The organism is Arthrobacter sp. UCD-GKA, from assembly GCF_001863355.1.
Classification (GTDB): Bacteria; Actinomycetota; Actinomycetes; order Actinomycetales; family Micrococcaceae; genus Paeniglutamicibacter.
The window spans coordinates 1-57,671 of sequence record NZ_MOLR01000015.1 but is presented as its reverse complement, the minus strand read 5'-3'; the positions used below and the strand labels follow the sequence as shown (position 1 = coordinate 57,671).

At 61.2% G+C, this 57,671-nt stretch carries 48 protein-coding genes and 1 pseudogene (1 of these 49 running past the window's edge); 30 read left to right on the top strand and 19 right to left on the bottom strand.

Annotated elements, in window-relative coordinates; genetic code table 11:
• From BLJ79_RS20040 to BLJ79_RS20025, 4 genes are all read right to left on the bottom strand, one after another.
• Window positions 1-501 carry the beginning of a bifunctional PIG-L family deacetylase/class I SAM-dependent methyltransferase gene (locus tag BLJ79_RS20040; protein ID WP_071216555.1) on the bottom strand. 873 nt of this gene lie to the left of the window's left edge, so only the first 501 of its 1,374 coding nucleotides appear in the window; its start codon is at window positions 499-501; its stop codon lies beyond the left edge, outside the window.
• On the bottom strand, window positions 495-1,562 hold the full coding sequence (locus BLJ79_RS20035) for an acyl-CoA dehydrogenase family protein (protein ID WP_071216554.1): 1,068 nt from the start codon (window positions 1,560-1,562) through the stop codon (window positions 495-497). The genes BLJ79_RS20040 and BLJ79_RS20035 overlap by 7 nt, the downstream gene beginning before the upstream one ends.
• Before the next feature lie 6 nt (window positions 1,563-1,568).
• Window positions 1,569-2,246: a DUF6766 family protein gene (locus BLJ79_RS20030; RefSeq protein WP_071216553.1), complete on the bottom strand. Its 678-nt coding sequence runs from the start codon at window positions 2,244-2,246 to the stop codon at window positions 1,569-1,571.
• 315 nt (window positions 2,247-2,561) lie between these two features.
• Window positions 2,562-2,822 carry a GlsB/YeaQ/YmgE family stress response membrane protein gene (locus tag BLJ79_RS20025; RefSeq protein ID WP_071216551.1) on the bottom strand — a complete coding sequence of 87 codons (261 nt, stop codon included), beginning with the start codon at window positions 2,820-2,822 and terminating at the stop codon, window positions 2,562-2,564.
• 457 nt (window positions 2,823-3,279) lie between these two features.
• On the opposite strand from BLJ79_RS20025, the gene BLJ79_RS20020 reads away from it, so the two are divergent.
• The 4 genes from BLJ79_RS20020 (at window position 3,280) to BLJ79_RS20005 (ending at window position 4,913) form a co-directional block, all read left to right on the top strand.
• A complete protein-coding gene (locus BLJ79_RS20020) occupies window positions 3,280-3,918 on the top strand; it encodes a cysteine hydrolase family protein (RefSeq protein ID WP_071216549.1) in 639 nt (212 codons plus the stop codon).
• A gap of 17 nt (window positions 3,919-3,935) precedes the next feature.
• On the top strand, window positions 3,936-4,199 hold the full coding sequence (locus BLJ79_RS20015) for a hypothetical protein (protein WP_071216548.1): 264 nt from the start codon (window positions 3,936-3,938) through the stop codon (window positions 4,197-4,199).
• A 69-nt stretch (window positions 4,200-4,268) separates the two neighbouring features.
• Entirely contained in the window at window positions 4,269-4,631 is a 363-nt protein-coding gene (locus BLJ79_RS20010; RefSeq protein ID WP_139194989.1) for a hypothetical protein, read from the top strand.
• 63 nt (window positions 4,632-4,694) lie between these two features.
• Window positions 4,695-4,913: a hypervirulence associated TUDOR domain-containing protein gene (locus BLJ79_RS20005; protein WP_071216546.1), complete on the top strand. Its 219-nt coding sequence runs from the start codon at window positions 4,695-4,697 to the stop codon at window positions 4,911-4,913.
• A gap of 328 nt (window positions 4,914-5,241) precedes the next feature.
• On the opposite strand, the gene BLJ79_RS20000 is transcribed toward BLJ79_RS20005, so the two are convergent.
• The 4 genes from BLJ79_RS20000 to BLJ79_RS19985 form a co-directional block, all read right to left on the bottom strand.
• On the bottom strand, window positions 5,242-5,514 hold the full coding sequence (locus BLJ79_RS20000) for a hypothetical protein (RefSeq protein WP_071216545.1): 273 nt from the start codon (window positions 5,512-5,514) through the stop codon (window positions 5,242-5,244).
• Window positions 5,515-5,617: 103 nt separating this feature from the next.
• On the bottom strand, window positions 5,618-6,043 hold the full coding sequence (locus tag BLJ79_RS19995) for a hypothetical protein (protein WP_071216544.1): 426 nt from the start codon (window positions 6,041-6,043) through the stop codon (window positions 5,618-5,620).
• A gap of 62 nt (window positions 6,044-6,105) precedes the next feature.
• Window positions 6,106-6,444, bottom strand: a complete 339-nt coding sequence (locus tag BLJ79_RS19990) for a LapA family protein (RefSeq protein ID WP_083411502.1) — start codon at window positions 6,442-6,444, stop codon at window positions 6,106-6,108.
• A gap of 350 nt (window positions 6,445-6,794) precedes the next feature.
• Window positions 6,795-7,259: a hypothetical protein gene (locus BLJ79_RS19985; RefSeq protein ID WP_071216543.1), complete on the bottom strand. Its 465-nt coding sequence runs from the start codon at window positions 7,257-7,259 to the stop codon at window positions 6,795-6,797.
• 118 nt (window positions 7,260-7,377) lie between these two features.
• Between BLJ79_RS19985 and ilvD the strand changes: the two genes are divergently transcribed.
• The 7 genes and pseudogenes from ilvD to BLJ79_RS19950 form a co-directional block, all read left to right on the top strand.
• Window positions 7,378-9,081 (top strand): dihydroxy-acid dehydratase, encoded by a 1,704-nt coding sequence (gene ilvD / locus BLJ79_RS19980; protein ID WP_071216542.1) that lies wholly within the window; start codon window positions 7,378-7,380, stop codon window positions 9,079-9,081.
• A 282-nt stretch (window positions 9,082-9,363) separates the two neighbouring features.
• Entirely contained in the window at window positions 9,364-11,241 is a 1,878-nt protein-coding gene (locus BLJ79_RS19975; RefSeq protein ID WP_071216541.1) for an acetolactate synthase large subunit, read from the top strand.
• A gap of 7 nt (window positions 11,242-11,248) precedes the next feature.
• Window positions 11,249-11,767, top strand: coding sequence for an acetolactate synthase small subunit (gene ilvN, locus BLJ79_RS19970; protein ID WP_071216540.1), 519 nt, complete (start codon window positions 11,249-11,251; stop codon window positions 11,765-11,767).
• A gap of 41 nt (window positions 11,768-11,808) precedes the next feature.
• A complete protein-coding gene (gene ilvC / locus BLJ79_RS19965; RefSeq protein ID WP_175475551.1) occupies window positions 11,809-12,831 on the top strand; it encodes a ketol-acid reductoisomerase in 1,023 nt (340 codons plus the stop codon).
• A gap of 285 nt (window positions 12,832-13,116) precedes the next feature.
• On the top strand, window positions 13,117-13,419 hold the full coding sequence (locus BLJ79_RS19960; RefSeq protein WP_071216538.1) for a helix-turn-helix domain-containing protein: 303 nt from the start codon (window positions 13,117-13,119) through the stop codon (window positions 13,417-13,419).
• A gap of 45 nt (window positions 13,420-13,464) precedes the next feature.
• Window positions 13,465-14,646, top strand: a complete 1,182-nt coding sequence (locus BLJ79_RS19955) for a type II toxin-antitoxin system HipA family toxin (protein WP_083411501.1) — start codon at window positions 13,465-13,467, stop codon at window positions 14,644-14,646.
• A 25-nt stretch (window positions 14,647-14,671) separates the two neighbouring features.
• A pseudogene (locus BLJ79_RS19950) lies at window positions 14,672-14,869 on the top strand (hypothetical protein); the annotation flags it as partial.
• A gap of 998 nt (window positions 14,870-15,867) precedes the next feature.
• Here the strand turns inward: BLJ79_RS19950 and BLJ79_RS19945 are convergent.
• Window positions 15,868-16,179 carry a hypothetical protein gene (locus BLJ79_RS19945; protein WP_071216535.1) on the bottom strand — a complete coding sequence of 104 codons (312 nt, stop codon included), beginning with the start codon at window positions 16,177-16,179 and terminating at the stop codon, window positions 15,868-15,870.
• Between the two features lie 479 nt (window positions 16,180-16,658).
• On the opposite strand from BLJ79_RS19945, the gene BLJ79_RS19940 reads away from it, so the two are divergent.
• Window positions 16,659-17,375 (top strand): GAF and ANTAR domain-containing protein, encoded by a 717-nt coding sequence (locus tag BLJ79_RS19940; RefSeq protein ID WP_071216534.1) that lies wholly within the window; start codon window positions 16,659-16,661, stop codon window positions 17,373-17,375.
• Here the strand turns inward: BLJ79_RS19940 and BLJ79_RS19935 are convergent.
• The 3 genes from BLJ79_RS19935 to BLJ79_RS19925 all read right to left on the bottom strand — a co-directional run bounded on the left by BLJ79_RS19935 (window position 17,372) and on the right by BLJ79_RS19925 (window position 19,974).
• Complete coding sequence (locus tag BLJ79_RS19935) at window positions 17,372-17,626, bottom strand: hypothetical protein (RefSeq protein ID WP_071216533.1); 255 nt, start codon at window positions 17,624-17,626, stop codon at window positions 17,372-17,374. The genes BLJ79_RS19940 and BLJ79_RS19935 overlap by 4 nt on opposite strands.
• Window positions 17,627-17,971: 345 nt before the next feature.
• Window positions 17,972-19,444 (bottom strand): phytoene desaturase family protein, encoded by a 1,473-nt coding sequence (locus tag BLJ79_RS19930; RefSeq protein ID WP_071216532.1) that lies wholly within the window; start codon window positions 19,442-19,444, stop codon window positions 17,972-17,974.
• Window positions 19,445-19,470: 26 nt separating this feature from the next.
• Window positions 19,471-19,974: a hypothetical protein gene (locus BLJ79_RS19925; RefSeq protein ID WP_071216531.1), complete on the bottom strand. Its 504-nt coding sequence runs from the start codon at window positions 19,972-19,974 to the stop codon at window positions 19,471-19,473.
• A 352-nt stretch (window positions 19,975-20,326) separates the two neighbouring features.
• On the opposite strand from BLJ79_RS19925, the gene BLJ79_RS19920 reads away from it, so the two are divergent.
• The 6 genes from BLJ79_RS19920 to BLJ79_RS19895 all read left to right on the top strand — a co-directional run bounded on the left by BLJ79_RS19920 (window position 20,327) and on the right by BLJ79_RS19895 (window position 28,962).
• Window positions 20,327-22,483 carry an amylo-alpha-1,6-glucosidase gene (locus BLJ79_RS19920; protein ID WP_071216530.1) on the top strand — a complete coding sequence of 719 codons (2,157 nt, stop codon included), beginning with the start codon at window positions 20,327-20,329 and terminating at the stop codon, window positions 22,481-22,483.
• 24 nt (window positions 22,484-22,507) lie between these two features.
• Window positions 22,508-23,551: a glycosyltransferase family 4 protein gene (locus BLJ79_RS19915; RefSeq protein ID WP_071216529.1), complete on the top strand. Its 1,044-nt coding sequence runs from the start codon at window positions 22,508-22,510 to the stop codon at window positions 23,549-23,551.
• Between the two features lie 92 nt (window positions 23,552-23,643).
• Entirely contained in the window at window positions 23,644-24,483 is an 840-nt protein-coding gene (locus BLJ79_RS19910) for an HAD-IIB family hydrolase (RefSeq protein WP_071216668.1), read from the top strand.
• 196 nt (window positions 24,484-24,679) lie between these two features.
• On the top strand, window positions 24,680-26,572 hold the full coding sequence (locus BLJ79_RS19905) for a beta-glucoside-specific PTS transporter subunit IIABC (RefSeq protein WP_071216528.1): 1,893 nt from the start codon (window positions 24,680-24,682) through the stop codon (window positions 26,570-26,572).
• Between the two features lie 26 nt (window positions 26,573-26,598).
• Window positions 26,599-28,029, top strand: coding sequence for a glycoside hydrolase family 1 protein (locus tag BLJ79_RS19900; RefSeq protein ID WP_071216527.1), 1,431 nt, complete (start codon window positions 26,599-26,601; stop codon window positions 28,027-28,029).
• 84 nt (window positions 28,030-28,113) lie between these two features.
• Window positions 28,114-28,962, top strand: a complete 849-nt coding sequence (locus tag BLJ79_RS19895; protein ID WP_071216526.1) for a PRD domain-containing protein — start codon at window positions 28,114-28,116, stop codon at window positions 28,960-28,962.
• 132 nt (window positions 28,963-29,094) lie between these two features.
• On the opposite strand, the gene BLJ79_RS19890 is transcribed toward BLJ79_RS19895, so the two are convergent.
• Window positions 29,095-31,305, bottom strand: coding sequence for a purple acid phosphatase family protein (locus tag BLJ79_RS19890; protein ID WP_071216525.1), 2,211 nt, complete (start codon window positions 31,303-31,305; stop codon window positions 29,095-29,097).
• Window positions 31,306-31,618: 313 nt separating this feature from the next.
• Between BLJ79_RS19890 and BLJ79_RS19885 the strand changes: the two genes are divergently transcribed.
• The 4 genes from BLJ79_RS19885 (at window position 31,619) to BLJ79_RS19870 (ending at window position 36,505) form a co-directional block, all read left to right on the top strand.
• Window positions 31,619-32,116: a universal stress protein gene (locus BLJ79_RS19885; protein ID WP_175475550.1), complete on the top strand. Its 498-nt coding sequence runs from the start codon at window positions 31,619-31,621 to the stop codon at window positions 32,114-32,116.
• A gap of 127 nt (window positions 32,117-32,243) precedes the next feature.
• A complete protein-coding gene (locus BLJ79_RS19880) occupies window positions 32,244-33,335 on the top strand; it encodes a GTP-binding protein (RefSeq protein ID WP_139194988.1) in 1,092 nt (363 codons plus the stop codon).
• A 56-nt stretch (window positions 33,336-33,391) separates the two neighbouring features.
• Complete coding sequence (gene ykgO / locus BLJ79_RS19875; protein WP_071216524.1) at window positions 33,392-33,514, top strand: type B 50S ribosomal protein L36; 123 nt, start codon at window positions 33,392-33,394, stop codon at window positions 33,512-33,514.
• Between the two features lie 348 nt (window positions 33,515-33,862).
• Window positions 33,863-36,505: an SH3 domain-containing protein gene (locus BLJ79_RS19870; protein ID WP_071216523.1), complete on the top strand. Its 2,643-nt coding sequence runs from the start codon at window positions 33,863-33,865 to the stop codon at window positions 36,503-36,505.
• 57 nt (window positions 36,506-36,562) lie between these two features.
• On the opposite strand, the gene BLJ79_RS19865 is transcribed toward BLJ79_RS19870, so the two are convergent.
• Window positions 36,563-36,799 (bottom strand): hypothetical protein, encoded by a 237-nt coding sequence (locus BLJ79_RS19865; RefSeq protein WP_071216522.1) that lies wholly within the window; start codon window positions 36,797-36,799, stop codon window positions 36,563-36,565.
• Window positions 36,800-37,015: 216 nt separating this feature from the next.
• Between BLJ79_RS19865 and BLJ79_RS19860 the strand changes: the two genes are divergently transcribed.
• The 6 genes from BLJ79_RS19860 (at window position 37,016) to BLJ79_RS22650 (ending at window position 48,132) form a co-directional block, all read left to right on the top strand.
• Window positions 37,016-38,608 (top strand): ABC-F family ATP-binding cassette domain-containing protein, encoded by a 1,593-nt coding sequence (locus BLJ79_RS19860; protein ID WP_071216521.1) that lies wholly within the window; start codon window positions 37,016-37,018, stop codon window positions 38,606-38,608.
• 396 nt (window positions 38,609-39,004) lie between these two features.
• Window positions 39,005-40,600: a phosphoglycerate dehydrogenase gene (gene serA, locus BLJ79_RS19855; RefSeq protein ID WP_071216520.1), complete on the top strand. Its 1,596-nt coding sequence runs from the start codon at window positions 39,005-39,007 to the stop codon at window positions 40,598-40,600.
• 314 nt (window positions 40,601-40,914) lie between these two features.
• Window positions 40,915-41,973 carry an NYN domain-containing protein gene (locus BLJ79_RS19850; protein WP_071216519.1) on the top strand — a complete coding sequence of 353 codons (1,059 nt, stop codon included), beginning with the start codon at window positions 40,915-40,917 and terminating at the stop codon, window positions 41,971-41,973.
• Between the two features lie 47 nt (window positions 41,974-42,020).
• The gene (metG, locus tag BLJ79_RS19845; protein ID WP_071216518.1) at window positions 42,021-43,565 is read left to right on the top strand and encodes a methionine--tRNA ligase; all 1,545 of its coding nucleotides are present in this window, start codon (window positions 42,021-42,023) and stop codon (window positions 43,563-43,565) included.
• 8 nt (window positions 43,566-43,573) lie between these two features.
• Window positions 43,574-46,354, top strand: coding sequence for a ricin-type beta-trefoil lectin domain protein (locus BLJ79_RS23115; protein WP_139194987.1), 2,781 nt, complete (start codon window positions 43,574-43,576; stop codon window positions 46,352-46,354).
• Between the two features lie 47 nt (window positions 46,355-46,401).
• Window positions 46,402-48,132: a heparinase II/III family protein gene (locus BLJ79_RS22650; protein WP_175475549.1), complete on the top strand. Its 1,731-nt coding sequence runs from the start codon at window positions 46,402-46,404 to the stop codon at window positions 48,130-48,132.
• 596 nt (window positions 48,133-48,728) lie between these two features.
• Here the strand turns inward: BLJ79_RS22650 and BLJ79_RS24110 are convergent.
• The 4 genes from BLJ79_RS24110 to BLJ79_RS19830 form a co-directional block, all read right to left on the bottom strand.
• Entirely contained in the window at window positions 48,729-49,064 is a 336-nt protein-coding gene (locus BLJ79_RS24110; RefSeq protein WP_071216517.1) for a hypothetical protein, read from the bottom strand.
• Window positions 49,065-49,457: 393 nt separating this feature from the next.
• Window positions 49,458-50,906 carry an integrase core domain-containing protein gene (locus BLJ79_RS19835; protein ID WP_071216516.1) on the bottom strand — a complete coding sequence of 483 codons (1,449 nt, stop codon included), beginning with the start codon at window positions 50,904-50,906 and terminating at the stop codon, window positions 49,458-49,460.
• Window positions 50,907-51,051: 145 nt separating this feature from the next.
• Window positions 51,052-51,183, bottom strand: a complete 132-nt coding sequence (locus tag BLJ79_RS23860) for a hypothetical protein (protein ID WP_286135683.1) — start codon at window positions 51,181-51,183, stop codon at window positions 51,052-51,054.
• 424 nt (window positions 51,184-51,607) lie between these two features.
• Window positions 51,608-53,671, bottom strand: a complete 2,064-nt coding sequence (locus BLJ79_RS19830) for a PQQ-binding-like beta-propeller repeat protein (RefSeq protein WP_139194986.1) — start codon at window positions 53,669-53,671, stop codon at window positions 51,608-51,610.
• 925 nt (window positions 53,672-54,596) lie between these two features.
• Here BLJ79_RS19830 and BLJ79_RS23470 point away from each other — a divergent pair.
• Together BLJ79_RS23470 and BLJ79_RS19825 are read left to right on the top strand one after the other, a co-directional pair.
• The gene (locus BLJ79_RS23470) at window positions 54,597-54,761 is read left to right on the top strand and encodes a hypothetical protein (RefSeq protein ID WP_175475548.1); all 165 of its coding nucleotides are present in this window, start codon (window positions 54,597-54,599) and stop codon (window positions 54,759-54,761) included.
• 31 nt (window positions 54,762-54,792) lie between these two features.
• Window positions 54,793-55,107: a hypothetical protein gene (locus BLJ79_RS19825; protein ID WP_071216514.1), complete on the top strand. Its 315-nt coding sequence runs from the start codon at window positions 54,793-54,795 to the stop codon at window positions 55,105-55,107.
• 703 nt (window positions 55,108-55,810) lie between these two features.
• Here the strand turns inward: BLJ79_RS19825 and BLJ79_RS23105 are convergent.
• The gene (locus BLJ79_RS23105) at window positions 55,811-57,262 is read right to left on the bottom strand and encodes a hypothetical protein (RefSeq protein ID WP_139194985.1); all 1,452 of its coding nucleotides are present in this window, start codon (window positions 57,260-57,262) and stop codon (window positions 55,811-55,813) included.
• Window positions 57,263-57,671 lie beyond the last annotated feature (409 nt).

Sequence of the window (57,671 nt, the reverse complement as noted above, 5' to 3'; positions counted from 1 at the left end):
CAGGGACCCGAGTGCATCGTGGTCCCCGTGGCCGTCGTGGCGGTAGGGCGCCACCAGGATCGCGCCCGGCCCCGGGCCGGCGGCCCGCACTGCTGCCTCCACCGCCGGGATGTCCTTGGCCAGCGCGCCGTCCGGCAGCCCGAGCAACTCGAAGGTGGCGGCCGCGCCCGCGTCGCCGGCCGGGCCCAGCGACGCGAGTGCCTCTTCGAGTTCGGCGGCCCGGATGCGGGCCAGCCGCTCCGGGGGATGGCCCGGGGATCCCGGATGCGAGGCCTCGCCTGCGGTCGCCACGATGACGTGCACCCGGGCACCGGCGGCCAGTGCCAGGCGGATCAGGCCCCCCGCTCCCAGCGTTTCGTCGTCGGGGTGCGCCGAGAGGATGAGCACCATGGGTGCGCGTCCAGGCTCGGCCTCCGCCGGAAGGGGCGGCAGTTCGCCCACGCCTGCTTCGACCCACATTGCCTCCGGGGTGCCCGGATCGGTGTGGCTGAAGTTCACCATCGGCCAGTGCCTCCGTTCGCGTCTTCGAGCAGCAGTCCGCCCAACGCCGCATCGTCGCGGGAAGAGTGGTGTTGCCTGATGTAGATGCCAAGGTCCGCGACCCTGCGCGCATGGTCCCGGTCGAAGCCGAGCGGGGCCGGGCCCAGGGCTCGGCCGGCCAGCACCAGCAGGCGTTCGCAGGTTTCGGCGATGTGGCCCCGGACGCGTTGGGCGGTTTCCCACGTCAGGGTGCCGTCATCGGCATCCCGCGCGGCTTCGCGCAGCAGGGCCGCGCCGGCGGCCAGGAGCCGGTCCGCCTCGCCCAGCCATGCACGGGCCAGCTGGTCCGGTTCACGCCCCTGCGCGGAGCGAAAGAGGGTGCGGTAGATGCCCACGGCGCCGCCGAACCAGCAGGCGGCTACGCCCGCGCCGCCGACCGCGAATCCGGGCCGGTCGAGGTACCAGTTGGTGGCGCCCACCGGGTGGGCCCGGGCACCCGAGAAATCCACCGGCTCGCTGGGAATCCTGCCCAGCCCGTGGCTCTCCCAGGAACCCGCATGCGCGGTGACCCCCGCTTGGCGCAGGTCCACGGCGAAGGCCCGTCGTCCGCCGTCGACGTGGGCCGTCACCACCGCGTGGTCGAGGGTTCCGGCCAGGGAACACCAGGGCTTGCGGCCATCGAGTGTCCACGCGGCCCCGGGTGCTTTTTGCCGTGCGGTGGCGGGTTTGTTCGGGCCGCCCTCGGCGGCAAACACACCCCAGGTGGTTCCCGGTTGCCAGCCGATGCCGGCCTGCGACAGGATGGCGGCGGCATCCAGGTGCGGTTCCACGGTCCTGGCTGCGGCAAGGTCCGCGCCGGCGAGCGTGGCGAGGAATTCCCACAGGGCGGTGGTCCGGCCCGATCCCGGGGTCGGCGGTGCCTGCCGGGAGTCGGCCAGGGCCGCAAGGATCGGTGCAGGATCCCCTTGGCAACGGCGCGAGGCCATGAGCAATTGCGTTTCCACGTCCCAACCCAGGTGGGATGAAGACCCGACCGTGGGTTTCGCTGCGGGGGAGAAGTTCACGTGCCGCACATCGGCCATTGCTTCCTATTCCCCTTCCGTGGAGGTCTCGGCGTGCGGGGTTCCGACGGGCTTGGATTCCGCGGAGCCGCGTTGCCGCAGGTAGATGGACAGGGCGACCATGCTGCCGACCGCCAGGAACTCGGACTGCCAGTTCTGGAGCGTGCGGTCCCAGAAGTCCGCGCTGAAAACGTACTGGATCCACTCGACGGGCGGCTGTCCGTGGTCGAGCTGGTCCGCGTTGTAGACCACGGTGCCGGCAACCGACTGCAGCCACCAGGACGCAAGGAACACCGTGCCCATGACCAGCAACAAGGAATTGGAATACAGCTTGAGCCGCCATCCGCCGACCTTGGCCCATTTCGGCGAGTTCGGTTTGGCGAATCGACCGACCAGTTGGCTTTCGTCGGTGCCCACGCCCTCGTCGCCGGGCATTTTGGACTCCGGGGACCCGCGCTGGATCAGCCAAATGGTGGCGAGGATGAACAGGAAGAACTGCAGGTACTCGGACTGCCAGTTTTCGGCGACGTCGACGACGAAGTTGCTCGAGGTCACGAATTCCCAGTATCCCGCCGGGGAAGACCCGTGGGCGATCTGGTTCTCGTTGTACACCCCAAGTCCCGCGAAGGACTGTCCCACCAGGGCACCGAGGAAAAGGATCGCGAAAGTGATACTGAGCATTTGGGATCGTAGTGCTTTGCGCATTGCCGTTCACCTCCCGGAGAAGCCGATGATGACCATGAATAACAATCCGACGCCTATCATTCCAAGCCACAAGCTAAATTGAGTTCTCATGAGGCGAGCGTATGACCTGTGGCGGCCCGCGTAAAGGAAAATGCGCAGGGGACGGGCGGCAGGGGAACTTTGGCCGGCTCTGCCCCGGCGCCAGCCAAGGGACGGCGGGGTGCCGAGAAAGCGCATGGAGGCGGTCTCCCGCCCGGCAACGAACCCCCGTGTAGGCAGGGGAGACGGAAAAGGGGTGCCCCGGCCGAAGCCGGGGCACCCCCATTTGTGCAGCGATCAGGCCCGCTTGCGCGTCAAAAGCCCCCAAATAACGAGAACGATCAACGCTCCGCCGATGGCCAGCAACCATGTTGACAGGTCCCAGAACTCATTGATTCCGACACCAAAGATTGCCGATCCGATCCATCCGCCGAGAACGGCGCCGACGATTCCGAGCAACAGGGTGGCAATCCAGCCGCCACCCTGTTCGCCTGGTTTGATGGCCTTTGCAATAGCGCCGGCAATCAGTCCAAGAACTATCCAACCAATGAAACCCATAACTATTCTCCGTTCGGATGAAGGTTCAGTTTCAGCATCATTTGTGGCGATGCACGTTTCGACCCTACATTGAAAAAAGTACTGATGGGTAGCCTCTTTGCAATGTTGGTATTTGGCATTCCACAATGCCAAGCCCATTCATCACCGCTCGACCCGCGGTGGAACACCACCCGAAGGCCCGCGCTGGGGCGCCCTTCGGGGACCAGCCGCCGCGCGTGCCTCGAAGGTGCCAAGAGCCGGAGGACGCTGACAAGGCCCATGGAAATGCCCCCGTTGCAAGCGGCCGCGGAGGAAGGTTTCCGCCGCCACGCGGAGTCGGCGGACCARGGGAGGGCTGCACTGTCGGCCGGGGGCCGGCGGCGTGCTGTCGAATCGTTGCGCCCTCGCGGTGGCCCGCCTAGGGTGGAGAAAGACCCGCATGGTCCGGGTCCCGCGCCAGCAAGGATCGGAGGAGTCAATGCCGGATGTCCCACAGCTTTCCGAGCATGTGGCCCTCTTGGTCGTGGACATGCAGAACGCCTTCTTCGAGGACCCTGCACTCGCCGTGCACCGCGGGCCCCTGTTGCGCCATTGCAACGTCCTGACGGCACTTGCCCGTTCCAGGGGCATGCCGATCCTGAACATCCGGACCGAGCACAGGAGGGACAAGTCCACGTGGACGTTGAACATGCTCGATGACGACCAAGGTTTCCTGTTTGAGGGCAGCGAGCAGGCCCGGAACCTGGCCGAGCTGGACGTTTCCGGAGCGGTGGAGATCATCAAGCGGCGCGACAGCGCCTTTTGGGACACCGGCCTCGTCGGGCTGCTGGCGGACCTGGGAGTCGAAGAGGTGGTCATTGCCGGTGTCGCCACCCACACCTGCATTGCCTCGACCGCCGCAGATGCCTACGCCGCGGACCTGCGCGCATGGCTGGTTTCCGATGCAATAGCCTCGGCGGACCCGGACTTCGCCAGCGCAACGCTGGGGCTGCTGCAGTCCGAATACCGGCAGAAAGTTGTCACAACCCGCGCCCTCGCGTCCGGGGGCCCGGCACAGCCCCCGGCGGAAGAAGCTGCGCCCTCCGGCGGTGGCAAGGCCGGGGAACACATCCACTGAATAGATCGGAGCAAGTGATGGAGAATGAATCCGCAAACACGGGCACCAGGCCATTCTTCAGGCGCCGCGGCGCGGTGCTGATGGTCACCGGCCTCATTCTAATGATTGTCTTCGGACTGTTCATCTGGATTGGCCGCGATCCGGGCGAGGGCTACGCCACGCCCATGTGGGTCGGCGTGTTCATCGGGCTGGGCATGGCCGGCTACGGGCTGTACCGGGCCCTGAAGGGGCCGGGCATGCTGGACTTTCCGCGCGGCGGGACCAATAGCGGGTCTGGCTGATAGCCGGATCCCTCCCGCAGCGGCGAAGCCCGCTCCGCACACCCATCGCACCCACGGAAGGAAAACGCCATGTCAATGAACACACCCGAACACGAACCACGCACCGATCCCGATTCCGAAGGAAACCCGTTGGACGGCAGGGACGGGCAGCCGGTGGAGGAGGGCTCCTCCGACGATCCGCGGACCCTTCGGAGCATGGATCCGCTGCACAACGAACAGCGCGAAGTCGACGAGCCCGCGGGACATGAAGCCCGGGCCGTAGAAGAATTGCCGGTGAGCGAGGAGGACCGTTCCACGGCGCAGGCGGACCTGGAAAGCGCAGCCGGCGCCCGTGTGGACGAACCCACGGACGTGGCCGGCCAGGAAGCCGGGGGCCTTGATGCCCTGGGGCGCCCATTGCCGGAGGATTACCCGGAGGACGAGGGGACCTAACCGCGTGAACGGCCTGGGCACAGCCTTGCGTCCGGCCTCGCAGCAACCCGAAGGAGAGAACGCATGGGCGCGAAATTCCGCGTGGGCGACCACGTGAGCTGGAATTCCGAGGCCGGGCGCGTCCGGGGGACGATCAGAAAGATCCACACCCAGGACGTCGAATACAAGGGACATTGGCATCGGTGCAGCGAGGCGGATCCCCAATACGAGATTCAATCCGACAAGACCGACCACGTGGCGATGCACAAGGGGCAGGCCCTGCGGAAGATCGCTTCGGATTGATGCCCCGGTGAAGCGCACCCGGCCAAGGGAAGCAGCTCCGGCCGAGGAGCCCCGTTTTCGGGGAGGACACGTGCTGCCGGCCCGTGGCAGGGCACTGGCGGGGCCGGTGGCGCGGTATTCGTCCACATCCACCAGCTCCCTGCGGGCCTCGGCGTCATCCCACGCGCAGACAGGCTTCCCGGCGTTCGAGAACTCATCATCCCGATCCGGCACGGCCCGCAGCCCGGCTTCCAACTCCTTGTCGGCGACACACAACAGGCCCCGGATCCCCGAGCGCAGCAGCGTCACGGTGTCTATCGTGGCAACCACGTTATGCAAGGGCGTCGAATCACAGGACGCGTTTGCGGCCCGCCGGCCCGGCGGACTTCGCCGCCTCCAGGGTGACCTCGAAGATCCGGTCCGGGAACTGGGACGCAGCCAGCCGGGACCGCATGTCCACCAGCACCGTATGCACGAATCCCGGGTAGTCGAAGGACAGGCCACCGGCGGCGTACATCCAGCGGGTGTCAAAGGTGACGCGGTCCTTCGCGACGCGTTCCTCGCAGAACGAGGCCGTGGTGCGCAGCAAGTCGCCCTGCCCCTGCGTCAGGCCCAACGCCATCGCTCACTCCTGGGCCAGGGGAATCTTCCGACGCCAAATTTCCCAAATCAGGCACGCCGGCCCGGACACGGCCACGCCATCAGACGAAAAACACCAACCTCCTCTAAATATTGAAGTCGGGATCGGCCGTGGCTTCCTCGGACGGTGTCGGCCGCGGTCCCCGGTAAGCCACCGGCTCGCTTCCGTGCGATGCCCGTCGTACCGCCACCGCAACAAGGATGCCGATGGCGGCGAGGATGCCCAGGCATGCCAAGGCCTTGACCTTCGCCCGATGCCGGGTTCCGGCCTTGCGCTTGGCATTGACCAGCGACCTCTCGATCACCTTGCGGGCGCGGCGGGCCGTCTTTCGGTTGCCTGTCACTGTGGCAATCACCTCCTCCGAGGCGTGGGCGAGCGCGGCGGGATCCAGCCGGTCCACGGCGCTGCGCACCGAATGCTCCAGCTGTTCCGGGTAGTCCTTCTTCGCCTTTTGCGCCCAGAGCGCCAAGTGGTTCTGGATGGATTTCATTTGCTTTTCGAGGTCGGTCACGTCAATTCCTTTCCTTGCGGCAGGTTGCCTTGGTTCTCGGGGACGGGCTGTCGGTCCAGGCTCTAGCGGCCGTTCTTGGCACGGGCCTTGTTGGCAGTGCGGGCGCGGGACCGCAACTGGATGATGCGCACCGCACCGACGATCGCGACCACCAAGGCACCGCCGACAGCGGCAATGAGCATGGCAACGCCGAGTGCCAACTGGCCCTGGAATCCCAGGAAATAGACGGTGACTCGATCCTGGTTCTGCACCATGAAAATTATCAAAAGAATCAGCACCAAGACGGCGACCACCGTGGATGTCCAAATGACCGCTGCGCGTGTTCCGCCTGCAGGAGCTACAGGGGCGGGGGAGGGGGCGGGCCCGGTGGAGGCCTCGGGCTCCAATGGTTCTTCGCCCATGTTCTTCCCCGTTTCTCTTGCGGTTTTTCCGCCACGATCGGGTGGTGCAAAACCTGGTGGGAACAAAGATCTATGGAACAAACCTATGCTTCCGGGGCGGACGAAACAAGGGCACACCAATGCACTGCGGCCGCTGGCGAGGCGGGCGAGGAAAGTTGCCGGCTGCGCCTTTTCGAGGGTGCGCCAGGCGTGGTCGTGGACGGCGCCCGCGCGGGATCGAGAGGGTGGTTTGACGGCGCAGGTGCCCGGCGAAGGCTCGGCAAGCGGGTGTCGGCAGGGAAAACAAATGCCCTGGCTTCCGCAATCGCGGAGGCCAAGGCATCGATCAATGGTTCGCCGGATGTTCGAAACTACTCCTGGGCTTCGACCGTGGGGTCAAGGCGGTCCATGAAGCCGTTCATGAAGTCGGCGAAGTCGGCCGCGTCGTCGTCCTGGCCCAGCAGGCCGCAGGCCGCGGCACCCTCGGCACCCGGGATGTTCAGCGACAACCGGGCCGGGACATTGAAGCGATAGACCCGGCCGGTGCTGGTGCCCACCTCGTAGCCGCCGTCGCGCACCAGTGCCACGTGGGAGACATTGGTGTTGTTCACCGACACCGCGCGCTCGGAGGGCCGCAGGTTCCTGGGATTCAGCGGGCACAAGATGAGTTCGGCGGGCTCCCGGCGGAAGCCGATCACCTTGAGTCCCGCGGAGCCGGAAGTGCCCGCCGCCGCCACCAGGTTGTAGCTGCCGAAGTTGGGGATTTGAGCATCGAAGGCCTCGTGCAAAAGTTGCTTGAGGACATCGTCACTGGATTCAACGTTGAGTGTCTCCATGCCACCCACTCTAGCCAATCGGATGTTTCGAACACATGTCTCGTATTCGCGGGGCGAAATATGTCGGGTTGCCGTCACGGGTTCGGTCTCGGTGCCTGCCAGCCCTAGAATCAAGGGCATGAGCCAGGACACAACCCCAGATATCAAGCCCCGCAGCAGGGTCGTCACGGACGGCATACACGCGGCCCCGGCCCGTGGCATGCTGCGTGCGGTGGGCATGGGCGATGACGACTTCGCCAAGCCGCAGATCGGAGTCGCGAGTTCGTGGAACGAAATCACCCCCTGCAACCTCTCGCTTAACCGCCTGGCCCAGGGCGCCAAGGAAGGCGTCCACGCCGGTGGCGGCTTCCCCATGCAATTCGGCACCATCTCCGTCTCCGACGGCATCTCGATGGGCCACGAGGGCATGCACTTCTCGCTGGTCTCCCGCGAGGTCATCGCCGACTCCGTCGAGGTCGTCATGCAGGCCGAGCGCATCGACGGCTCGGTGCTGCTGGCCGGTTGCGACAAGTCCCTGCCCGGCATGCTGATGGCCGCCGCCCGCCTGGACTTGGCCTCGGTGTTCCTCTATGCGGGCTCCATCATGCCCGGCTGGGTCAAGCTGGAAGACGGCAGCGAAAAGGAAGTCACCCTGATCGACGCCTTCGAGGCCGTGGGCGCCTGCGCCGCCGGCAAGATGAGCGAAGAAGACCTCACCCGCATCGAAAAGGCCATCTGCCCCGGCGAGGGCGCCTGCGGCGGCATGTACACCGCCAACACCATGGCCTGCATCGGCGAGGCCCTCGGCATGTCCCTGCCCGGCTCCGCCGCCCCGCCCTCGGCCGACCGCCGCCGCGACATGTTTGCCCGCGCCTCCGGCGAGGCAGTGGTGAACCTGTTGCGCGAGGGCATCACGGCCCGCGACATCATGACCAAGAAGGCCTTCGAGAACGCCATTGCCGTGACCATGGCCTTCGGCGGTTCCACCAACGCGGTGCTGCACCTGCTGGCCATCGCCCGCGAGGCCGAGGTCGACCTGACCCTTGCGGACTTCAACCGGATCGGCGACAAGATCCCGCACCTGGGGGACCTGAAGCCCTTTGGCCGCTACGTCATGACCGACGTGGACAAGATCGGCGGCGTGCCGGTCATCATGAAGGCCCTGCTGGATGCCGGCCTGCTGCACGGGGACTGCCTGACCGTCACCGGCAAGACCGTTGCCGAGAACCTCGCGGAGATCAACCCGCCGGACATCGACGGCAAGATCCTGCGCGCGCTGGACAACCCGATCCACAAGACCGGCGGCATCACCGTGCTGCACGGCACGATGGCACCCGAGGGTGCCGTCGTGAAGTCCGCAGGCTTCGACGCCGACGTCTTCGAGGGAACCGCCCGGGTCTTCGACCGCGAGCAGGGTGCCCTGGCGGCACTCGATGCCGGGGAGATCCAGGCCGGCGACGTGGTGGTCATTCGCTACGAGGGCCCCAAGGGCGGCCCGGGCATGCGCGAGATGCTCGCCATCACCGGCGCCATCAAGGGCGCGGGCCTGGGCAAGGACGTGCTGCTGCTCACCGACGGGCGCTTCTCCGGAGGCACCACCGGCCTGTGCATCGGCCACGTGGCCCCCGAGGCCGTCGACGGCGGACCGATCGCGTTCGTCAAGGACGGCGACAAGATCCGCGTGGACATTGCCGCCCGCTCCTTCGACCTCCTGGTCGAGGAAGCGGAGCTCGAGGCGCGCAAGGTGGGCTGGGAGCCGTTGCCGGCCAAGTTCACCACCGGCGTGCTGGCCAAGTACGCCAAGCTGGTCAAGTCCGCCTCGACCGGAGCATACTGTGGCTAGGAAATAAGCCTTGGAACGATGGGTGGACGCCGACAAGGCGTCCACCCATCGGACACCAGTCTCAAATAGTGAGATTAGGGGTGTTGGTGTTTGACTCCGGATGCGGCGGCGACCAAACTGGATGCATGCACAACCGCACCGTACTACTAGTTATCAAGCGCTGAGCTTGGGTCCCTCCACAACCTGGAGGGCTTCGGTGACGCGCAAACCCCATTCGCCGCAAGGTGCCTTTGGGGTTTTTTTATGTGCAGGGTTAGAAGAGATAGAGAAGGATATATCCCCATGAGTAACGGAACCACCGCCAGCCCCTCGCTGCCGGCCAAGCCCGCCAACCGTAGCAAGGATGCCGCTGTCTCTTCCGTCGTGGAAGCATCGAGCCTGGTCCAGGGCCCGAACAACATCATTGCTCCCACCGAGATGCTTGGCTCACAAGCCATTGTGCGCTCACTGGAAGAATTGGGCGTCAAGGACGTCTTCGGGTTGCCGGGCGGGGCCATCATGCCCACCTACGACTCGCTCATGGACTCGACCAAGATCAACCACATCCTGGTCCGCCACGAACAGGGCTCGGGCCACGCGGCCCAGGGCTACGCCATGGTCACCGGCGAGGTCGGCGTCTGCATCGCCACCTCCGGACCGGGCGCCACCAACCTGGTCACCTCCATTGCCGACGCGCACATGGACTCGGTCCCCATGGTTGCCATCACCGGCCAGGTGCACAGCGCCTTCATCGGCTCGGACGCCTTCCAGGAGGCGGACATCGTGGGCATCACCATGCCCATCACCAAGCACTCCTTCCTGGTCACCAAGGCCGAGGACATCCCCAGGACCCTCGCCTCGGCATTCCATATCGCCTCCACGGGCCGTCCCGGCCCGGTGCTGGTGGACATCACCAAGGACGCCCAGCAGTCCAAGATGACGTTCTCCTGGCCACCGAAGATCGATTTGCCCGGCTACAAGACCGTGGTGCGCGGGCACAACAAGCAGGTCCGCGAGGCGGCCAAGCTGATCGCCGCCTCCTCCCGCCCGGTCTTCTACGTCGGCGGCGGCGTCATCAAGGCGCACGCCGCGGCCGAGCTGAAGGAATTCGCCGAGCTGGTCGGCGCCCCGGTGGTCACCACCCTGCAGGCCCGCGGCGCGTTCCCGGACAGCCACGAACTGCACGTGGGCATGCCCGGCATGCACGGCTCGGTCTCCGCGGTCACCGCGCTGCAGCAGTCGGATTTGCTGATCACCCTCGGCGCCCGCTTCGACGACCGGGTCACCGGCGTGCTGCACACCTTCGCGCCCAACGCGAAGGTCATCCACGCGGACATCGACCCGGCGGAAATCTCCAAGAACCGCACCGCGGACATCCCGATCGTCGGTTCGGTCAAGGAAATCATCCCGGAGCTCACCGAGGCCTGCCGCACCCGCTTCACCGAGGGCGGCGCCCCGGACCTGTCGGCCTGGTGGAACACCATCGGCCGGCTGCGCGAGACCTACCCGATCGGGTTCACCCCGACCCAGGACGGCCTCTCCGCCCCGCAGCACGTGATCCAGCGGATCGGCGAGCTCACCGGCCCCGACGCCGTGTACGTCGCGGGCGTGGGCCAGCACCAGATGTGGGCCGCGCAGTTCATCAAGTACGAGCGCCCCGCCTCCTGGCTGAACTCCGGGGGACTGGGCACCATGGGCTACTCGGTGCCGGCGGCCATGGGCGCGAAGGTCGGCAACCCCGACCGCGTGGTCTGGGCCATCGACGGCGACGGCTGCTTCCAGATGACCAACCAGGAACTGGCCACCTGCGTGATCAACAACATCCCGATCAAGGTCGCGATCATCAACAACTCCTCGCTGGGCATGGTCCGCCAGTGGCAGACCCTGTTCTACGACTCGCGCTACTCCAACACCGACCTGAACACCGGGGCCGGCACCGCGCGCGTCCCGGACTTCGTGAAGCTCGCCGACGCCTATGGTTGTGTTGGCCTGCGCTGCGAACGCGACGAGGACATCGACGCGACCATCCAGCAGGCCCTGGCCATCAACGACCGCCCGGTCGTCATCGACTTCGTGGTTTCCCGCGACTCGATGGTCTGGCCGATGGTCCCCACCGGCGTGAGCAACGACCTGATCCAGATTGCTCGCGGCATGACGCCCGAGTGGGAAGAAGAGGACTAGAAATCCCATGGCACGACACACTCTTTCCGTACTCGTCGAAGACGTCCCGGGCGTGCTGACGCGCGTGGCAAGCCTTTTTGCCCGCCGCGCCTTCAACATCCACTCGCTGGCCGTGGGCCCCACGGAGATCAATGGGATTTCCCGGATCACCGTGGTCGTCGACGCCGAGGGCGACCTGCTCGAGCAGGTCACCAAGCAGCTGAACAAACTCATCAACGTCATCAAGATCGTTGAATTGATGCCCGAGGCTTCGGTGCAGCGTGACCATATCCTGGTCAAGGTGCGCGCCGATGCGGCCACCCGCCTGCAGGTCACCCAGGCCGCAGACCTCTTCCGTGCCTCCGTGGTGGACGTGTCAACCGACTCGCTCATCATCGAGGCCACCGGCAACGCCGAGAAGATCCACGCGCTGCTGGCGGTGCTGGAGCCCTTCGGCATCCGCGAGATCGTCCAGGCGGGCACCCTTGCCGTCGGGCGCGGCTCCAAATCGATGTCGGACCGCGCCCTGCGCTCCGTCTCTGCCTGATACGCATAAAATCTTTACACTGATACCAAGGAGACACCACAGTGACTGACATGTACTACGACGACGATGTTGACCTCTCGATCATCCAGGGCCGCACCGTCGCCATCATCGGCTACGGCTCCCAGGGCCACGCCCACGCACTGAACCTGCGCGACTCCGGCGTGGACGTGCGCGTCGGCCTGAAGGCCGGCTCCAAGTCGATCGCCAAGGCCGAGGCCGAGGGCCTGCGCGTCGTGACCGTCGCCGAGGCAGTGGCAGAAGCCGACCTGATCATGATCCTGACCCCGGACCAGGTCCAGCGCCACGTCTACAAGGACGACATCGAAGCGAACCTGCAGCCGGGCGACGCCCTGTTCTTCGGCCACGGCTTCAACATCCGCTACGGCTACATCGCCCCGCCGGCCAACGTCGACGTCGCCCTGGTCGCCCCGAAGGCACCGGGCCACACCGTGCGCCGCGAATTCGAAGCCGGCCGCGGCATCCCGGACCTGATCGCCGTGGAGCAGGACTTCACCGGGGGCGCCAAGGCGCTGGCCCTGTCCTACGCCAAGGCCATCGGCGGCACCCGCGCCGGCGTCATCGAGACCACCTTCACCGAAGAGACCGAAACCGACCTCTTCGGCGAGCAGGCTGTCCTGTGCGGCGGCGCCTCGCAGCTGATCCAGTACGGCTTCGAGACCCTGACCGAAGCCGGCTACAAGCCGGAAATCGCCTACTTCGAGGTGCTGCACGAGCTCAAGCTCATCGTGGACCTGATGTGGGAGGGCGGCATCGCCAAGCAGCGCTGGAGCGTTTMGGACACCGCCGAGTACGGCGACTACGTCTCGGGCCCGCGCGTGATCACCCCGGAGGTCAAGGAGAACATGAAGGCCGTTCTCGCCGACATCCAGAACGGCAACTTCGCCAAGCGCTTCATCGAGGACCAGGATGCCGGCGCGCCGGAGTTCATGGCACTGCGCAAGAAGGGCGAGGAGCACCCGATCGAAGAGACCGGCCGCGAACTGCGCCAGCTCTTCTCCTGGAAGACCACCGACGACTACACCGAAGGCTCGGTCGCACGCTAAGGAACCCTCCTTGCAAGCGGCTGCCAACAGGTAGTTTGACGAACGAAGGCCCACCCCGACTTCATGTCCGGGTGGGCCTTCGCGTTGGCGGGGTGGGAGGAGGCCGGATGCATGCCTCGCGGGTGTCCCATCGTATTCGGCCAACAGACCGGATTCCGTCACGGTACCGGTCGCTCCTTCAAGACTTGCCGCAGAGAGTCATCATGAAACCACGGAATCGGTTTTATGAACCTATCTGGGTACTTTAAACTCTTTTAGGTTCTCAAACGCGATCATAATGATGGCATGGCACTGAAACGAACCTCACCGAAGACGCACCGAACGGCAGTCAACATCGGTCAGCAACTTCTCACGTGGCGGAAACTTCAGGGGCTGACCGCACAGCAGGTCGCGGACCGGGCGGGGCTCAGTCGCGCGACCCTGCGCAAGGTCGAGCACGGAGAGCTCGGAGTTGGATTCGAATCCTTTCTCGACATTGCCCGGGTGCTGGGATTGTCGCCACAGCTCAATACAGCATTCGACCCCTATGAAACCGACATGGGCCGCGCCCGCGCAGACGAGCAGTTGCCGCAGCGGGTCCGGCGATGAGCGAAGCGATCCACGTTGACTTGGACATGCCGGACGGAACAGTGAATGTCGGTACCGCCCTCATCAACGTGCGGCGACGAACAGTTTCAACGACATTCACTTATTCCAACTGCCTATTTGGCCAGGCCCGGGGCGCATGCCCTGGACCCGGGCCTTCCGCTGGAGTCCGGCGCCCATCATGTCCAGGGACTCCCAGGCGCATTCGCCGATTCAACGCCCGATCGCTGGGGCCGCCGCATTATCGCCAAGCGGTTCCAGCAACTTGCCCGCGAAGCTGAGCGCACGGTGGGCGAACCAACGGAATGCGACTACCTGCTTGAAGTCCCCGATTTGACGCGCCAAGGCTCGCTGCGATTTCGCCGTGACACGGGTCCCTACCTGTATCCCGAAACCCGGGTCCCGAAGCTGGTCGCGCTTCCCGCGCTGCTCAACGCAGCACAGGTGATCGTCTCAGACCAAGATCCAGCGGAAGCCTTGAAGATCCTGTTGGATGCCGGCACGGGCAGCCTTGGCGGCGCGCGTCCGAAGGCCTCCGTCAGGGACGGCGAAAAGCTTGCGATTGCCAAGTTCCCCCACCAATCCGATGAGTGGAGCGTCATCGCGTGGGAATCAGCAACCCTGCAAATGGCGAAGACCGCCAAGATTCACGTGCCGGGGTTCAGGCTTGAACATGTGGGCTCGGCGCCGGTGCTGCTGCTCGACCGGTTCGACCGCCAGGGGAACACACGATTCGGCTACGTATCCGGGATGACCATGCTGCAGGAGAGCGATGGCAGCAACAACGACTACCTGGATCTGCTTGATGTGATTGCAGAGACCTCGAATGATGCGAAAGCCGACCGAGAGGAGCTTTTCCGCCGGATTGCTTTCAACGTCATGGTGAACAACTCCGACGACCACATGCGTAATCACGAATTCCTGAGAGGTAAAGCGGGATGGCGACTTAGCCCGGCTTTCGATGTCAATCCAAATCCAGACGTTGCCGCCGCCCGCCAAACGAGCATTGGGGGAGCGGATAGCCGGGACGACGCCTCCGAAGCCTTGATGGAAGTGGCTGGCTATTTTGTCTCCACCCTGAAGCAGCGTGACTTGGTGATCGGTGAGACCTTTGAGGCCGTCAAGAGGTGGAGAGCGGTTGCCCTGGCCAACGGGATCGAGGAACGCGACCTAAGTCGGTTTGCGGACGTCTTTGATCGCTGTCCGCTGGGATTCCGAAAAGTATCGTAGTTCGGCTGTCCCTGCGATCCCCGACCACAAGCCGGAAATCGCCTACGTCGAGGTGCTGCACGAGCTCAGGCTCATCGTGGACCAGGATGCCGGCGCGCCGGAGTTCATGGCACTGCGCAATAAGGGCGAGGAGCACCCGATCGAAGAGACCGGCCGCGAACTGCGCCAGCTCTTCTCCTGGAAGACCACCGACGACTACACCGAAGGCTCGGTCGCACGCTAAGGCCAGCCGAACYCATAGGTGGCTGGGGCCCAGTGCCCCGGTTGGCCGCACGGCGATGCCCGTCCCGACGAAAGTCGGGGCGGGTWTTGTCATCGGCGGAGGAGCGGAACACGGCCGGATGCTCCTCGGGCACCAGTTGCCTGTAGCCAATTGGCCGGAAGGCCGGCACGGGATTACTCACATCGTCACGACCCGCTCCAGCATCCACCTCCAAACCCCACCGTGGCCAATGGCCCGCTTTGGGCCCACTCAACTTCTTGCGGGCCGTAACGATGACCGCACAGGCGGCACGGCACTGGGACGAACTCCACCGCAGACGTGTCGAATCGCCGTGAACATCGGGCGCAACTTCTCACGGGAAGGAGGTTCCAGGGGTCGCCCGCGCAGCAGGTCGCGGACCGGGCGGGCACGGCCGCGCGATCCTGGGCAAGGTCGAGCATGGAGAGCAAGGAGTTGGCTTCGAGTCGTTTATTGATATTGCGGGGTGCTGGGATGTCGTTTCAGCTCAACCTCGCATTCGACCACTATGAAACCGGCAGTCTCGTGCCCGCGCCGCCGAGCAGTTACCTCAGGGGCCGGCGATGAGCGCGCCGATCCCCGTCGATGTCGACCTGCCTGATGGGACCGGGGACGTGGGCAGTTCCTTCACCACTGTGCGGCGACGGACAGCGCCAACGACATTTGCGTCCCCCAATGCCTATTCGGCCACGCCCGGGGCCGCTAGGCTCCGGGCCTTCCGCTGGATTCCGGTGCCCATGATGCTCGGGGACGTCCAAGTGCGTTACCCGATCCAGCGCCCGGTGAAGATGCCGGATCCCCGAGGTTCCTGGGGCTGCGCATGCACGGTGAACAGCGCCCGATCGATGCGTCCGGCCGCGAGTTGCGCTAGCTCATGCCCAGGAAGACCGGCGAGGACTACACCGGGGGCTCGGCCGCACGCCAAGCCGCGCCGAAGCGATGGCGCCGAGCCGGTTTGGTGCGGCGCCGGCTCGGCGTGCTCAAGGCGTGGGCGGATCCTGGTGGCGATGCAAGGGAACCCTGCGGTAGTGTTCCTCCGAGGAATCCTCGCTCCGCCACGTCATTTCCAAAAATGGCGGGGAGGTTGCCCAGCCCACGCTGTCCTTGATCCGGTAGAGGCCGATGAATTCGCCATCGGGCAACTTCTCGGCCTTGAAGCTCCAGTCAGGATTGTCATCAACCGTGACCTGACCTGTCGTGCGCAGGTCAACATCAAACACCGCACGCCCGGTCCGGTTGGTGACATGCGCGGTCAGCGAATCGATCCAATCGACTTCCAGGTTCTGTGTCATGGATTAATCGTAGACCGATACTTCGTGGCAGTCTCTGCTTTTGCAACGCGCCCGGTGCACGGGTGGATTTCCGTATCTCGCGGGGTGCGTTCGGAGCTGCGGAAAGGATCCGGCCGTCGTGTTCCAACCGCCCGCCGCCGCTGGTGTGCGACACACCCCTGCTGCAGTGCACGTCCTGCGCTGCGGCCCATGGCCCGGCTTGCTCCGCAGGCGCGCTCGGGACGGCGAAAAGCCGCTTGAAACACGGCCACGCAACGGTCTTGCGGGAATCCCGGAAGCCGGGGACCCGGACCGCAGGCACGCACGAACTTTGCCTTGTAAGTGGACGAAAAACCCGTATTCTGGGGATAGCAGGGGGCTGGGCCGACGGGGTTGGCCCAGGTGACCATCGGGCGGCTTCAATTTGATAGTGTTTTCACATCGTCGAGGGAAAGCCGAAACCGAGTCGATATGAGGGGCAATGCTTGAAAGGTTGACTGATGATCGCGGTAAACGAATACCTCAGGGATCTCCTGGTCGAAACATACGACCTTGAATCGTTTCTAAACGCATTAGCTCATGTCAGCGCCGACGAATTGTCTGTACCCGGGGCGCCGGTGCACGTCGGCATCACCCTGCGCAGGCACAAGCGGGTGGGAACGGTGGCAAGCAACAGCGCCTTGGCCCAGACCCTCGATGAGGTGCAGTACGACTTTGGTGAAGGTCCGTGCCTGACCGCGTGCAGCGAACACCGCACCATCAGTGTCCCCGACATCTCCGCCGATGGCCGCTGGCCCGAGTACTTCGCGGAGATCCACAACGCCGGGGTGCGTTCCATGCTGGCCGTCCCCTTGACATTGAATTCCGAGGACACCGCGGCAATCAACCTCTACTCGATGAGAACCCACGCGTTCGACGACCAGGCCATTCTGCAGGCGGAATCCCATGCCGAGCATGCCTCGGCACTGCTGAACCTAGCGGTGACGATGGCCAAGCTCCGGGACAACGAGGAAAACCTGAAGCTGGCGCTGGCGTCGCGGACCGCGATCGATCTGGCGGTGGGCATCATCATGGGCCAAAACAAGTGCAGCCAGGATCGGGCCGTCGAAATCCTGAAATCGGCCTCCAGCTCGCGGAACATCAAGCTTCGCCACGTGGCTGAGGCGGTCATCGCCTCCACCACCAGCGCACCGGTGTCCACGCACTTCGAAGGCTAGGGAGGGACGGTCGCCGGGGCTCGGCGCCCGGCGCTGGGCCCCTCCTCGCGGCTCTCGGCATGCGTAATATCCGGCAACCCGAGCACCGGGATGTTGACCGGATCCTGCAGCTTCCAATCCAGGGCAGTGGCCGCGGCCGTCGCCTCGTTCAGCAGCGCCGTGTCCGACGTCGGATCATGGGGGACCACGAGTGCGACCGTGTCCGGCCCATAGTCGATGCCCCGGCATTCCAGCGGGCTGGCGCGAGCCACCGGCCCGCGCCAGCCCGGGTAGGTGGCTGTCCTCGGCGGCCGACATCGCCTTCTCCTTCCCCGCGTTTTCAAGGCTCGTCGGTCTCGGAATAGTGTTCGATCCCGGAGAGCTTGGCGGTTCCCCCTCGGCGAACCGCCAGCACGCGGGCGACGGTGCGGTCCGGCGCGGTTGTTGGCCCCGTTGCAGGGAAGGGTGATGGCGGGGCTTTCGATCCGCGGCGTTATGCCGGTCGGGCCCCTGCCGCCACCTCACGCTTGCCCTCCTACAGCGCGTTGGCCAGAGCCGCCCGCTGGCGCCCAGGTGATTCGGCTGTCGCAGCATCCGGCCCCGGGCGGTGCGCTGCGTTACCGGGAACCGGGCCGCGGCTCGGCGGCCGGGCTCCGGGTGGGAAGCACCGCGACGCCCCAATCCCGCAGCACCGCGCGGGCGGCATGCCAGCCGGCCATCCCGTGCACCCCGCCGCCCGGGGGCGTGGAAGAGGAACAGATGTAGAGCCCCGGCGCCCCGGCATGGTATGGATGCAGCGTCGGGGCCGGCCGCAGCAGCTGCTGGGTGCCGCGCAGCGAGCCGCCGCCGATGTCCCCGCCGACGAGGTTCGGGTTCCAGTCCTCCAACGCGCGCGGCGGAGTTTCCACGCGCTCGATCACCCGGTCGCCGAAGCCCGGGGCGAAGCGTTCGATCTGCCGGTCGACCAGCGCCCCTACCTGGGCGGTGCAGCCGTTGGGAACGTGCGCGTAGCTCCAGATGACCTGCCGGCCGTCGGCAGCCCGGGATTCGTCCACCGCCGAGGGCTGGGCGAGCATCACGAAGGGGCGCCCGGGTAGCCGGCCGCTGCCCACTTCGTGTTCGGCGGCCGCCACCTCTGCGAGATTGCCGCACACGTGCACGGTTCCGGCGTGGGCGGTGCGTTCGTCGCGCCACGGGATCGGGCCGTCGAGCAGGTAGTCGACCTTGTAGGCGCCTGCCCCGTACTTCCATCGGCGCAGGTGGCCGGCGTAGCGCCCGCCGATGCCGGTTCCGGAAAGTTCCAAGACCTGCCGCGGCGTCAAGTCCAGCAGGATCGCGTCGCTGGCCGGGAGCTCGCGCAGGTCCCGCACCGGCGAATTGGTGTGCACCTCTACGCCGGCCACGGCCAGGTGCTGCATCAACGCGTTGATGATCGCCTGGGTGCCGCCGCGTGCCACCGGCCAGCCCAGGGACTGGCCCAGGCCGCCGAAGAGCACCGCGAAGCCGGCGGTGAACGGGTGGCCCAGCGGCAGCATGGAGTGGGCGGCCGATCCGGCGAAGAGGGCGCGGGCGGCCTCGGTGCGGAAGACCAGCCGTGCCAACGGCCCGGCGGGCCACAGCGCGCGGGCACCGAAGCCGGCCATCAGTGCGGGGTGCGGAGGCATGCGCAGCAGCGGGCCGGTGGCGTTGGCAAGGGACTCGAGCGGATGCCCGGCCACCGCCCGGTGCAGCAGCCGCCACGCGTTCGCGTCCTCGCCCAGGGTCGCGGAGGTGTCCTCCAGGTCCGGGTGCAGCAGCGCGCTGGGTCCGGACTCCAGCGGATGGGCCATGGGGTAGCGGTGGTGCAGCCAGCGCAGGCCGTGGCTTTCCAGTCCCAGGTGGCGGAAGGCGGGGCTGCCGATGCCAAAGGGATGGGCCGCGGCACCCAAATCCACGGTGGTTCCCGGTCCCAGGGTATCGGCGGAGCGCGCTGCCCCGCCCACGTGTGGCCCCTGTTCATAGATGGTGACCTGGGCGCCGTGCTCGGCCAGCCGGGCCGCGGCGGCCAGGCCGTTGGGCCCGGCGCCGACGATGATTGCTGTTCGTGTCATGGGGACGGGGGTTCCTTTCCGCACGCCTATCCGGCGAAGAAGCGTTCCTCCCAGGTGGCCTCGATGATTTCCTTGACCTGGGTGATCTGGTCGTTGGCGCGCACCTTGAGGTCGTCCAGCAGGGCGGTGTCGAAGCGGTGGTCCTTGCCGGCCACCAGCTGCAGCGTGTCCCACATGGCCAGCTTGGCGTTGAGCATGCCGATGAGCACGTCGAGTTCCACCTGCGCCAGGCCGGCCTTGCGCTTGCGCAGCAGGTTCACCGGGTTCACCCGACCCATGGCGCGCACCGCATGGCTGAGGGTGAGCTTCAGCGGGTGCCCGCCGTAGCCGAGCCGGTGGACCATGTTTTGCAGGTCCTCTTGGTCTGCCATCACCTGGCGGGCCAGCGAGAGCAGCATCGGTTCCTGCGCCGTGCCCTTCCAGGTGTCGGCCGCGGCGCGGAAGGCGTTGACCCCGCCCTCGGATCCCAGCAGGTGCTGATTGAGGTAGTTGGACAGCGTCTGGTGGCTGACGCCCCGGAAATCGTTCATGGATGCTCCTGGAATCGTGCGCCGGATGGGACCGGGATCGTGCAGTACCGGCGGGATCCGCTGCTGCTGCCCAGCCTACGGCCAAGGCCGCCGGCATGGAAGGAAAACAACGCACCCGGGTGGTGCCCGCGAACCCGCGCAAAGTTCTTCCCCGGACGCGGCCGCCGGATTAGGCTGTGAAGTGAGGTCAAGCAGCGGGCCGCAGCATGCACGTTCGATGGACATTGATGATGCATTCCCACAGGCACACCCCTGCACCAAACGCGGCCATTGCCGCCCATCGGCTGAAGGCACCGTTCCCCACCGGCCGCGGCGCACGGCATCGCGGGGGCAAAAGGCGGAGCGGAAGAACATGACCAGCGCCTGGACCTCCGGTGTCGGCGCCCAGTCGGCGGGTCCCGGGGCCGTCACCATCCTGAATGGAACCACGTTCGCGTTGGCGGCCGCCAACGGGGACATGGACGGCACCCGACCGCACGGGTTCTTTTTCCGCGACACCCGGTTTGTCTCCGGCTGGCGGCTGCGGGTCAACGGCAAGGACGTGGAGCCCCTGGCCGGCACCGCGATCGAGCCCTACCGGGCGATGTTCGTGGGCAGGGTGGGCGGCAACGCCCTGGAATCCGAAAGCCATGTGATTGTCGAACGCCACCGCAGCCTCGAAGGGGGGATGGTCGAGCGCATCGTGGTGCACAACTACTCCAATGAAACCTTCGCCGCCACCGTGCAGCTGGAGGTCAGTGCAGACTTCGCCGACCTCTTCGACGTCAAGGCCGGGATCCGCCGCGCGGGCGACGGCTCGATGTCGCACCACGGAAAGGACGGGCTGGAATTCAGCGGGACCGCCGGCGACCACCGGCTTCTGGTCCGCATCCGCGATTCCCAGGCCGTCGCGGCGCCCGGGGGGCTTGAGTACCGCATCGCGCTGCCGCCGCAGGGCGAATGGGTGACGGAGGTGGCCATCGAACCGTCCATCGACGGACGTGGCTCGGAGCAGGATGCGCGCATGGGGCAGGCAGCCGGGGCCGCCAGTTTTCCGGCGGTGCGCCAGCGCGAGTGGAAGGAACAAGTGCCTTCCGTTGAGGTCGCACACTACGAGGTGGGCCGGGCGCTGCTGACCGGGCGGCGGGATTTGGGCTCGCTTCGCATCTTCGACGCCGCGCACGATGGCCGTGTGGTGGTGGCCGCAGGGGCGCCGTGGTTCATGGCGCTCTTCGGGCGCGATTCCCTGCTGGCCTCGTTCCTCTCGCTCTCCGTGGACTCCTCGCTGGCACTGGGAACCATCCAGGCGCTGGCCGAACTCCAGGGCACGGGGACCAACCCGCAGACCGAGGAAGAGCCGGGCAAGATCCTGCACGAGGTGCGCCTGGGATCCTCGCAGTCCCCGGAACTGGGCAGCTCGGGCGCGTACTTCGGCTCGGTCGATTCCACGCCGCTGTTTGTCACCGTGGCCGGCGAGCTGACCCGGTGGGGAGTCGGTGGCCAGACGCTGCACCGGCTGCTGCCCGCCATCGACGCGGCGCTGGGCTGGATCGAGCGCACGTGCGCGAAGGACCCCCACGGATTCCTGGCCTACCGGCGTTCCACCCCCACGGGCCTGGCCAACCAGGGCTGGAAGGATTCCTGGGACGGGGTCACCTTTGCCGACGGCCGGGTCGCCGAAGCCCCGCTGGCCCTGTGCGAGGTCCAGGGCTACGTCTACACCGCTTACCTGGCCCGCGCGCTGATCGCCCAGCAAGCGGGCGACGAGGAAACGACGCAGCACTATGCCGCCAAGGCCCGGCGGCTCAAGGACCGGTTCAACGAGAAGTTCTGGATGGCCGACCGCGGCTACTTCGCCCTGGCCATCGACGGGGACGGGCGCCAGGTGGACTCCTGCGCCTCGAACATGGGCCACAGCCTGTGGAGCGGAATCGTGGACCATGACAAGGCGCCGCAGGTGGCCAGGACGCTGATGTCCCCGGAGATGTTCACCGGGTGGGGCGTGCGCACGCTCTCGAGCCGGATGAAGGCCTACAACCCGGCCAGCTACCACAACGGATCGGTGTGGCCGCATGAGAATGCGCTCATCGCGGGCGGGTTGATGCGCTATGGATTCGTTGCCGAATCCCAGCGCGTGGCGACGTCCCTGATGGAGGCCGCCGCGTTCCACGACGGGCGATTGCCCGAGCTCTTCTGCGGCCTGGACCGCTCCAGCCATCCGGTGCCCGTGCCCTACCCCACCTCATGCTCCCCACAGGCGTGGGCGGCCGCGGCGCCCATGCACCTGCTGCGCGTCATGCTGCGCCTGGATCCGGTGCTGACCGAGGGGAAGCTCTACCTGGACCCGGTGCTGCCCGCCGAGTGGGGCAAGGTGCACCTGCGCAACATCACCGTGGGGGATAACAAGATCAACCTCACCGCCAACGGCACCCGGTTCCACCTCGAGGGAGTCAAGGAGGACCTGGAAGTGCGGCGCGGCCGGCGCGGGCCGTTGGCGGACATGCTCGATGTCATGCCCGGCACGGCCTGAGCCGGGACGGAAAGGGGAACAACCATGCGCATTGGACTTATCGCCCCGCCGTGGCTCACCGTGCCGCCGGCAGGCTACGGCGGCACCGAAGCGGTCGTGGGCCTGCTGGCGCGCGGACTGGCGGAGCTGGGGCACGAGGTGTTGCTGGCCGCGGCGGCGGGCAGCACCAGCCCGGTGGCCCAGGTGGCCGGAAGCCTGCCGCCCGAGCCCCGGCACCTGGGCAGGGGCCAGGACGAATTGCGGCACGTGCTCAACGCCTACGCGCAGTTGGGTGCGGTGGACATCATTCACGACCACACGTTGTCGGGCCCGCTGCTGCGTCTGGCGGGGCACCGGATCCCCGTGGTGTCCACGGCCCACAACGCCATGGACGACCGCTTCCTGCCCGTCTATTCCGCCGTGGCCCAATGCGCATCGCTGGTGGCGATCTCCCGGCACCAGTCCATGACGGCGACGGGGGTGGCGGTGTCCGGCGTCATCCACCACGGCATCGATGCCACGCAGATCCCGGTGGGTGCCGGGAGCGGCGGCTATGCCTGCTTCCTGGGCCGCATGCACCCGAACAAGGGCGTGTTGACCGCCATCAGGGTGGCACGCCGCGCCGGGGTGCCCCTGCGCATTGCGGCGAAGATGCGCAGCGCGGGGGAGCAGGAGTACTTCCAGCAGGTCATCCGGTCCGAGCTTGGCGGAACCATCGAGTACGTGGGCGAGCTGGGGGCCGCGGAAAAGTTCGCCCTGCTGGGCGACGCCTTTGCACTGCTCAATCCGTTGCAGTGGGACGAGCCCTTCGGCATGGTCATGATCGAGGCCATGGCCACCGGCACCCCGGTGCTCAGCACGTTGCGCGGCGCTGCCCCGGAGATCGTGGTTGACGGAGTCACCGGCTTTCTGCGTGAGACGCCCAACGCACTGGCCGCAGCCCTGCCCGGGTGCGCACAGCTGGACCGCGGGAACTGCCGCCGGGCGACGGAAACCACCTTCGGGATCCGCCGCATGGTCGGCGAACACGTGGCGTTCTATGAAAAATGCCTGGCAGGTGCCCTGGCATCGCGTGCGGTCCCGGCCTGATGGGCGGACCCGGGTCCGCGGTGGAAGGCGCCGGGCATCCTCCGGACCCAAGCGTTCATCTGGCACCGGTAGACTCGGTGAGCATGCACGCCATGTCCCAAACACCCGTAAAAACCATCCACGCCGTCTTCCTCGATGTCGACGGCACCTATGCCGATTACGGGGTGGTCCCGGAAGCCCACGCACAAGCGGTCCGCGCGGCACGCGCGGCCGGGCACAAGGTCCTGCTCTGCACCGGCCGTCCCCTCTCCATGCTTCCGGCACACATCCTGGCGGCCGGATTCGACGGACTGGTGGCCAGCGCCGGCGCATACGTGGAGGTGGGCGGCGAAATCCTCATGGACCGCCGGTTCCCGGACGAGATGGCGGCACGGACCCTCGCGGCCCTCGACGCCCACGACGCGGTCTACGTCCTGGAATCCCCGGAATCACTCCACGTCCCTCGCGCCGCGGAACAACGGCTGCGGGAAATCATCGAGGCGCACTTCAGCCAACGCCCCGACGGCCGGGCCGCCGGCTCCTCGGCAATCCTGGGTTCCCTGGCTCCGATCCCCGAGCTGCCGTCCTTTGCCAAGATCTCCGTGTTCGAGGCACCGCTTTCGGTGGGAAGCATTGCGGCCGAGATCGGCGAGGATGTCGCCGTGGTCGAGAACTCCATCGCAGACGAGGGGCGCCATACGGGTGAGCTGTTCCGCCGCGGCATCAGCAAGGCCGACGGCGTCGCCGTGGCCATCGAACACCTGGGAATCAGCCAGGCTGACACCATCGCCTTCGGCGACGGGGAAAACGACCTGGAAATGGTGGCCTTTGCGGGGCTTGGCGTGGCCATCGAGGGCTCGCATCCCGGGCTGCTGGAGCTGGCCGACCGCACGGCGCTTCCGCCGAATCGCGACGGGATCGCCGCTGCCTTTGCGGAGCTCGGGCTCATCTGAGAACGGTCCGTTGCCCCGGGAGACATCCCGGGGCAATTTGCGGGTGACGATGCTCACCTGTAGGCTTCTTGGAAGCAGGCAATGTTGCCTGCAAAGGATTGTTACTCGGCCACGAGGCAAGACCTGAGGAAAACGCAATGCGTTTTTCTTGGGTCTTTTTTTGTGCCCGAAAACTCAGTGGAGAGGAAAAACTGCCATGGCCACGGTGAACCACAAGACCTTGGCCGCAGACATCCTGGAGGGTGTCGGCGGGGAAGAAAACATTGCCAGTGCCACGCACTGCGCCACCAGGCTGCGGCTGAAGCTGCGCGACGACGCAAAGGCCGACACCGCGGCCGTTGAAAAGCTTCCGGGTGTCATCACGGTCATGAAGGCCGGCGGCCAGTACCAGGTGGTCATCGGCAACGACGTGCCGAGGGTCTTCGCGGAATTGGGGAAGATCAGCGGCATCGGGGCCGAAAGCAGCAAGCAGGAAGAAGCCCCCGCCAAGGGGAACCTCCTGAACCGATTCATCGAAATGGTCTCGGCGATCTTCCTGCCCATCATGTGGCCGCTGGCCGGCGCCGGCCTGTTCAAGGCCTTCCTGGTCCTGGCCGGAAACCTGAGCTGGATTGCCGAGGACGCAGACACCTACGTGATCCTCTCCGCGGCGGCGGACGCGCTGTTCTACTTCCTGCCGCTGTTCCTGGCCGTCACCGCCGCCCGCCGCTTCAAGGCCAACGAATTCACTGCCATGGCCATCGCCGGTGCGCTGGTCTACCCCAGCATCGTCGCGATGGGCACCGCGGGGGAGCCGGTGGACTTCGCCGGGATCCCGGTGCCAGTGATGAGCTACGTCAGCTCGGTCATCCCGATCATCGTGGCGGTGTTCCTGCTGGGCTACCTGGAACGCTTCCTGCTGCGTGTCCTGCCTGCCACGATCCGCAACTTCACCACCCCGCTGCTGTCCATGGCGATCATGGTCCCGCTGACCCTCATGACGGTGGGCCCGGCCACGATCTTCCTGGCCGAAGGCATCTCCAACGGCATCAACGCCATCTTCGGCTTCGCCCCATGGCTGGCAGGCGCGCTGCTGGGTGGTTTCTGGCAGGTCTTCGTGCTCTTCGGGCTGCACTGGGGCCTGGTTCCGGTCATCATCAACGAACTGGGCACCGAGGGGTCCTCGGTTCTCATGGGCCCGTTGGTCCCGGCGGTGCTGGCACAGTCCGGCGCCATGCTGGCCGTGGCGATCCGCAGCCGCAGCGCCAAGCGGCGCGAGGTCGCCGCACCCGCAGCGTTCTCCGGGTTCCTTGCAGGCATCACCGAGCCCGGCATCTACGGCGTGAACCTGCCGCTGAAAAAGCCGTTCTACTTCGGTATCGTCGGCGGGGCCGTGGGCGGCGCGATCGCGGCCATCGGCGGCAGCGCCGCCACCTCGTTTGTTTTCCCCTCCGTTCTGGCCCTTCCCGCCTTCGGCTCGGTCGGCAGCTTCGCGACGCTGTTGCTCGGAACCGCCGTGGCAGTGGCCATTGCCTTCCTGCTGACCTTCTTCTTCGGGCCGCGCGAAACACCTGACACGGAACCGGCAGTAGAAGCAGCGGTCCCTGCCCAGGAAACAGCAACCCCAACGCCCGCCGCAACGCCCGCCGCAACGCCCGGCACCAAGGTCCTGGCCCCCGTGGCCGGCACCGCCGTCGCACTGGCAGACATCCCGGACAAGGTCTTCGCCTCCGGTGCCATGGGCGCGGGGCTCGGCATCATCCCCGAGGAAGACACCGTGCATTCCCCGGTCTCCGGCACCGTCCAGGCAGCCATGAAAACCGGCCACGCCTACGGCATCAAGACCGATGACGGCATCGAGGTGCTGGTGCACATCGGCATCGACACCGTCCAGATGAAGGGCGAGGGCTTCACCCCCGCCGTGGTCCGCGGGCAGCGCGTCGAGGCCGGCGACCTGCTGGCCACCATCGACCGGGCCAAGATCAAGGAAGCCGGGTTCAGCGACATCACCATCATGGTCGTGACCAATACCAAGAACCTCACGGCCGTGGTGCCCGTGGCCCACGGGCACCTTGACCGCGGCGTACCCGCTCTCGACATCGAACTCTAGCCACCGACGAAAGGACCAGTGCCATCATGAGCCAAACAACCATCGCACCCGCCACCGGGGCATTCCCCGACGGATTCCTCTGGGGCGGGGCAACCGCCGCCAACCAGATCGAGGGCGCCTACGCCTCCGGAGGCAAGGGCCTGTCCATCCAGGACGTGATGCCTAGGGGCATCACCACCGAACCCACCGAGGGCCCGACCCCGGAGAACCTCAAGCAGGTCGGGATCGACTTCTACAACCGGTATGCCGAGGACATCGCGCTCTTCGCCGAGATGGGCTTCAAGGTCTACCGCTTCTCCATCGCCTGGTCCCGGATCTTCCCCAACGGGGACGACGCCGAGCCCAACGAGGAGGGCCTAGCCTTCTACGACCGCGTGCTGGACGAACTGGAAAAGCACGGCATCGAACCCCTGGTGACCATCAGCCACTACGAGACCCCGCTGAATCTGGCGCGTGCCTACGGCGGCTGGAGGAACCGCAAGCTGATCGACTTCTACGAACGCTACTGCCAGGTGCTCTTCGAGCGCTTCGGCACCCGGGTCAAGTACTGGCTGACCTTCAACGAGATCAACTCGGTGATCCACGAGCCCTTCATGTCCGGCGGCATCCCGGTCCCGCGCGAGGAACTGACCGACTCGGACCTGTACCAGGCCATCCACCACGAGCTGGTGGCCTCGGCCCGGGCCACGAAGCTGGCGCACGAGATCATGCCCGGGGCCCAGGTGGGCTGCATGATCCTCGCCATGCCGGTGTACCCGCTGACCCCGAGCCCGGACGACGTGGTGCGGGCCATGGACACCGCTCACGCCAGCTATGCGTTCGGCGACATCCACTGCCGCGGGGCCTACCCCGGATACCTGCGCCGTTTCTTCCGCGACAACGGCATCACGATCGAGATCACCGAGCAGGACCGCGAGGACCTCACGCACACCGTTGACTTCGTCTCCTTCAGCTACTACATGAGCATCTGCGAATCCGCGGACCCGGGCCAGGAGAAGGGCCCGGGCAACATCATGGGCGGCATCCCCAACCCCACGCTCGAGGCCTCCGAATGGGGCTGGCAGATCGACCCGCAGGGATTGCGCGTGGTCATGAACGACTACTGGGAACGCTGGGGAAAGCCGCTGTTCGTGGTGGAAAACGGCCTGGGTGCCAAGGACCAGCTCGTGGAAATCGACGGGGAACCCACCGTCCTTGACGACTACCGGATCGACTACCTGAACGACCACCTGGTGCAGGTGCGCGAGGCCATCGAGGACGGCGCCGAGGTCATGGGCTACACCTCCTGGGGCTGCATCGACGTGGTCTCTGCCTCCACCGCGCAGCTGTCCAAGCGCTACGGCTTCATCTACGTGGACCGCAACGACGACGGCTCCGGGACCCTGGATCGGTACAAGAAGAAGTCCTTTGGCTGGTACCGCGATGTGATCGCCTCCAACGGCGCCACGCTAAGCTAGCACCTTGGAAGTGCGGGGGCGCCGGCCATTGGCCTGCGCCCCCATCCGGCCCGGCCCACCGACAAGACTAGGGGAAGCACCGACGTGGAAATCCTGCGCGTTTTCAACAACAACGTCGTGCTTGCACGCGAACCCGGTTCCGCCGGACGCGAGGTGATCCTCACCGGCCGCGGGCTGGGCTTCGGCGTGAAGCCGGGTGCACGGGTGGATGCCTCCAAGGTGGTGCGCACCTTCGTGCCCGAGGACGGGCGGGACCCGGACAATTTCGGTGCCATGGTCGCGGCCATCGACCCGGTGCACCTGGCGCTGGCCGAGACGGCACTGGAGGCCGGGCGTGCCGAGCTGGAGATCCCCAACAGCGCGGTGCTTTCCGTGGCACTGGCAGACCACCTGGGCTTTGCCATCAAGCGGCAGGCCGAGGGGATCGAGGTCGAGTACCCGCTGCGTGCCGAGGTCACCCACCTGTACCCGGGGGAGCTGCGCGCGGCCCAGGCAATCCTGGGGCACGTCAATGATTCCTTGGAGGCCCCGCTGCCGTCCGACGAGGCGGTGTCCATTGCGCTGCACCTGGTGAACGTCGGGTTCGCCACCGGGGACCTGTCCTCCACCTACCAAATGACCGGGGTCTTTGCCCAGCTCTTCGAGGTCCTGGAACAGGCCGCGGGCCGGCCGATCGACAGGGACACCGTCAACGCCGCACGCTTCATCACCCACCTGCGCTACTTCTTCGTGCGGGCCGGGTCCGGCATGCAGCTGCAGGAGGGTGCGGGCAAGTTGCTTGACGCGATCCGCGACTCCTACCCGCAGGCCTACGCCACGGCATTGAAGCTCGAAAGCGTGCTGGAACTGCGCCTGGGCGAGGAATTGACCGACGACGAGGTCACCTACCTGACGCTGCACGTGGCCCGCATGATCGAAGGCGAGCGCGACTGAGCCCGCGGTCCGGGTCGAGGGCAAAACAAGGCCAAGGTATCGCCCCACCCGAGGGGCGGACGATGCCTTGGCCTTGTTGCGTTAGGTTATCCGGTGGCTGCCTGTGGCCGGGAATGGCCGGGGTGGCCGGGACTACTTGGCCCCGACGGCGCAGAGCGGGCGGTTGGCGTTGTTGCCGTTGTTGGAGTTGCCGTTTTCGTTGCGCTTCTCGGCGCCCTTCCCGTTGGTGGTTCCGGCCTTCTCGGAACGGTTTTCCAGGCATGCGTGGGTGGCCGGCGGCTCCATGCCTGCCTCGGTGACCCACTTGGATCCCTTGTCCGTCTTGGTGATGGTGAATTCGTCGTAGAGCGCGCCGACCGGCAGGTCGGTGGTGGCCTTGGTGGTCTTCTCGGCAATGTATGAACGGTAGACCATCTTGTCCGCCGAGACGTCAATGACCTGGTAGGTGGTCACGCCGGCACCGCGCAGGACCTGGGTGGCGCCGTTGAGGGTCCAGACGTTCTTCTCGTCCGTTTCCAGGTTGTAGTGCTTGGCCCCGGAGTTGGCCACGGTGTAGACCGGGCCGGTGGTCAGGCCCGGGGTGTCGGTTGCATTCGCGTTGACGTAGCCGCGGGCATAGGTGTGGTCGTGGCCCATGAGGACCAGATCGATGTTGTGCTTTTCGAACACCGGAACCCAGACCTCGCGCAGGATCGGTTCGTTGCGCCCCGCCGAGGTGGAGAAAACCGGCTGGTGGAAGGTGACGACGTTCCACTTGGACTCGCTGGTTTCCAGCACATTATCAAGCCAAGCGCCCTGGAACTCGGTCCACAGGCGGGAAACCTTGGTGGAGGGGCATTCGGTTCCGGCGCAGGCCGGCAGGTTGTCCGGGGTGAGGAATGCGGTGTCGCGGGTGGCATTGAGGGTGATGAACCGGGTGTCCTGGTAGTCGGTGAAGTACACGGTCTCGGCGGCGAACTCGGCCCAGTGGGCAAAGTAGGCCGCGTACTGGCGCGCCACCTCGCTGTCGCCGACGGCAAGGTCAGCCATCTTGCCGATGGTCTCGAGGTTCGGGTTGTTGTGGGGGTACTCGAAGTTGGCCTTCCATGCGGCAAGCTTCTTGTCGCCGGAGTATTCGTGGTTGCCGGGGGCGGCCATGATGTTGGTGGTTGCCGCGGACTTGGTCATGCCGGAGAACCAGTTGAGCCATTCGGTCTCGTTGCTGCCGGTGTTGATCAAGTCGCCGGCGTGGACCGAGCCGATGGAATTCGGTGCCTTGGCCTCGGCCTGGCGGACGACCTCGGGCCAGGTGGAATCCAGGCCGATCTGGGCGTCGCCGTAGTACAGGAACTGGAATTCCTTGGACTTGGGGTCGGCGGTGGTGAATTCGTGCCACTCGCTCCACGCGCCCTCGAGGCCCACCCGGTAGCTGTAGACGGTGGCGGAAGAGAGTCCTTCGACCGTGGTCGAGTAGTGCGGCTTCGGGTTGTTGTTCACGGTGCCGGTTTGGTAGGCGTCGACGGTGCGCACCTCGCCGCCTGCGGCGGTGCGGATCTGCACCTGTCCGCTGGCCTGCGAGGCGTCCCCGGCGAGCCAGGAGAAGGACTGCGAGGTTTCGGGCGTGGTGGTGGGTGTCAGGATGACGCGCGTGGGCGGGGCCGCGCCGATTTCGCCGATGCTGGCCAGACGGATTGAGGGGACATCGAGGTAGATGTCCGAGCTGGTCTCACGGTCCTGGTAGAGGGCAATGGCAACGGTGTTGGTGCCGTCCACCAAAAGTTCGGGATCGGCGTGGAAGGTGTTGGTTACCGGATCGCCATTGCTGGTTCCGGCGTAGGAAACGTTGGTGTTCTCGTCGGCGCGCTCGTCGAGGAAGCCGGCGACCTTCTTGCCATTGATCCAGACAGCCAGTGCGTCGTCATGGACGACGTCCCCGATGATGTCGCCAACCTCCGCCGCGACGCCCTGGCCGAGTTCGAAGGTGCTGCGGAAGAAGTAGGTCGGGATCGTTGGTGCCGCGGCTCCGTCCAGGTAGTGGTTCAGCAAGGTGGCCGGGGTGTGCGGGCCAACGGCGGCAAGATTGCCGTTCTTGGCACCAAAGCGTCCCTTGGCGCTCTTCCATCCGGCGTCGTCAAATCCGCCAGTGGTCCAGGCGCGCAGCGCCTCGGAGCCTGCAGCGGGGTCCGAACCATCGTCGATGTACTGCCACGTCGTGTCGGTCGTGGAGATGACCGGGTCGGTGGGAACCGCAGGTGCGGCAAAGGACGGCACGGGTGCGGCAAGCGCCCCGCCTAGCACGGCGAGCAGCACGGCTGAGGCAATGCCCCGTTTGTACCGGCGCACCGGAATCTGGGTCTGGGTCATGTCTTCCTTCATGTGGGGATGCGAGAGCCATGCGCGCCCGGGCAAGATCCGCCGTTGCACAGATGCTGCCGGCTACGGCCCCCGGGACGATGTCGGTGCACGCATGAAACCCCAACGTATCGATGGCGTATGTCGCTCTGTCCGCGTTCACATGGACGTCCGGTAAACCCCGGGTGACTGGTGGTTCATGGCACCGGACAGCGACAGGCAGTCCGCGGGAAGGTCGAGGCCAATTGCTGTTCCCCTCCCGGGACTATGGGCGGAAAATATCAAGCAGGAAGTAAGTGGCTTGCAACGACGCAAGGGGGCCGTGATGGACAAGGAAATGCCGAACGTCGGGGGAGTGGGCCCGATCGTCGTCGGGGTGCTGCCCAAGCAGCCCCGGCGCGTGGTGCTCGAGGCGAGGACGCTGGCGGAGGGATTCGGGGCGCCGTTGGTCTTTGCCTATGTGGAGATCAACAGCTATCTGGTCGAATGGGAACTGAAGGAAGACATCCGCGGCAATTCGCTGCACCCCAAGGACATCGACGAGGACATGACCGAGGATGCGCGCGACGTCCTGCGGATCCTGGATAGCGCCATGGCCGGATCCAAGATTCCCTGGTCGTTCCGCGTGCTGGCCGGGGACCCCGGCAAGGCCCTGGCACGGCTCGGCAGCGAGCTGCATGCGCGCATGATCGTGGTCGGAACCCGGCACCATGGAGTTGGCGCCAGGCTGTCGGAACTACTCAACGGAACGACTGCGCACCGCGTGATCGCCCACCAGACGCTGCCGGTCGTGGTGGTCCCGGTGCACCACGAGCCCCATTGATTCAACGCTCCTTCGACTGGTCGGAGCGTGCGGGCCCGTGGTGCGAGACGCCCAAGGGGTCAACGGAACAAAACCATGCCTGTCCACAGGTTGCTAATGAGAATCATTATTAGTTACTGTGGTCGGTGTGACTCTCATACTTGTAACTTCGCTTGAAGCCCACGTCCGCGACAAGGCACTGGACGCATTGCTGGTGACCAGCCCCGAAGCCATCGTGGTTCGCCATGACTTGCTTGAGGGCGAACGGGTGCTGCGTCGAGTGTCCCGCGGTGCGGCCGAAGAAGACCGCACAGAAATTGCGCTGGAGCATGGCTGTCTCACCTGCTCCGTGAGGCTGGACGTGGTGCCCACGGTGACCCGAGTCCTCGACGCCGCACCCAGTGACGTTTTCGTGGGGCTGCCGCCAAGCGTGAACGCAGACATGGTGCTGGAAATTCTCGGTCCGCTGTTGGCCGTGCGCGGGATAAACATCGATTCGGTTTCTCTCGCATTGGACCCGGCCGCGCTTGAGGACCAGATGTGGGACACCCGCACCCTCTGGCAGGCGGGTCTCAGCAGCGTGCAAGACGATGACCGGACCGCGGGGGAATTTCTCGTCAAGGAAATCGCATTTGCCGACACCGCTCTGTTGCTCGAGGGGCTCTTCGCCCACCTCTTTGAGGCCGAGGCACCTGGCTGCCAATCCGGAGGCGACCTGTTCCATCGCGGAGCCCAGCTGCTCGGGGAGCTGGGACCGCACCTGGCCGTGATCCACCCTGACGAAAAGCTTGCCTTCAAAGTCCATGAGCCGGGGGCTGCTTGTCGGCGCTCGACACCGGGCAACGTCCATGTCCGCAGTGCCGGCACTTCCAAGGAAAAGATGGCCAAGGACGGTCCATTCACAACAATTGAATTGCGGGCTGAGCGTCCACTGCACCCGGGGCGGCTCAAGGATGCGCTGGGCTGGCTGGCCGCGGGATGCGTGTGGTTGCGAGGCACGCTGTGGATCGGAAATTCACCGGAAACCAAGGTCGTGCTTGGCGGTGCAGGTCCCTTCGTTTGGATCGAAAACCAGGGGACATGGGGCGCGGAAACGGCTCGCACGCATATGGCTCTGACAAGCGACAGCAACGACGCCATTGAATTGGCGGCGCTCCTGCACTCCTGCGAGCTCACCGATGCCGAAATCCTGGGGTCACCGGATTTCGAGGATGCCCTCCGGCTCACCGACCTGGCCTGACGCCAACGAGTTAGCCTCCAACCTTTTTTGCTGCAACACCTACAAAAGGAAAAAGAATGAAAGTGCGCAATTCCATCCGCTCGCTGAAGAAGATCCCCGGCGCCCAGGTCGTTCGGCGCCGTGGCAAGGTCTTTGTCATCAACAAGAAGAACCCCCGCATGAAAGCCCGACAGGGCTGACGCGATTCGCCATGGGCGCGCTGCCGGTACGACTTTGAAGCACGTACAAGCAGCGCGCCCATTCCATTTCTTGGACAAGCCATAACGTTTCTGGAGCCTGGATGTGCCGCGGACAGTGGCTTCACCTATCAACTTTCCTTCCTCCGCTGGGAATGATTTTGCAGAGATCGAGCCACCGGCAAAGCGGGCCGCTGAGGGCCGGTGAATCGCGTGCGCCGCTTGACCACGAAGACACTGTGCGGCGCATGTTGTTGGAAAGAACGGAGATTTTCATGGAAATCAACCCGGACATGACGTTATTGGGTACTGTTATGCCTTGATCGTCACCCCTTTTTCCAGGAGCCCACATTGCAGCGTAAACACCTTGGAGTAGCGCTGGCCCTTGCCGTTGCGCTGGTTGGCGGGCCAAGCACCATCGCCACCGCGCAGCCGCTTGCGCCGATCGCCTCGGTCAGCATCAACACCGCCAAGGCGAAACCGGTCAAGCTGACCACGGCAAACCTGAATCTCCGCAAGACCACCGATGTGAAATCGGCCTCGCTTCTGGTGGTTCCCAAGAACACCAGGCTGACAATCCTCAAGACCAGTGGCATCTGGAACCAAGTCACTTACAAATCGAAAACCGGCTGGGTATCGGGTAACTTCCTCAAGCCTGTCGCGGCGGCCACGGCGAAGGTTTACAACTACACCAAGGCATTCACCACGGTGAAGGCGAAGTCAGCCGCAAACTCGGCCAACGTGGTCTCGATCCACCGCCAGACCAAGGTGGAGGTCATTGGCAAGACCGGGTCCTGGACCAAGGTCGTCGTGTCGGGAAAGACGGGGTTCGTTCCGTCCAGTGCCCTCAGCGCATCGAATCCCGCGGCCATTTACCGCTGGGTGAACGGCAAGCAGCCGGTCTTCCAAGGCACGAAGACCACCAGCAAGAAGCTAGGCACCCTGTCGAACAACACCAGGATCCAGTGGCTGCGGACCTCAGGTTCCTGGCAGCAGGTGCGCACCAGCGCTGGCATCGGCTGGATGCAGTCGATCAAGCTCTCGAATGCGGCAATCAAGCCACCCGCGAAGCCCAAGGTCTACAACTACACCAAGGCCTTCACCACGGTGAAGGCCAAGGCAGCAGCAAGCTCGTCCAGCGTGCTCTCGATCCACCGCCAGACCAAGGTGGAGTTGCTTGGCAAGACCGGGTCTTGGATCAAGGTCAAGGTGTCGGGGAAGACCGGTTTCGTTCCCGCAAACGCACTGAGCAAGACGAACCCCGCGGCCATATATCGCTGGGTGAACGGCAAGCAGCCGGTCTTCCAGTCCACCAAGACCACCAGCAAGAAGATTGGCACGCTCTCAAACAACACCAGGATCCAATGGTTGCGGACCTCGGGGTCCTGGCAGCAGGTGCGCACCAGCGCCGGCATTGGTTGGATGCAATCAAGCAAGCTTTCCACCAAGGCGATCATTGCCCCGGCGAAGCCCAAGGTCTACAACTACACCAAGGCATTCACCACGGTGAAGGCCAAGGCAGCCGCCTCGTCGGCCAACCTCGTGACGATCCACCGCCAGACCAAGGTCGAGGTGCTCGGCAAGTCCGGTTCCTGGACCAAAGTCGTGGTGTCGGGAAAGACGGGTTTCGTTCCGTCCAGTGCCCTCAGCGCATCGAACCCCGCAGCCATTTACCGGTGGGTAAACGGCAACCAGCCAGTCTTCCAGAGCACCAATACCTCCAGCAGGAAGCTCGCCACGCTTTCGAACAACACGAAAATCCAATGGCTGCGTAATTATGGCTCGTGGCAGCAAGTCCGCACCAGCGCCGGCATCGGCTGGGTGCCGTCGAGCAAACTCTCGAATGCGGCAATCAAGCCACCCGCGAAGCCCAAGGTCTACAACTACGCCAACGTGTACACCACGGTGAAGAGCGCGGCCTCGGCTTCCTCGGCGAACCTGGTCACGATCCACCGCCAGACCAAGGTCGAGGTGCTCGGCAAGACCGGTTCCTGGACCAAGATCTTTGTCTCGGGGAAGACCGGGTTCGTCCCGTCATCCACGCTCAGCAAGTTGAGCCCCGCGGTGATCTATCGTTGGGTCAACGGCAGCCAGCGGGCTCACACAAGCACGAGCACCACCAGCAAGGCAATCATGGCGATGCCGATGAACACGAAGGTGCAGTGGTTGCGTACCTCGGGTAACTGGCAGCAGGTGCGCACCAGCGCCGGTATTGGATGGATGGAATCCAAGGGCTTGTCCACGAAGGTGAACCAGGTTCTGCCGTCCAAGCCACCGGTGACCTTCAACCTCCCGCGCTGGGCCACGGCCAATGTCAATCTCCGCTCGGGACCCGGAACCAGCCACCGAGTTATTCAAGTGGTTTCCAAGGGGGATCGTTGGGTGAGCACGCTGTACCTCGCGACCTCGGCCCCGCCAACGAAGCCTGTCACCCAATACCGCTGGGCCACCGGAACCGTCAACGTACGCTTGGGCAGTTCCCCCGTGTATCCGACGCTTGGCACGATCAAGCCCGGGGAAAAGGTGACCTACTTGGAATCCCGAGACCAATGGGCGCGAGTGATTTCGCGCCACGGTACCGGCTGGATCTCTGAGGCGTACCTGACCAAGACACCGTTGGCTCCGCTGCAGCCGGAGACAGTGGCTATCATGAATGCGGTCGAGGCTAGGTTCGGGGACTATGTCTCGTCCTACGGCGGCGTCCGCCCGGGTTCCGCTGGCCACAGCCAGGGCCTGGCCACGGACATCATGATCAAGAACTACAAGACCGCCCAGGGCGTCAGGAACGGCGACGAGATTGCCGACTTCCTGATCGCCAACCGGGTATCTTTGCGCGTCAGTTACCTAATCTGGCAGGACAAGATATGGCTGGGACCGGCAAAGGGCTGGGAAGAATACTCGAAGTCGGGCAAATACGGCCAACAGTTCACCAATAACTGGAACGACACAACCAGACACTTGGACCACATCCATGCCGAGACGTATGCCAAGTAGCGGTAGCTGGTCGGTGCCCGATAAATAATCCTTGGAAGGCAGAGTAAAGAATCCGGGTCATCCCGCGCGGGTGTTGAGTTCGCGCAGGATGGCGGACTGGATCAGGCGCTTGCGGATCTCGAGGCTGATCGGGCGCCCGGCCATGTGCATGCCGTAGGCGATCTTCTCGACCTTGCGCTCGGCGCGTCCGATGATGTTGTCGATCTCGCTGGCGGGCAGGGACTCGATGTAGTCCCAGATGAGCTGTTCGTGGGCAGAACTGTCGCGTGAACCGGTGAATTCGTTTGCAGACACGGCACGCCTCCTGCTTCCAGTGTGGCATTGGAAGCAGGAACGCGCCATCATGTTGAGCCGCTGAGGGAGGAGCTCGAAGGGAGCCAACGACCAAGCCTTGTAGAATCGTTGTTGGTGTTTAGCGGTATTGGCTCGTGTCCATTTCACCGAGCGGTCTCCGCATAGGGAACGTGCCCACTATTCCACCACCGATGCTATTGATAGGACCACACCAGCATGAGCTTGATCCGGCTAAACGATGTCAGCGTTCGATTCGAAAACAACCAAATCCTGCGCGAGGCATTCTTCAAGCTCGAGGCCGGGGACCGGGTCGGCCTGATCGGGCGAAACGGCTCGGGCAAGTCGACCCTGCTGAAGCTGGTCCTGGACCAGGTATCCCCGGACACCGGGACGGTGGCCGTGGAACTGGGAACCAAGATCGGCTACTTCTCCCAGTTCTCGGAACTCAACGGTGCCGCCACCATCACTCAGGTGCTCAACGAGCTCTTTGTCGAGGTCAAAGCGATCGAAGCGGAGATTGCCGAGATCGATGAGGCAATTGCTGCCGATCCCAAGGCCGACGAGATGGAACGTTTGATCCATCGCCAGTCGGAGCTCTTTGAATCCATGGATCGATTGGATGGCTGGGACTACCCACGCACCATTGACACCGTGCTCACCAAACTCGGCTTCGACGAAGCCCACCGCACCTGTCCCATTGACTCCCTGTCCGGCGGCTGGCGCAACCGCGCCGCGCTGGCCAAGATCCTGCTTGAGGACCCGGACGTCCTACTGCTGGACGAGCCGACCAACTTCCTCGACGTTGCAGGCGTTGAATGGCTGGAAAACTGGTTCAAGTCCTTCCAAGGTGCGGCGATCATCGTCTCGCACGACCGCAAGTTCCTGGACTCGGTGGTCACCCGGATCGTGGAGGTCGAGAACTTCCACCTCCACGAATACCCGGGAAACTTTGCCCAGTACGTCGTGGCCAAGCAGTTCAAGCTCAAGACCCTCGAATCGCAGTTCGTCCACGAGTCCGAGTTGTTGGCCTTCGAGGCCGAGGGCATTTCGGACCGTCGCGAAGCGGCCAAGGCCGCCAGCAAGGGACTGGACAACAAGCTKTCGAAGATCAAGAAGTCACGGGCCCCGCGCCCCGTGGACAAGATCATCACCGAGATCTACGGCGGCCTGCACATCAAGGACACCCTCTGCCGGGTGGAGGGCCTGTCCAAGTCCTACGGTGAGAAGACGCTCTTCACCGATCTTAGCTTCGAGGTGCGCCGCGGCAACCGACTGGTGATCCTCGGTGCAAACGGCAGCGGAAAGTCCACGCTGCTGCGCGTTCTCACCGAAGAAGAAAAACAGGATGCCGGATACGTGACCTGGACCAAGGGCGCCGCGGTCGTTTCCTACAACCAGATCCTAGAGGAACTGGACAACGAGGACACCGTGACCCACGCGGTCAACGCCATGCCCAATTCCTTGGCCTTCACCGCCACCAAGAAATCGGTCAACCGCTTCCTGGCCATGTTCCAGTTCTCCGAGGCCGATCTGAAGAACCGCATCGGGAACCTCTCCGGCGGCCAGCGTTCTCGCGTGGCCATGGCCATGTGCCTGCTCTCCGGCGCCTCAGTGCTGGTGCTGGATGAGCCCACGAACCACCTGGACATGTCCAGCACGCAGGTCATGGAACGGGCGCTGCTGCACTTCCCGGGCGCCGTGGTGGTCGTCAGCCACGACCGGTTCTTCACCGAGAAGATCGCCAACCGCTATCTGGTGTTCGGGGCCGAGCAAGCGAAGCCTGGTGAAGTCACGGTCCGCGGGGCCTAATCACCTTCCTGTGATTTTGCCTTTCGGTTCGGGTCTTGGATGTGGAGGGGTTCGCACGAGGTAACGAAAGTCGAGGAAGACAAAATGCTGTCACGCAGTTTTGGATGCCGACTGCGTGGTTGTGAGAGTGGTACGAGAAATATCCCCGCCGAGCACACTCACTCCCTACCTTCGGGAAAATGAAAAACAAATGATGTTGACCCGTTTGGTCCAGGGAGACACGAACTTCCACGTAATCCAAATACCTGTGAAGATATTCACAAAAGACCGGGACTGTCCCGTAACATCAAGCCGTCGAGCCGGGTATATGACGGGCGGGGCGATATTCTGGGCCTTCTGGTTCGGTCGATCCCGGACCATGCATCCAGCCCACTGAAATAGCAAAGGTGCCACCCCGTGTCTGTAAACAAGCCAGTCGTCCTTTTGGCCGAAGAACTCTCGCCCGCAACCATTGCGGCCTTGGGTCCCGATTTCGAGATTCGGCAGACAGACGGTGCGGACCGCTCCCAGCTGTTGGCTGCGATTGCTGACGTGGATGCCATTCTCGTTCGCTCAGCCACCCAGGTCGATGCCGAAGCCATCGCCGCCGCCAAGAACCTCAAGGTCATTGCGCGAGCCGGTGTCGGCCTGGACAACGTTGACATCAAGGCCGCCACCCAGGCCGGTGTCATGGTCGTGAACGCTCCGACCTCCAACATCATTTCCGCCGCGGAGCTGACCGTGGGGCACATCGTGTCCCTGGCCCGCCGCATCCCGGCAGCCAACGCCTCGCTGAAAGCTGGCGCCTGGAAGCGCAGCTCCTACACCGGTGTCGAGCTATTTGAGAAGAAGGCCGGCATCATTGGCCTGGGCCGCATTGGCGCTCTCGTGGCCGCCCGCCTGCAGGGCTTTGGCATGGAAATCCTTGCCTACGACCCCTACATCACCCCTGCACGCGCCCAGCAGCTCGGCGTCACCCTGGTGGAGCTGGATGAACTTTTGGCCCAGTCAGACTTCGTCACCATCCATATGCCCAAGACCCCGGAAACAATCGGCATGCTTGGCAAGGATGCTTTTGCCAAAATGAAGAACTCCGCTTATGTGATCAATGTGGCCCGTGGTGGCCTCGTTGATCAGGATGCCTTGTACACGGCGTTGAAGAACGAGGAAATCGCCGGAGCCGGCATTGACGTCTTCGTCCAGGAACCGAGCACGGATCTTCCGTTCTTTGAATTCGAGAATGTCACGGTCACCCCGCACCTGGGCGCCTCGACCGACGAAGCCCAGGAAAAGGCCGGCGTCTCCGTCGCCAAGTCCGTTCGCCTGGCCCTGGCCGGGGAACTGGTTCCCGACGCGGTCAACGTTGCAGGTGGCGTCATCGACGAAAACGTCCGCCCGGGTATCCCGCTGATCGAGAAACTGGGTCGCATCTTCAATGCGCTGACCGTTGGCTCCCTGACCAGCATCGACGTTGTAGTTGCTGGCGAGATCGCCTCCCTGGATGTGAAGGCCCTGGAGCTTTCGGCCCTCAAGGGTGTCTTCATGGATGTCGTCTCCGACCAGGTCTCCTACGTTAACGCACCTGTGCTGGCGGAACAGCGCGGCGTGGCCACCCGTTTGGTCACCTCCCCGGATTCGCCCGAATACCGCAATCTGCTCACCGTCAAGGGAGCCTCCACCGAAGGCACACAGCTTTCGGTCGCAGGAACCCTGACCGGACCGAAGCAGATCGAGAAGCTCGTCGGCATCAACGGCTACGAAATCGAAATCCCGATCACCGACCACATGATCGTGCTGCGCTATGCAGACCGCCCGGGTGTCATTGGCACCCTGGGCAACGTCCTTGGTGAGCAGGGCGTGAACATCGCTGGCATGCAGGTTGCCCGCAAGGAAGAGCGAGGCGAGGCCGTTGCGGTCTTGGCCATCGATTCCGCACTGCCCTCCGGTGTGCTGGACATTGTCCGTGCGGCCATTGGCGCCACCGTGGCCCGAGAGATCAACCTCGAGGACTAAAAACCCGACCAGCATCAAATAAGTAGAGCGCCTCGCACGCCGCCGGCCGTCTTCCTGAAAGTGTTCGGGTATGACTGCCGGTGGGCATGCGGGGCACTTTTTGGTTTCCTGGATTTCGGACTGGACCCGGTCTACGGAGAACACAAGGAAAGAACGTCAACTGATGGCTTTGGACTTGCGCAACTTCAGGCAGTTGATTCATACGCTCGGGTGCGACGTGGTGCACAACGGTGTTTTCTGGGAAGTCACTAGCAAACTGTCAGCTGGTGCGCGCGTTTCTCAAGCAGATCTTTCACTCAGCATAGGATTGAAGGATGATGTCTCAAAGTGCCATATTCGTGGATGCCAGTTTCTTACTAGCTATCGGGGGACACCGTGCCTCCGGAACAACATTACGTGCCGCCTATACGGTTAACTATGAAGCGCTGATCGAGGGGATCCTCAAAACAGCCAAGGAATTTAGCGGTCTGGAGAACCTACGAATCTATTGGTATGACGCTGCGAAGGATGCGATCTTTACCGATCAGCACAAGCGCATTGGCCTGATACCTGGTGTAAAGGTTCGGTTGGGTCGTATTTCGTTTAATGGCGAGCAAAAAGGCGTTGACCTCAAGTTGGGCCTAGACTTGGTCGGTATTGCACGTAACCGTGCAGCGTCCGTTGCCTTCTTGGTGTCCGGTGATGACGATCTGGCAGAGGCGGTCGAAGAAGCACAAGACTTGGGCATGAAAGTCGTACTTATTGGAGTGGAGAAAGCCGACCATCGGCTGGGCGTTGCTTCAGTGGCCGAACATCTCGCCTTGCGTGTGGACAGCATCATTACCTTGCCCGAGGAACTCATCAAGACAGCGTTCGTGAAGGCCGTGTCGTGGGATCCGGAACATGCCACCCAGACGGCCACCATAGCCAACGCACCCGAGACAATCAAGGCTGCGAAGATATCCACTGAATCGCAGCTGATGCGTCCGAAGCCAGGAGCCCCGAAGCCACCCACACCCGCACTATTGAACCAGCGTCCGAAGTTCCAAAGCCCTGTAAAAGCAACGGCGTCCACAGCACCTGCTGATTACCAGCTTGTCTACAGTTCAACGCAACAGACCTCTGGGTTTGCCGGGGCAGCAGGCACCGGCGATCCAAGCGCCATGGATGTAGCTACTGAGGTTGGCAGCAGTGTTGCAAGGAACTGGCATGCAAGTACCAGCCAGGCCGAACTTAAGGACCTGCTAGCCGATCGTCCCCTGTTACCGGCAGAAATTGACCGGGTGCTCCTCAAGGACTGCGCACAACGTATCGGGGAGTGGAGGACCGACCTGCAAGATATACGCCGAGCCATGCGCGTAGCCTTCTGGGAGCAGCTAGACCAGCTCACATAGGGGTCTTCGATGGGCAGTTTGAAGCCAAACTACGGTAGATTTTTAGGGTGACTTCTGAGCAGACTCCGTTTTTCATCACCACCGCCATCTCCTACCCGAACGGCGTGCCCCACATTGGGCATGCCTACGAGGTAATTGCCACCGATGCCATGGCACGTTTCAAGCGACTAGACGGCTATGACGTGTTCTTCATGACAGGTACGGACGAGCATGGGCAGAAAATGCTGCAGACCGCTGAGCGCGAGGGGATAACACCTCGAGAGCTGGCGCAGCGCAACTCGGATGCCTTCCAAGCGATGAATGACGAGCTGGGCATCAGCTACGATCGGTTCATCCGGACCACGGACTCTGACCACTATGCTGCTGCCCAGGCCATCTGGAAGCGTATGGAGGCCAACGGCGATATCTACCTGGACAAGTACGCTGGTTGGTATTCGGTTCGAGACGAAGCGTTCCACGCTGAGGAAGACACCGAGGTTCGCGAGGACGGCGTCCGCTATTCCAAGGAAACGGACACCGAAGTTGTATGGACCGAGGAAGAATCATACTTCTTCCGTCTCTCCGCCTACCAGGACAAGCTGCTCGAGCTTTACAAGACGCAGCCTGACTTCGGAGCGCCTCACACCAGGTTCAATGAAGTCATCCGGTTCGTCGAGCGTGGTCTGGAAGACCTGTCGATTTCACGCACCACCTTTGATTGGGGTGTCCCCGTTCCTGGCGACAAAGACCACGTCATGTACGTGTGGGTCGATGCGCTGACTAATTACCTAACAGGCACCGGATTCCCAGATACTGAGTCCGAATCGTTCGAGAAGTATTGGCCAGCGGATGTCCACATCATCGGAAAGGACATCTCCCGCTTCCACGCCATCTACTGGCCCGCATTCCTGATGTCCGCGAAGCTGCCGTTGCCCAAACGGGTTATGATCCATGGCTTCCTTCACAACAACGGTGTGAAGATGTCGAAGTCTCTGGGAAACGTGGTTGCTCCTGCCGACTTCATTTCGCAATACGGTCTTGACCAAGTTAGGTACTTCTTCCTCCGCGAGGTTCCCTTCGGCGCCGACGGTAGCTACAGCCATGAGACCATCGTTGGCCGGATGAATTCCGACCTTGCTAATAACCTAGGCAACCTTGCACAGCGTTCGCTTTCCATGGTGGCAAAGAATTGCCGAGGTGTGGTACCTACTCCCGGCGAGTTCACGGCTGCAGACCAGCAGATCCTATCCGGGGCAGGCAAGTTACTGGAGACTTCTCGAGACTTATTCTCCCGCCAAGAGTTCAGCAAGGCGTTGGAAGGCATATGGGCTGTCTTAGGCGACACTAACGCATATTTCGCCGACCAGGCGCCTTGGGTGCTGCGTAAGACAGATGTGGCACGTATGGAGACGGTGCTGTACGTAACTCTTGAAGTGCTTCGCCGCGTGGGTCTACTAATTCAGCCCGTCATGCCAACGGCGGCAGCGTCCCTGCTCGTAGTTCTTGGTCAGCCGGAAGGTTCGTTGCGAGAGTTCGGTTCGTTTTATACGGCTTTGGTTCCGGGAACTCAGCTGCCAGAGCCCAAGCCCATTTTCCCAAAATATGAAAGATAGGGTTTGAGATGGCTAATATCTCATTGCGCAACGGATGGTTTAAAACCACGAGTAGTGACTCCATTGAAGCGAAAAATGTCCTTGAAAAAATGATCTCCTATAGAGGACAACGTTGGACTGTTCCAGATAAAATAAGTTGGAATGAGCGTCCATTTGACAAGGACAATTGGCAAAGCCACTTGCTGTCCCTTCGCTGGCTCGACGTCTTTGTACGAGAAGTTGATTTGGAAGAAAGTACTTGTAAAAAAGCTTGGACTGAATACGTCCAGAGCTGGGTTACCTGCGAAGAAGCTGGGAACATTCCACCTATAGCATGGACGACTTTCCCTGCGCTGGAGAGGTCTACGACCCTAGCTCTGGGGAGCAAAGAACTTTATGGTACAGAATTACCAAGGTGGCTTTACGATACGATTGAACTTCATGTCAAGTGGATCACAAAATCTATCCTTGATCGATTGCAGAAGAATATAAACCTGCATACACTTCCGTTATTTATTGGCGTTTACATTGAATGTTGCGAAATTTTAGATAGAACAGATTTGCTAAGAGAGCTTGTGTTCATTCTTGAATCTAACAGCTCCTTTGAAAGCTTACATGGTAACAATTTTTCTAAAATGACTTTGGAGGAATTGGAAGCATGGAGGAAATGCCTTAAACCCCTGCAAGATAATTACAAATTATCTGTGAAGCTAGAGACTGAACTTAAATCTACGTTTGAAAATGCATTAAATATATTTCAACCTAACGGCACAAAAATGAGCTTCACGAACAAGGTATCCTCGGCCGACAAGCTCGTTGAGTCCGACTGGTCCGCGAGCTATGAGTACATTAGAACGCAGGGGCTAAAAGGAAGCGCCCCCGAATCAATACAGTTCTGTCAGCCCGGAGCGTTTGCTTCTGTGCGAAGTGGCTGGGGTGAGACGGAAAAAGATTTTCTTTCCGAAACATTTTTCGGAATATCGTTTGCAGAACGGGGGGGAGGCGCTCGTGCCTTAGACCCGAGCCTTCTTTCATACTTTTTTGACGGCGTCAACTGGCTGACGAATCATATTGGTGATCGAAAGCAAGGAGGCGGAAATGCGCCCAGCGAATTCTTGACCACAAGATTTGCTGAAGAGAATGATGAATTAAAAAATGCCCCATACAATCGACTTATTTATTCGAAAGATTCACAACAAGTATCAAGATTTGACGTAAAGAGCCACTTTTCTACGTCGACATCTTACTCGTACCTCCATGTCGAGGAAATGCTTATCGCGCAGGTGACTCCTGAGAATTTCGAATACCTTATCGGCACGCAAAGTTGGGTAGTTCCCAAGGATATAGAAATTGAGGTCGAGAAGAATTGTCTTCGTCTTAAAAATGACTCTAACAAGTCCGCGCTGATTTGGACGAATCTAAATGAAATAACGAATATTTCCTTAAGTCCAGTTATAAGTGATGGCATAGTTGTCGCTAGACAAATTCAATTAATTGTGGACATGCAAGGGGTAGACTTCGTATGGGGAATTCGTGGTGTTCGCACCAAGGAGCAATTGTCTGTCGTTGTTGACACCAAGCATGACGTCACGTCACTCAGCTTGAAACTTAGCGCATACGAAGCCCATCTGAAGCTCTCGACCGGAGGGCTGCAGTTTCTGCCGGATTCTGCATCCACATCAAACACAGCTGCGTCATCTATGCATGAGGCGCCTCCTTCGGATCGGAAACGAATTCGACTCAGCCGGCTCCAGACACTCGATACCATCGTTGAAACTAAGAACGAAATCTGGGATTCCAACGGGATTTTGGAAAGTCGAATATCTGGAATTGAGAGACTCCTCGAAATCGATGAACGTCAAGAAGACGCTGACTTCGGATTGATGGCGGCGATTCAGGATATTGCCGGTGAGGATTTGATGAGTCGCCTTCCCTCAAACTCTGGTGTATTTAGATTGAGAAGAAGTCCGTTGATCTCTTGGCAAACCGACCAATCCGTCGTCGACAATTCGACGATGCTGCCCATGTGGACTCACAGGTCTGTTCCGGATTTTACTGACATTTCAGTATCCTCGATTCACACCTTTGACCTAGGTGATTTGTGTTTGCCAATGCTGATTGATATCGAAGAGGGCTCTACGCTAACGGTCAGCTTCCATGGCGCTACGGATCGGCTCAAGACGACCCTGCCACGATTCGAGAGACGTAAGTCGCTAGCTGAACTGGAGGCAGGCCCGCGGATGTTCTTCGGGGATCCTGGACTTGATTTGAATAGTTCAATGATCCTTGACTGGTATATGGGAACGGAAAGAATTGACGTTCATTCAAAGATTGCTTCAATAATCTCTAAGTTTGCAGCTGATAAAAATATTAGAAAAATTATTCTTGTGGGGAGTTCTGGAGGGGGATTTGCCGCAATGCAAGTTTCTTCCTACCTTAATGGAGTAAGTGTGGTTGCATTCAACCCACAAACCGACCTACGTCGATATTCGAGACGGTTGGCTGGGGCAGCTTGTTCTGCTTCCTTTGGTCAGTCGATTGAAGAGCTGGGGCCAGATCTCGTCTCGAGGATTGACACGGTGTCCCGATTTGAGAAGTGCAGTTCACTACCACGACTAATTCTAATACAGAACGTTGGAGATGGACATCATTTGAATAACCACTTTTATCCTTTTATGGAACGTGCAAGTCACCTATTCCCGGAGAACCGTCTTCGTCCCGTGGAAATCGATCTTGGACCAGGGCATGTTGCCCCACGCATGGGATATTTTCACGAAGTAATGAACGAAGCTCTTAGTGAACTAAGCTGATAGTTCAAGAAATAGCAATTTTCTAAATGAAGAAAGGTCTAGTTAGTATGGCGTATTTGAATGTCGGGGCCCAGGTTGGAACCGTTGAGCGGGCAAAAGCCCATAGAATTGGTTCTAATTTTGAAATTCTGAAAAATGATAATGAAACTGCTGACGGTCTTTTGAGCGGGAAGCTGCCGGTACGGAATTTTGAACCCTTCGAATTGCCGTTGATTCCGTCCTGGGAAGAGAATCCGTTCGAAGACAGGAACTGGCAGTTCAATTATCACAGCCTACGGTGGATCGATGTTTTAAGGAGAGAGTTTCTAAGAACTAGAGACCGTAAGTATGGCTACGCTTACATGCACTACTTAAAGTCTTGGGTGGAACGTAATGGTGATCCTTCCCGTGATGCTTCTTCAGAGTTCGCTTGGCACGACATGGCATCGTCATATAGGGCAAGCATGATTGCTGGAGCAATTACGATCTTGGGTGCTCAGTCTTGGCTCCTTCACGCCCTTCACGAACATGGAACGGTATTGGCCGACCCCTCGTTTGGAACTCAAAGGGGGAACCACGCGCTCCACGTAAAGACGGGCCTATTGATTGCGGGTGATGTGCTAAACAATATCCCGTGGAAAAAGCAAGCCTTAGAACGTATAGGTGAATTGTTGGATGAAAGCATAGATTCACAAGGCGTGGATCTTGAAGGAGCTATGTCGTACCAATGGTCCAATTTTGTTTGGTATCGAAATGCACAAGAGCATCTCTTGGCCGCAAACATGGATCTTCCACCTGTTTTTAATCGATTGGCGCTGATGCCTGAGTTCGTCGCTTTCGGGACCCCACCCACGCGCCGTCCGGTCCGGTTTGGTGATTCCGATACTTCGGTTATTAAGGACTACCCAGATCCCACCGTCCAATTTGTGCGGACACAAGGGAAAGCGGGGACTAAGCCAGCAAGTGTATACCGCAAGTATGATGCGGGATACATTTTTTCCAGAAGTTCATGGACCTTGCCGTCGAAGAATGATTCACTATTCTATAGTCTAAGATTTGGTCCTTCTAAGAAAGATACTTCGCATGGGCAACATGACGGTGGCTCGATGACTCTTTCCATCGGAGATGCCACCTTTGTAGATGAAAATGGCCGGTATAAGTACCAGAAACATGAGTTCACCTCGTTCCTTGCTTCTAATAGGGCGCATAACTCTTTGGTTTTTTCGGATATTGATTACAATGTGTATGCTGAAACGGCTCTTATCAAATCTGAATCTTCAGCGAATCATGATTGGACTGTCGTCGAACGTCAAGAAACCAGCCAATCGAGCTGGCGTAGGGGTGTGTTTCACAACCGTAATGAGAACTATTTGGTTGTGATTGATGCGTACACAAATGCTGGGAAGAACGGTGTGTCTCAATTGTGGCAACTCCCGAATCAAGCWGACGTCAAAATTGGGGCAGGTTTCAGTACCGTTTCCATGAAAGGGGTCAAGCAGAAGTTACGTATACACAGCTTCTCCAGTGATCCGGCTGATACAAAGCTCTTCAAGGGGGATAAGGCACCTCTCATGGGATGGCGAAGTGAGAAATATGGGACTGTTGAAGCGGCGCCTTGTCTAGCATTTTCATCTGAGAGGGCGAATGGTCTGTTTGTGACTGTCTTCTCCGTAGAGGGACTTGGAAAAAAGCCAATGTCGCATTCGGTAGAATTTGATGGCAATGGGAAGGCCACAGTTCTTGGATCTGTTTCTTCAGTAAGTATTGATATCATCAGTGGGAGCGTTGATCGGAATTGATATCCGGGTTGGAGTAGTGGGATTATTCGGAATGAATGTAGCTTAAAGGGCTCTTGGGCTTCGAGCCTTACATCATCAAGAAAGTAAGGCATACAGCCCTGAACTAGTCCCCCGAAAGGTGGAGTGTATATTTGAGATCCATACTTTCGGGGAGTGATTCATTCCACTACATAGTTCGATCACGGCCGAGCAATGACGGTCCTCCATCGGTCATTTCCAGGAAGGTTTCGGCCAAGGCGACGGCAAAGTCGTGAACTGTCCCGACAGTCTTAATGTGTGAGACGAACCAGGCCGTGTGATGTCTCAAGACATCGGTGACAGTTCTGCCTTAGGACACTGGTGACAGTTGATGTGTCAGGACTTCGGTGACGGTTGCCCGGGATTCCGGTCCTTGCCACGGAGCGGTCGGGGCTTGGGGATGCCAAGATAGGCAGTGCCTTTCGGTGGCCAGGAATAGTCGGCAACGACCTCCCCATCGGTGCTGGCGAAGATGACGCCATCGTCATCCCAGCTCGCGATGACGGTTCGTCCGCTCACCGATGCGGTCAGGGAGAATATGATTCGTCCGATGTTGACGACACCGTTGGAATAGGCCTTCAGCTTCCGGCACCGGAAGGATGGATGATGCTGCCGGTGACCCGCTCCTGGCCAACGGTCGCCAGCGTGTCGTCTTTCACCGTGCCGGTGGCGAAAACGGCAGCTTCTTGCTCCACTGCTGCCTCCAGGCGTTGGGCAACGACGAGGGTTCTTGGTTCCGGTGGATTGGCCTCTGGAAGGATTGGGCCTGACCTGGGTTCCTCGGCAAGGGCTGTTGCATCCCACGACTGCTGGGGCGTGATGCGCCCGGGCAGTCCCTGGTGCGAACGCTCGGTGTTGTAGATGTGGTCGAACCCATCCACTTGGGATTGGAGCTCGGCTTGGGATTGGGCCAAGGGCTGCTTGTCCAGCCAGCGAAACAGGGTCTGGAAGGAGCGCTCGTTCTTCCCCTGGGTGCCAAATATCGCCAGAGCGTACTTCCGTTCCGGCTTGTTGGTGTGTGATCTCGCAGCATCGTGGACACGGAATTGCCAAATAGCTGAAGGTACCGGTGTTCTGGCAACTTGGCAACCTGGTACCGCATCTCCGGTGAAGTCGGTGTGTGAAGTCGGTACCAAGATTCCGGGAAGTGGGTACCGCACCCAGAAGTGTGAACACTCGCTTCTTTGTTTACAGTCGCACTCACTACATCGTTTACACACGCACTCGACACTTCCTTTACACACGATGTCAGCACATCGTTGACACCAAAACTCACAACATCGCTGACACCGTGTGCACTCAGGCTTTCAGGCCGGTTGGCCGGCGAGTTCCAGCGGGTAATGCTGCTTTTCGTAGTCGATTCGCTTCAGAATCCACGCAGGTTTCGGTTCGCGGATGCGGGCACCGTGGACCTGCCACAGCGGCATCAACTTTTTGCTGGAGGCAAGATGCAGCGGCAACGGGAAATAGAGGCTTTCTTCCCCATCAAGAGTGCTGAACAAGGTGAATCTTGTTTCGGTGGTGACCAATCGGTGTTCGCCGACCAGGTGCGTCGGGACCTTGAACGCTCGGCCACGGTAATAGATCTGTGGGTTGGTGCGGGTGATCTGCACCAGGTCGCTTGGCTGGTCCTGCAGCTTGCCGGTCTGGACGGGCAGGGTTTCCTGGGCCTGCTGCTGGGCGGCCATGATGGTGCCACCGGTATCGGTGGATGATGCAGCAGCTTTGAGGGCGATTTGCTTGTCGCGGTAGGCGTCAGCCTTGGCCTGCAACTGCTCAATGCCAATCGGGGAGCCGTCGGAGCCACGGTGTTCCACTGCTTCCCATGCCTGCCCGGGGGTGAGGTGAGTGCTTCCAACCTTCAGGGACTGATGTCGACGTCGGTAATTGTAATGATCCCTGAACCGCACCAAAAGCCTGGAAAGATCATCGAGGTTCTTCGGGGCGTGGGCATCGAGAAACCGGATCAGGGTCTGATGGCTCCTTTCATTTTTTCCTTGTGTTTCTAGATGCCAGATACGGCCCGTGATGCCCCGACATCCACGCTCGGTCAAGAAGATCTCGGTGCTGCCAATGTTCCTACGACGGGCGTGGTTGAAAGAGAGCCCGTTGTCCGTGAGCAATTCCTGCGGGACGCCGTATTCCTCGAACGCGGCACCCAACGCGGAGATCGCGTCTTCGCTGTTTTCGGGTCGTTCAAAGCAATGCGACCCAACATCAAAACGGGTTCCTTCATCCAGCAGCCGATAAATCGTTGCCTTGGTGCCGTCTTGGTCGAAGAGCCGATATTCCAGCCCATCAAGCTGCCACATCTCCATCGGATACGACCGAGCGAACCTCATCCATGCACTGCGCGGCCGCTTTCGGGGGTTGGTTTTGGTGACGCCCGATTCGGCGAGGATTCGTCCAATGGTTGCCACGGACGGGACCTGTTCCCCAAATTCTCCGGAGTCCACACCTTCGAACCAGATTGATTGCGGACCGTGGTCCCAACCGGCTTTGGCCATGCGTTGACGGATCCGCAACACCAATTCCTTGGTTGGCTCCCCGTACGTCCTCGCGGGGCTCTTCGGAGCCCGGGAATGCGGGTTCAGCGCCTTGTTGCCTTCGGCGATATAGCGTTTCTTGACTTTGTAATAGGACGGTCGGCTGATGCCCAGTTGATCGCAAAATTGCGAGATACTGAGGGAGTCTGGCAGGCCCGGGTCGAACTCGATGATTTGACGGCGTATCGAAGCCGATAATGTATTTGACATCTTTCATTATCGAAAATCCGTGATCAAGCCCGGGGTTGCCACACACCTTGATACCGGTCAGCGATGTCCTGAGAGATCCTGTAAACGATGTCTTGAGTGATGCCGTAAACGATGTCCTGAGAGATGACATTCCTTCTGGCGCTATTCAGCACTTGTCGACCTTGTTTGACCGGCGGGCATCCAGGGCGTGGTCCACCACCTGCATGAACACTTCCTCCGGCAGCAGCTTGTCATTGGCCTCGTCGTTGGTCAGCTCCAGGAACTTCTCGGCAAACACGGTCAGCCGAAGGTCCTTGATTTTCGGGTGGTCTTCGCTGCTGATGGCGCTCAGGGAAATTCCCCAGTTCGGCTCACCAGTTTTCCCCAGCCCGCGTGAGTTAAGTTAGCAGGTTTGCCTCCACTTCTCGTTGCCGCTGGGTGTTCTCTCCAGCAAGCGAGCGAGGCCGCTGCGACAGATCCATGGCGCCCGTATCTGCGAACCGAGCCTGGCGTGGATTTTGAGGTGGATCGACTACGAAAAGCAGCACTACAAGTTGGAACTTGCCGGCAGATCGGCCCGACACCCTGAGTGCACACGGTGTCAGCAACCTGGTGAGTATTGGTGTCAACGATGTGCTGACATCGTGTGTAAATCAAGTGTCGAGTGTGTGTGTAAGCGATGCGGTGAGGGCGACTGTGAACAAAGAAGCGAGTGTTCACACCTATTTTTCCGGACTTTTCGACGTTTCCCGATGGGAGCTTTTCGTAATTGCTGAAGCAGCGCGAGGGAATAAATCGAATTCCACTAGCGCAGTCCTATCCGTGTAACCAAAGACCCGACCCGACGGGGTGACCGCCAGCCGGCTGCCGAATTGCTGTCCGTCTTTCGGGCTTCCGATGATCGATTTGGTACCGGTTCGAAAATCCACGACTGTTGTCGTCCCCGCTGCGCTGTGCACCACTTTGGAACCGTCGCCCACCTGGGCGAGATCCACACTAGCCCAACCAGGGCGATAGTCGGCGTTGTTTGCGGGGGTCAGACGATGCTGCAGCATCAACTTTCCGTCTAACGGGTCAATGATGTTGATTCCCTCGATGTCGGCGACAATCAGCCACCCGGCTATGAGCTTGGGTGCATACAAGGCACCGGAAGAAGAAACCGGCGCTAGTTCCCAGATCAATCGCTTCGTAGCGATTTCCAGCTTGAAGACTTTGGCCGATGCCTTCGTGTCGGGGATGCCATAGCCGTTGCGTACCGAACAGGTGCCGTAGACATATTGATCATCAGCGGCTAGCCCGATAATGGATTGTGAACGGATAAGTCCACCCCCTCCACCGTCGAGCACCCAGCGGATCTTGTTTGTCTCGGGTTCGATCATCCCTAGCACGCCACCCGACCGTCCGTAGTCCGGCACAGTCCCGAAGAACACGTTACGAGAGTTCACAGCCCAGCCGAAGGGGCGAGATTGGTGATATTTTCGGCCTAGGCGTTCGATACGGTGGTAACCCTTGGGTGCGTCCTTGCGAACGCTTTCTAAGGATATGATGTCAGCCGAACTGTACGAGCCAATGTAGCTGCGCGTGGCATCGAACTCTATCATACCCTCGACTTGGTTGATCAAGTTTTCGGCATCAGGGGAACGCCAGCGTGTCCCCGTGTCGGGGTTTATGGCGGCCAACCCTTCACCCATGTAGCCGCCGATATAGACGTTACCGTCGGAATGACCCATGAGCGACTGTACTTTAAATTCGCCATCTGTGAGAGAGATATTGCGTACTTTATCCACCGAACGGCTCGCGAGGTTGAAGAATTCCAGGCGCAGCCCTTTGGGTGTTTGGCCGGCCACGATAACGGCTGTGGCTGTGGCATACAATGCTAGCGGTGAACTGGTTTTAACCGGGCCCAGTTTGACGTCCCGCCACGTTGAAGTGTCTGTAGCGTGTAAAATCCCCTTGGTGATGTTGTAGATGCGCTCGCTTCCTTTCACTTCTGCGGACGCGCGACGGGATGCCCAGACACGACCAATCTTGCCCACCCACTTCTTAGTGACGGGGTCCAGGAGCAGTTCGGCGGTGACATTGCTAGCCGTCACTACAATGCGGTTCGCGAATACATCAACGGACGAGATGAAGCCGTTTGGGATCGGATGCGGTAGCTGGATCTCAGTGCGCTGCTCGGGTTGGTTTGCCGAAAATGTGAACAGACGAGGGTTTAAGGAACCGGTGCCTACCCAAACTATATCGTTTGGCCCGATTGCGAGTCGCCTGACGTAATCGGTGTCCGCCGCAAGTCGGGAGTGCACCCGAATCTTTTTCGTGGCAGCTGTGTATGTGAATGTCGCACCATTTGGATAGGTGCCGCCCCAAAGGATTCCTGTTGAATCGAGCTGCAGCTCATAAAGGGCTGATGCGCCGGGGACTTTGCCGATTCGTCGCACCGTTTTAGAGTCGGTAGGGTCCCAGAACATGAGGGTGCCGCCGGTGGTGAAATATAGGGTCCTTCTTGCCTGGTCCCATACCAACGAACCAATCCCACCACTGTGGCTGTCAGGAATGCTCACTACATGGACTGGCAGAGTAGCCTCGGAGTTAACGATTTGCAATTGGTTGACCGGACCCACGATTGACACCGCAAACCATGTGGATGGCGTCGTGGCCAACCCTGGTAGTGGCAAGACGCTCTTGATCCTAAGAGCCGGGAATGCGCCTTCGTAGCGAGAGATGACGCCGCGCGTCTTTGCGACGCTGGTCAGCGGTGTTAGCAGCAACGGATCGCGGATTCGCATAGGGGATTGCTCGCGTTTAGCGCTCGGAGACGTTTCTCCTGATGAGGCTGACTCAGTGGAAGTGCATGCTCGGGCGTTCTCGGGGGAAACACCGGGGGAGAGCGATGCTCCACCAAAGGCCAGGGCCGCAAGTGAAAGTAACCCTCGTCGAGTGAGTCGGCGCGGATCATCGTGCATGGATTCGTGGTGCACTCGTTACCTTCTGCTAGTCGGGAGCGTTGCTCACTATCGGTCTTGAGACTAGCAGCCCGATATTGAAGATTCTTACGTGTGCCCGCAGGGGTATGCAAGATCTCACATTCGAGTTCACCAGGAGATTGCTAATCAGTTTTTCTTGATTCTTGTGAAGCTCCGCGATTTCCGTGCTGCGTGATTGAGACTTGTTGCCACGCAAGGATTCGAGGAAGCGCAGCGCGGGCTGTTGGATGTGCTGGCGCTGGCCGGGGAGTTGTTTGTCCTGGCTAGCGCCTACTCATTTTGGCGGAGCACCGGGACCGGATCCTTCCTGATGTCGCGATGGAGAAGCTTTGCCTGGCGCGCCGATGACCACCCCCGACCCCGGGCTTGGTGATCGGCTCCGTCATTCTCCTCCGGACTCTGGCGGACCTCTCGGACCCGGGGCCGTGGAGGCGTTGACCTTCGACCTGCAATGGAATGCGGCCTGCAGATTCGGGCTCACCCAGACTTCGTTCAATTCCTCCCTCTCACGTATTGTCGAAAGCCCCTGGCCGCAAGCAGCCGTCTCTACCAGATCATGCAGGACGTGTTCGAGGTCTTCGCTGAACCCCGGCGTGCTCACTGACTATCGCCTGCAGGCCGTCGACACCACGGTGCTCGATTACGGGGTCGGCAGGAAGGAGACTGTCGCGTAACTGTTCGCCTAGACCTGCCGCTTCGGACGCGATATCCCTGACGGCAGGCCCAAATGGCGGACCGTGCCACGAACTATGCCTACTCCCGAACGGAGAAGCCGGAGATAGCCTGGGACGACAAAGAGGCCAAGGAAGTGTTGATGTTTTCGCTGGTCATCGATGTGCTGACCCTGCTTGCCGCGGTGGTCCCGGAATCCCAAGGAAGGCGAGTCCAATGAGTTGCTGCTGCTGCTGGCGGCCGGGCAGTAGGTGGAACCGGAAACGGAGATCTTCACCAACGGGGCCGTAACCAAGGCCGGGATCCGGCTGTTGGACATTGGCTCCTTCATCCTCGTCGCCACCAAAACACCCGCCTCCGAGGCGGTACTTGCCGAGGCCGGAAAGGATCCAGATCCTCGGGGATTACACCTACGAGTCCGGGCCATGCTCGTGGCTGCAGAGAACGCAGTGCCCGAGGCGATCGTGAAGTTCAAGCCGCTGCACCGGGCCGCCAAAGTCGGCTACCTGCTGGACGACTTCGCCTACTATCAGGAAAAGGGCACCCTGCCATGCCCCATCGGGTAGCGCGAACCATCAGCGTAAAGCAACGTGAACTTCGGGACGGCCCGCAAGGGGTGAAAGTTTGGGAAAACATGGACGCTCACCAAGGCCGGGCGCAGGGTCGACATCACCGAACGCCACTGTCTGCAACTCGCCCACCAGACCGCATACAGTGACACCGGGTTCCAGCACGAGTTCCGGTCCCACCGCCCGTTGGCGGAACGGCTCGTCGTCTGGCTGGTGGCCAAGAACAACCGGCACCTGAAATACCGCGGAACCACCAAGAACACCGCCCGGACGTAGACTTTACTGCCGCGCCGGAACTTCCACCGGCTCTTGACATTAGGTCTAACCCTGAGCGACGGGCACGGGCACTTGCCTGAGTCCCATGGAGGGGTCGGACTCCGCCCGGTGCCCGGGCACCGACCTGGTCCTCCGATACGGCATCAAAGTCGGAGAGCCGTCAAAGGACGAGATTGATTTGGTCCAAATTAAATCGGGTCAAACGATGAATGTTCAGACCCCGGTGCTCCAGGCATTAGACCGACACCACGCAAGGCTTGTAGGTGATTCATTGATAATTCGAATTCACGCGACACCGGCATGGCGCGTTAGAGACCGTGGCCTCGGGACCAACGAACAAACGAATCAACCATTCCTGCATAAATTATGACTTAATGTATATTAGACAATTCATCTATAAACTAGAAGAATACATGAAACTTCGCTATCTCATTACGCCATTGACAGGAATATTATACAATTCTGGCCAGCAAGTTTTCACAATTTGATCATAGGTTGCAGTTTTTATACGTTCTGCATAAGGAGCTGAAAGCAAATACTTTATTATCAGACGACTGTTAATTAAAATATGAGTGTCAAAGGCGACATCGCTTTCGCTGTTAATTGTTCCAAGCCATGAACCCATTCTAATTTCCCAATAATATAGATCAAGCGGGTGATAACCATCAACGCCTAATAGGTTTGTTCCTAAAACATATTCTTGTTTTGCTTTAAGGGTTTCGGCGGTATAGCCAGAACCGTAAGTGTGAATCAAAGCAATGAGCTCAGGTGTAATTTTGTCATGAGGATATTTTCTCCTGTAGTTGCTCACACCTATCTCATTAAAACTTGAACGAATGTGCATTCTAGAATCGGGAAATTCTTCTAAATATTTTTCTATTACATTTGGATTGCTTGATTTCGGTGAATTTCTCCGAAGCACGGTCGACAAAGCCTTGTTGGTCAACGGACCGTTGACGTTAAGAATACGGTGACGATCCAACCCCTTGGCCGAGGCCAATTCTAAACTTGTATCCAAGTCTGATTGAACGGCTTCTTGCCGTTGCGCGTATGTCAGTCCGTAGGTGAAAAAATCAAATGAATTTCGCTGGTCACGAAGGATCGCCAGCGTGGTGCGACTATCTTGTCCAGCCGTTAGTGATACAAGTGGTTTTTGCCTCTTGGCTAAGTGGGGTACCTGAATGCGCAAAAGAGGGACGATTAAATTGACGACTTCGCTAGTAGAAATGTTGAGCGGAGGATCTAGGGATACGCGCCGGATATCCATTGATCCAATTTCAATTTCATGATTAGCGTGAAGGTATGACACTTCATTCCAATGGGTTTTATTTCCTGGATAAGTAAAACTACGATTAGAGTTCCTCCAAGCGCGGGTTCCAAATATTGATGGTGTCACTTTTAGCAACATCTCTGCAATCAAGTTCTGATGCGAGGCAATAAAACCTCCTTCAGACGAATAGTAAATGCTTCTTAACGCACCTGCGTCTGATTGGATCCATGCTTCGGATGGGGTTCCGTCGATTGCGATGAACCTGCCGGCCAATTTTTCCAATTCCGAAACGTATGACTCTCTTGAGTGCCTACGACGTGTGGCCAGTTTCTCTACAATTTCTTGTAAGTTGTCCGTGTCATCCAGGAGGTGGATAGCGTGCCCAAGCAGAGTAACTGAAAATCCGTCATGACTCACATGAGACAACTCGAGCCGTGGGTCCCAGAAGAGCATTCTTCCACTTAATTCTAATTTGTGCCACATTGGCACAGGTGGGGACGTTAGCAAGTCACCCACGGCATATCCTCGTGCAAACACGAGGTTCTCATAACTTTCGTCGGGCGGAATCTCAACTGGCGCGTGATGATGCTTCGTTGTTTTGAACATGTTTTATTGTATCTTGACCGATCGATCTCAGAACGTATGACAAGAAATAGTCCTTCCATCAAAAATGGTGTTTGCACGGGAATCGTCCGATCGGAAACCTTGGCCCCGCGCTAGCCCAGCCATTTCATAAGGTGATGGCAAGCCGCTGATTTCGTATTTTGGTTCGTGGTTGGCGGTTTTGCTGTTTAGGGGCACGCCGATGGTTGCCGTGTCGCCGGTATGGGGCGTCGGGTTCCACGTGTCCGAGCTGGGCTTCTTCCTGGTCGTTTGGATGGGTTGGTTCACCGGTTCAGGTGATCAGGATGCTGTCCTTGAAGCGTTGCTGCAGGTGCTTGAAGCGTTCGTAGAGCTCCAGGAGGAGCTTGGCCTCGGGTGCCTTGCGGGATAGCAAGAGTTTGGTTTGTCGGCC

Coding starts and splice junctions, on each gene's coding strand:
- BLJ79_RS20035 (WP_071216554.1), bottom strand. CDS start 1,562: ATGGCCGATGTGCGGCACGTGAACTTCTCCCCCGCAGCGAAACCCACG.
- BLJ79_RS20030 (WP_071216553.1), bottom strand. CDS start 2,246: ATGCGCAAAGCACTACGATCCCAAATGCTCAGTATCACTTTCGCGATC.
- BLJ79_RS20025 (WP_071216551.1), bottom strand. CDS start 2,822: ATGGGTTTCATTGGTTGGATAGTTCTTGGACTGATTGCCGGCGCTATT.
- BLJ79_RS20020 (WP_071216549.1), top strand. CDS start 3,280: ATGCCGGATGTCCCACAGCTTTCCGAGCATGTGGCCCTCTTGGTCGTG.
- BLJ79_RS20015 (WP_071216548.1), top strand. CDS start 3,936: ATGGAGAATGAATCCGCAAACACGGGCACCAGGCCATTCTTCAGGCGC.
- BLJ79_RS20010 (WP_139194989.1), top strand. CDS start 4,269: ATGTCAATGAACACACCCGAACACGAACCACGCACCGATCCCGATTCC.
- BLJ79_RS20005 (WP_071216546.1), top strand. CDS start 4,695: ATGGGCGCGAAATTCCGCGTGGGCGACCACGTGAGCTGGAATTCCGAG.
- BLJ79_RS20000 (WP_071216545.1), bottom strand. CDS start 5,514: ATGGCGTTGGGCCTGACGCAGGGGCAGGGCGACTTGCTGCGCACCACG.
- BLJ79_RS19990 (WP_083411502.1), bottom strand. CDS start 6,444: ATGGGCGAAGAACCATTGGAGCCCGAGGCCTCCACCGGGCCCGCCCCC.
- BLJ79_RS19985 (WP_071216543.1), bottom strand. CDS start 7,259: ATGGAGACACTCAACGTTGAATCCAGTGACGATGTCCTCAAGCAACTT.
- ilvD (WP_071216542.1), top strand. CDS start 7,378: ATGAGCCAGGACACAACCCCAGATATCAAGCCCCGCAGCAGGGTCGTC.
- BLJ79_RS19975 (WP_071216541.1), top strand. CDS start 9,364: ATGAGTAACGGAACCACCGCCAGCCCCTCGCTGCCGGCCAAGCCCGCC.
- ilvN (WP_071216540.1), top strand. CDS start 11,249: ATGGCACGACACACTCTTTCCGTACTCGTCGAAGACGTCCCGGGCGTG.
- BLJ79_RS19960 (WP_071216538.1), top strand. CDS start 13,117: ATGGCACTGAAACGAACCTCACCGAAGACGCACCGAACGGCAGTCAAC.
- BLJ79_RS19955 (WP_083411501.1), top strand. CDS start 13,465: ATGTCGGTACCGCCCTCATCAACGTGCGGCGACGAACAGTTTCAACGA.
- BLJ79_RS19945 (WP_071216535.1), bottom strand. CDS start 16,179: ATGACACAGAACCTGGAAGTCGATTGGATCGATTCGCTGACCGCGCAT.
- BLJ79_RS19940 (WP_071216534.1), top strand. CDS start 16,659: ATGATCGCGGTAAACGAATACCTCAGGGATCTCCTGGTCGAAACATAC.
- BLJ79_RS19930 (WP_071216532.1), bottom strand. CDS start 19,444: ATGACACGAACAGCAATCATCGTCGGCGCCGGGCCCAACGGCCTGGCC.
- BLJ79_RS19925 (WP_071216531.1), bottom strand. CDS start 19,974: ATGAACGATTTCCGGGGCGTCAGCCACCAGACGCTGTCCAACTACCTC.
- BLJ79_RS19920 (WP_071216530.1), top strand. CDS start 20,327: ATGACCAGCGCCTGGACCTCCGGTGTCGGCGCCCAGTCGGCGGGTCCC.
- BLJ79_RS19915 (WP_071216529.1), top strand. CDS start 22,508: ATGCGCATTGGACTTATCGCCCCGCCGTGGCTCACCGTGCCGCCGGCA.
- BLJ79_RS19910 (WP_071216668.1), top strand. CDS start 23,644: ATGTCCCAAACACCCGTAAAAACCATCCACGCCGTCTTCCTCGATGTC.
- BLJ79_RS19905 (WP_071216528.1), top strand. CDS start 24,680: ATGGCCACGGTGAACCACAAGACCTTGGCCGCAGACATCCTGGAGGGT.
- BLJ79_RS19900 (WP_071216527.1), top strand. CDS start 26,599: ATGAGCCAAACAACCATCGCACCCGCCACCGGGGCATTCCCCGACGGA.
- BLJ79_RS19890 (WP_071216525.1), bottom strand. CDS start 31,305: ATGACCCAGACCCAGATTCCGGTGCGCCGGTACAAACGGGGCATTGCC.
- BLJ79_RS19885 (WP_175475550.1), top strand. CDS start 31,619: ATGGACAAGGAAATGCCGAACGTCGGGGGAGTGGGCCCGATCGTCGTC.
- ykgO (WP_071216524.1), top strand. CDS start 33,392: ATGAAAGTGCGCAATTCCATCCGCTCGCTGAAGAAGATCCCCGGCGCC.
- BLJ79_RS19850 (WP_071216519.1), top strand. CDS start 40,915: ATGATGTCTCAAAGTGCCATATTCGTGGATGCCAGTTTCTTACTAGCT.
- BLJ79_RS23115 (WP_139194987.1), top strand. CDS start 43,574: ATGGCTAATATCTCATTGCGCAACGGATGGTTTAAAACCACGAGTAGT.
- BLJ79_RS19835 (WP_071216516.1), bottom strand. CDS start 50,906: ATGTCAAATACATTATCGGCTTCGATACGCCGTCAAATCATCGAGTTC.
- BLJ79_RS19830 (WP_139194986.1), bottom strand. CDS start 53,671: ATGCGAATCCGCGATCCGTTGCTGCTAACACCGCTGACCAGCGTCGCA.
- BLJ79_RS23470 (WP_175475548.1), top strand. CDS start 54,597: ATGGCGGACCGTGCCACGAACTATGCCTACTCCCGAACGGAGAAGCCG.
- BLJ79_RS23105 (WP_139194985.1), bottom strand. CDS start 57,262: ATGTTCAAAACAACGAAGCATCATCACGCGCCAGTTGAGATTCCGCCC.